Raw genomic sequence first — 57671 nt, forward strand, 5'->3', positions numbered from 1 at the left:
GTCGGACATATATAGCCTACACGATGGCTATATCTAACCAAGGAGGCGGAGTCATGTCAGACACCCCGGCCAGGTCGGCCAAGCGGCCATTGCGCAAGAAGCGCATGCCGGGCGGAGCCTCCGTTGCTGAGGGCCGCGGTTCCCGGAAGCCCGTCCATGCACAGCATGAAGGGCTGCCCACGCACCTTCGACCTTATCTTCTCTACCTCAAGACTGCGCAGTTGCCGCAACGGGTCCGCATCGAGCGCGAGGGCGTTCCGTCCCAGGTCGTGGAGGAGATGATCGACGAGTTCGGTATCAGCACCACGGCATTCCAGCTTGTTGTGGGCATTCCCGCGGCGACGTACAAAAAAAAGATCAAGGAGAAGGGGTTGTTTTCCGGCACGTCGGGGCAGTCCGTGGTGGGACTGATGGACCTCATCAACCAGGTCGAAGACATGCTCGCGGCCGAACCAGACAACCCGGATGCTCAAGGCTTCGATGTGGCGGCATGGGTGGGTCATTGGATCCAGCGGCCGCAGAAGGCTTTAGGCGGCTTGGCGCCTTCCGAATTGTTGGACACACCCTCTGGTCGGGAGTCGGTGATGCGGGTGCTGGGGGCCATCCAAAGTGGCGCCTATCAATGAAGCTGTGGCGAATCGGCTCTACGGGACCCAGCTGGGCCCCGAACGATCTGACTGGGGCCGCTGCCGCCTCTTCGCCTGGACGCTGGAACAAGCCAGGAGAACTGGTGATCTATGCGGCGCCGTTGTTGCCCACGGCAGTCCTTGAAACTGACGCCCACATCGACGATGGCGGTTTGCCGCTGAACAAGTACATCATCGAGATCGATGTTCCAGACACCATCTGGAACAAGCGTGCAGTCATGGCCGTCGATGCGTTGGAAGGCGGCTGGGACGCGATCCCGCACGGGCGCGTATCGATCGAAATCGGTTCAGCCTGGTACAGCGCAGGCGTCCATGCAATCGCAGAATTCCCTTCCGCGATCATTCCGGAGGTGAGCATCGTGCTTATCAACGCTCAGCATCCCGACACAGCGAACATTACCGCCGCGACCGGACGAAAGTTTCAATACAACATGCTGTTCCGGGCGAAGTAGTCGTCCGCACGGGCAGCGCCGGCAGCGTCCGCACGACCGCTGCCGGCGACGCGCGATCAGATCTCGCGCAGGCGATCGAACTCCAGGCGCGCTTCGATCGGGGCGGCGATGACGTTCTGGTGGACCATGCCCGGGAACAGGTTGTCAGCGTTGCCAGCGTGGTTGTCGGCGCTGTACAGGTACGGCAGGTGCGACCAGCAGCGGTAGCCGGCGTCCTTGAGGGCTTTGACCTCGGCCGCGGCCTGGTCGATGCCGCCCAGGCGCACGTAGATGGTCGGGCGGAAACGTCGCACCGATTCGTCGGCGCCCTGCAGCAATGCCACCAGCGTGCCGGGCAGGTTGACCTTGATCAGGTTCAACGCATCCAGGCCGAGGCTGTCGACGCTGGCGCAGCGCACGCGCTCGCCGTCGGTGCGGTTCGGGCGGGCATCGAGCATGCGCAAGGTTGCGTTCTCTCGTCCCAGCCATACCGAGTGAGTGTGCACGTTGACCAGGCCGTTGAGCGCGATGTTGGCGCACAGCTGCTGGAAGTCCAGGCGGCGCGGTTCGGCCACGTGCACCTGGCCCTTCTCGCCGACCGTGCGCGACAGCCACAGCGCGTGCGCGCCGTAGTCGCCGCCGAACTCGAGCACACTGTGCCCTTCATGGACCAGGCCGCTGAGCAGGTCGAGTTCCTGTTCGACCCACTCGCCGTAGTTGTGCAGCGAGCGCGCGGCGAGACTGTCGAGGGAGACCGAAGCGGTGATTCCGTATCGGGATTTCCAAAGGCGCTGAACGCCATCAAGGGAAAGAGCGGGGGTGTCCATGGGGTCGTCCTGGTGTTTGGGGGGTGGGGCGGTGGAGCGGTGGTGGGATCAAGGCGTGCTGCTGGCCATGCGCATGGCCTGGTGCAGACGTTTCCAGTGCGGGTGCTGCCGGCCCGGATCGAGAGTTCTGGACCAGCACGCATCGGCTTCGCGCCAGATCGGCAGCAGTTCGGCACGGGCAGCGCCAGCCTCCCAGGCTGCGGCGCACAACTCGCAGGCCGTCTGCGCTTCATCGTTGGCCAGGTGCACGCTGGCGACGACACGCAACGCGTCGGCGTCGTTGGGCGACAGTTCCAGCAAGCGCTGGGCGATCGCGTTCATTCGCGGCTGCGCACCGGCCGGGGCGTGATCGGACGACTGCGCGATGGCAACAAGCGCCGTCAGTGCGCACAGCAGTGCACGCGCTTCGTTCTCCGGTGCCTGCGCAGCCGCCTCGGCCAGTCGCGCCGCCGCGGCATAGTGCGCCTGTTGCGGCACGCCTTCGGTAAGCCGCGCCTGTTCGAGATGGATCTCCGCGGTTTGCAGATCCACCAGCGCCTGTGGCAGGTCGCCGGTTGCGATGCCGGTCATCAGCGCGCGCGCCTGGTCGAGCGTGTGCCAGCGGGTGAGGCCGAACTCGCGACGGGCCCGCAGGCGCAGGTAATAGGCGCGTGCGAATCGCGTCTGCGCGCTGTCCTCGGGCGAGATCGCCTCGATGCGTGCGAACAGGGCCTCGGCCTGGTTGAGCCTAGCCTGCGCCGCGGCGCCATGCAGGCTGGCGGCCCAGTCGCCGAGCAGGCCAATCCATGCCAGCAGCGGGTTGACGGTGTGTGCCGAGTCGAGCCAGCCCTCGATGCCGGCCTGTGTCGCCTGCAGGCGGCTGATGCGGGCGGCGCCACTGAGACGTTGCGCGTAGGCGCGCTCGGCTTCGATCAGGCGCGTCAGCCAGACGTCGCGCTGTGCTTCGTCCACGCGCGGCAGGCCGGTCCGGAGCAGGCCGGTGGCACGCGCATGCAGCGCTGCGGCCGAGCGCACGTCCACCAGTTCCGCGCGCGCCAGCAACAGGTTGATGCACAGCCACTGCACCGGCTCACCGGCGTCGGCCATGGTCGTGCCCCAGCGCTGCTCGACCACCGCTTCGCTGCGATCGAGCCAGGGCGTGCGTTCGCCACGTGGCGATTCGAGCGCGCGCTCGTACAGCGTCCCGGCCCATTCGAGCAGCACCGCGTCGTCGCGCGTTTGCCCCAGCAGATAGCGGTCGTAGACGGCAATCGCCTCGTCCAGGCTGGCCAGCCGATCGGCACCGGTCTGCTGGGCGGCCTGCATCTGGTGGCAGCGCGCAATCATCCGCGACAACAGATTGGCGCGGTCGGGCTCGACCCGGCGCGCATTGCGGAATGCCGACGCCGCATGCCCGGCGGCCTCCAGCCGTTGGCCCGGTCGGTCACGCGCGATGCGCCACCAGCACCAGCCCGCCACCGTCCACGCTTCGCCGCTGGCCTTGTCGCCATAGAGCAGCGGTGCCAGTGCCGCCAACGCCTGCTCCGGCCGGTCCGCGGTCAACCAGTGCTTGGCCTGGCCCACGCGTTCGGACACGTCCATCGACGAGGTCGGTGCCGGTGCGGTGATCATGGTCGGCGCCGTCGGCGTGCCGGCGCTGGGCACGGGTGACGGTTCCTGTGCGGTGTGCCGAACGGCAGCGATGGCAGGCAATTCGCCCTCGACCGGCACCGGGCCCGGGGCTGATGTTTCCGCGACCGACGCCACGCGCACGTCTTCGTTCATCGGCGGGTTCTCGATCGTGGGGACGACGGCCTTGTCCTCGGGTTCGACGGTGTCGAGCTGGTCCGGTGCTGCCCAGGCCGGTTGCGGCGACAGCATGTGTTCGTAGCTCATCAGTGACACACACGACGGCAGCGCACCGGTCAGCACCAGCGGTGCATCGACGCTGGCATCGATCGCGCGCAGGCGCGCATCGGTCGAGCGTGTCGCGTCGTGTCGCACCAGCGCGCTGGTGGGCGATATGGGCGATGGCCGCGGTGCCATCATGTGCATTGCAACGGCCACCGATGGCAGCGGCAGGTCGGCGTAGGAAAGTTCGTTGCTGTCCTGCGCAAGCTGGGCGTCTGGCGCTTTTACCTGCGCCCAGGTGACGGCGCGCGGTTGTTCGGCAGCGGCGCGGCGCTCGCGTTCGGCCTTGCGGCGCCTGCGCCAGGCCAGGAGCAACAGCAGCAGCGCGAGGGCGACGATCCACGGCCACCAGCTCAACAGCGAAGCGTGCGATGGCAACCATCGCGACCATGAGCCGTTCCACGGCAGCGCGATCGCACTCGATGGCGCAGCGGCTTTGCGCAATGCCGGCAAGGATGTGGTCGCCATGGCGGGCACCGCCGGCGAAGCGCCCACTTGCGCCACATCGGCAGCAGGCAATGCCACGGGGGCGTCATCCGCGACCCTGCCTTCCAGGTCAGCCGGGCCAGCCGGACGGGGCTGCACCGAATCCAGCGTATCGGCCGGCACGATGGAGGCCACCGTTGCCGCGACCGGAATCCGCTCGCGCACGCGCCGGTCCGACAGCACGATGCGCGGCCGAGGAGGCGGCGGCGGCTTGCGTGCCGCTTCGCGCGGAGTTTCGACAGGCGCGGCTGCGGCTTGTCCATCAGTCGCGCCATCCACCGCGCCAGTCGGCGGTAGGCGGCGGACCAGCTCGGCGATGCCGCTGGCGCCGGTATCCATTTTCGGCAACAGGCCGGTGCGCTGCCCGCCGTTGAAGCTGCAACCAATGAAAAGAACCGTCACGCCCAGCGCCAGCACGGCACGCGCGCGCCGCGGCGTTTGTGAATCATGTGTCACAAGCGTCGGCCGATTGCATGCCACGGTGCGACATGCAGTTTCGGCGCGTGCCCGTGTGGAGCATGCCTGCGGGGAACCGGGGTGATTTTTCGGCTTCAAAGGGAGGGCTGCCAGGTTGTGTCTTCACGGGGGCGGCTGCCTGAGGACGCCATGCGCGTCGTGCAACGCAGAGTGCATGCCGCTTAACTGCCAGCGAAGTGACTGTAAGAGCCCGGAATGGGGCACACAATCAGACGTTTCTTAGTTTTCCCGGCGGGCACGACCGGGCGTCGTCGCATTTTTGTTGGCGAGTGACTGCAACGGTTCGTCGGCGTAGAGGCGACTGCCGCGCTGAAAACGTCGACGGCTCAACCGCTTGCGCGAAAGGACTTGCGTCGACGGTCGTTGTCAGGTGCTGCGTCGTTCCATTCGCGAGGAAGAGTTCATTACGTCTTCATGCGCCGATGCGGTGCGTGCAGCGAGCAGACGGATTCTGAGAAATGGCGGAAATCAGCGGCCCTTGAGGCGGTTCTGATGGTGCGGTCGAAGCGGCGTCATGACAATGCGCGCCGCACTGTGCCCCCACCAACGTGGGCAACGGGTCGCGTCGTTTTTTCCATCTGGACCTCGGAGCAATAAACCGCATGAATACGATTTACAACGTTGTTTGGAACTCAACGACCGGCACCTGGGTCGTTGCGTCGGAAATGGCCAAGGGCCGGAAGAAGAAGTCGAAGGCGGCCTCGGTCGCAACGACGGCGATGCTCGTCACGACTACCGGCCTGGGCGCCGGTGCCATGTTGATTCCCACTGCGGCGATGGCAGTCACGGTCGGCGCCACCAGCGGCTACGTGGCGGCAGACGATGCCGCTACCAGCAAAGTCGCGGCGGTTGCCAACGGGACAGGAGCGCTCGCGATCGGCCCCTCCAGCCAGGCGCTGGGTCTGCGAGCCACCGCTGTCGGTTACGGCGCGTATGCCAGCGGCACCGTCAATGGCCAGGCCACCGCTGCCTCGGCATTTGGTTCCTTTGCCTTGGCGCAGGGCCTTCGCGCCACCGCTTTGGGTCACGAGTCCAGGGCTACGCACACGGGCAGTGTGGCCCTCGGCGATTCGTCCTACACCGACCGCGACAATAGTGTCTCGTTCGGCAATGGCAACGGGCTTACGCGCCAGCTGACGTTCGTGGCCGCAGGCACGCAGGACACCGATGCGGTCAACGTCAAGCAGCTCAAGAGCGCCATCGCCGCCTCGACGATCAGCCCCATGTCCAGCCCGGGCAAGTACTTCTACGTCAACTCGACCGGCCCTGACGCGTCGGCAACGGGTGTCGACTCCGTCGTAATCGGCGCTCGCGCGAAGTCGGCCGGTGGCAACGGAGTGGCTGTTGGCGACCAGGCAGATGCAGGCACGACGGCCGACAATACAGCGCTTGGCGCGCATGCGACCGCAACGGGCGGGTACTCATCTGCGACGGGCTTCGAGAGCCAGGCCTCCGGTGCCTTCTCCACGGCGCTGGGTACCTCCGCTACCAGTTCTGGCGAGCAGTCCGTTGCCATCGGCGGTGGTAAGGATCGTTATACCGGTGCAAGCGCCGTGGGAGTGAAGAGCGTCGCACTGGGCGCTGGCGCCAAGGCCAGCGTCGCTGGCGTTGTCGCCCTGGGCAGCGATTCGGTTGCCGATCGCGCGGGCACGGTCTCGGTAGGCTCGTCGACCGCTACCCGGCAGATCGTCAATGTCGGCCGCGGCACCCTGGGCACCGACGCGGTCAACGTCGACCAGCTCAAGGGCGTGGCCACGGCGGTCGGTGCTGACCTCAACAGCGATGGCACCGTGAAGAAGCCGACGATCACCGTCGGTGGCAACACCTACGACAACGTGTCGGCGGCGATCGATGCGGTTGCCAAGGGCGGTGCCGCTGGGGGCAGCAACAAGTACTTCCACACCAACACCGCGCTGGGCGATTCGGTCACGCAGGGCGAGGACTCCATCGCGATCGGTGGCAATGCCACCTCCGAGGGCAAGTGGGGCACCTCCATCGGCACCAACTCCAAGGCATCGGGTGCCAACAGCGTCGCTCTGGGCAACAGCTCGCTTGCCGATCGCGCCAACGCAGTTTCGGTGGGCCACGCAGGCAACCAGCGTCAGATCATCTACGTGGCTCCGGGCACGGCCGATACCGACGCGGTCAACGTGTCGCAGCTCAAGGGCACTTCCAACTCCCTGACCGCGGCCATCAATGCGGTAGACGCCAAGATCGGAAGCGGCGGCGGCAACAGCGCCCTGGCTGTGACGTACGACGATGCCACCAAGGCTTCGGCCACGCTCAACAAGGGCGGCGCCGCGGTCACGCTGGGGAACGTCAAGAAGGGCGCCGTCAGTGCCACCAGCGCCGATGCGATCAACGGCGGCCAGCTGTTCGCCACCGCGCAGTCGATGGCCAATGGCCTTGGCGGCGGTGCGACGGTCAATACGGACGGCACCATCAAGGCACCGGACTATGTCGTCGGCGGCTCCACGGTGCACAGCATCGGCGATGCTGTCTCCAACATCGACGGCCGCGTCACCAACGTCACCAACACGGTGAACAACATCACCAACGGCGGCGGGGCCAAGTACTTCCACACCAACACCACGCTGGGCGATTCGGTCACGAAGGGCGACGACTCCATCGCGATCGGTGGCAACGCCGACTCCGAGGGCAAGTGGGGCGTCTCCATCGGCACCAACTCCAAGGCCTCGGGCGCCAACAGCGTCGCTCTGGGCAACAGCGCGTTGGCCGATCGCGACAACAGCGTCTCGGTGGGCAGCGCCACCGTGCAGCGCCAGATCATCAACGTGGCCAAGGGCACGGCCAGCACCGACGCGGTCAACGTCGCGCAGCTCAAGGGCGTGGCCACGGCGGTCGGTGCTGACCTCAACACCGACGGCACCGTGAAGAAGCCGACGATCACCGTCGGTGGGACCACCTACGACAACGTGGCCTCGGCCATTGATGCGGTTGCCAAGAGCGGCCCGGGCACCGGCAATGCGCTGGCTGTTGCGTATGACGATGCCACCAAGGGTCTGGTGACGCTCAACAAGGGCGGCGCGGCGGTCAAGATCACCAACGTTGCCACCGGCACCGAAGCAGGTGATGCCGTCAACAAGGGCCAGCTCGATACCACCGTTGCCGGCTTCAGCAAGTCGATCGACGCACTTCAGCCCAATACGCAGTACTCCAAGTTCGGCCCCAGCACTTCCAAGGAAGCACAGGCCACCCGATGTACCGCGAAGGCATGCTCGGCGTGCACGAATGGGACTACCTGTTCAAGCTGCCGTCGGGCGAGCCGGGCAAGGACGTCGACTGCCAGTACAAGCTGCTGTTCAACGACAACATGCTGCTGACGCAGACCTGGTGGAATCCGGAATCCTGCGCGGCGCTGGCCGGTGGCCAGGCGACTGAGCCGGTGGAACCGCAGGAACCGCACGTTGCGGCGTCCGCGGAAATTTCGACCGACACGCTGTTCGATTTCGACAGCGCCCGTCTGGCGGTCGATGCCCCGGAGGCGATCGATCATCAGGTACTGAAGGTGCTCGAAGGCGCCGAACGCGTCGAGACGCTGCGCCTGATCGGCTACGCCGACCGCCTGGGCAGCGCCGGTTACAACCTGGACCTTTCCAGGCGTCGTGCCGAGTCGGTGAAGGCATACCTGGTGGAGAAGGGCGTGCCGGGCGAGGCCATCCAGACCGAAGGCCGTGGCAGTACCGACCCGGTAGTGCAGTGCAATGACCGCAATCGCAGTGCGTTGATCGACTGCCTGATGCCGAACCGTCGCGTTCGCATCGAGGTGATCGCGCGCTGATTCAGTTGAGGAGTCGCCGTTGTTGGCGGACCCGCCCCGGAAACGGGGCGGGTTTTTTTGGGCCCGTCATTCCCGCGAAGGCTGGAACCGAGCGACTTCGAACGGGCACGACGCTGGGTCCCCGCCTTCGCGGGGATGACGGGGAAAGGTGACGGTGTGAATCAGCCGGACGCCGGGCTAGACCAGCAGCCCTTTCTCGCGCGCGTAGTTGTAGATCTCGCGATCATTGCGCAGGCCCAGCTTGGCCATCGCGTCCATCTTCTGGCGGCTGATGGTCTTGGCGCTGCGCTCGAGCTGCGCGGCAATCTGCGACACGGTAAGTCCCGAGGCGAACAAGCGCATTACCTCCGACTCGCGCCGCGACAGGCGCGTTTCGCGGCCGCCCGGGGCGGCTGCCTGGGCGGCGCTGATCATCGAGCGCAGATCGGCACTGATGTAGGTCTGGCCCTGCGCCACCGCGCGGACTGCCTGCTGCAGTTCGTCGAGCGCGTCGGCCTTGTTGAGCAGGCCACGCACGCCGGTGTCCAGCACCGCGCGCAACAGGCCGATGTTGCTCACCATGGTCAGCACCACCACCGGCGTCCACGGCCAGCGCTGGCGGATCAGCTCGAGCAGGTTAAGCCCGTCGGTGACCTGCCCGCCTGGCATGTTGAAGTCGGTCAGGATCAGGTCAAAGCGACCTTGCTCCAGCGCCTCCACCAAGGCGTCGGACGAGCCGACCTCGACGAAGGGACCGAATTCGCCGCTGCTCTCGAGCAGCTCGCGAATGCCGGAACGAACAATGGGGTGGTCGTCGGCGATGATGATGCGAAGCGGCATGGGATGCAGAACCGGGGGCGAGCGGCGTGCCCGATCGCTCGGCGATCGGCAGGGGGTTGATCGGCCAATACAAATGCGCGATACGTCAAGGATAGGCGTTCGTCGATCATGGCGATGTACGAATTTTTCGCGCGCCGTCACCGTCCCGATCTGCCAGCCGCGGTCATATCCGTCGCGCTCTTCGCCGCCGCTGGCTGATCGAGCGCGCTGTCCTGCGTGCGTTCAGGAACCTGTGCGACACCGAACACGGTCGCGTACCGGTATTGCCAATCGGCGCGCTCGTGATCGATCGGTTCGTGCGACCAGCGTGTCCACGGCCAGTCGCCCTTGGTCGGGTCGGCGGTGTGGATCTCCTCCAGGTAGCGGGTCACCGGCGTGAGCCCGAGTGATTGCGTGACGCGCGCCTTGAGGTCCATGTCGAGCCCGTCCAGCACAAGCGTGCCGCCTGGAACGAGCAGCCTCACCACGTTCCTCAGGCATTCCTCGGCGATGGCATCGTTCATGGGCCCGAGCACGTTGCACACCATCAGTACGTCCTGCGATCCGATCGTCGCGCCAAGTGCGGGATCCCTCGCATCGGCGACGGTCCAGGTGACGCCCTCGCGGATCCAGTCCCTGATGCGGAAGTCGCCCTCGGGCGTGACGTCCATGATTTCTCTCAGCGCGTCCGGAACGGTCGTGAGTACCTTCGAACAATTGAGTTCGAGCGTGCCGCCCAGGGTCGAGGGTGTCCTGAGCCGGTAGACGCCCTTGCGCGCCACATCGATCACGTTCGCCGATGTGTCGACTCCGTGGGCGACCACCTTCAGCCATGGGTGATGACGGCGCAGCAGCCAAAGCGTGGAGTAGAGCTCTGCGCCGACGCTGCATCCGATCGATGCGATGCGCAGCGGCTGTCCACGCGGATGCGCGGACACGACCTCGCTGAGCAGGTGCAACTGCACGATGTTGCGCAGGAACCAGGTGTGGTGCGTCTGGTTGCGGTCGGTATCGCGGACGTAGTGTTCGTAGAAGAACATCCCGATGCTGCGGGCGGGCCGTGTCCCGCGCAGCGCGGCCGGCAGGCGTCGCCAGGCGTAACGGATGAACGGGACGAACGGTTCGAGTATCAGTGCCAACAACCTGCTCATCTGGGGGCCCCTGGACTCCCACGCGCTGCGGCCGCACCGGACCGCCAAGGGTCGTGCGCCGCCGCGAACGTCGGTAGTCATCAATCATTCGATTCGACCGCGAGCGCAGTGGCGTGCGATTCGTGCCGGCCGCCAGGTGACTGGCCGGCGCGACCGAACGGAGCGCTGCCTTGCAGGTCAACGGAAGTCAGGCCGTCGCGGGACGGCCGCCGGTCTCAGGCAATGGGCGGCCTCAAGGGCACCGCGAGTTGCGGCCGGGGAACCGGCACGCAGTCGGGAGTGGGCACGGGCGACGCCCGCATGCCGGCCAGCACGAATGGCGTGGCCGAGGCATCGACCGATGCGCCGGCAAAGCAGGGCTGCATCAGCGTGTGGGCACTCTTTGCATGCGCGTGGTCGCAATCCTTGGCACAGGGATCGGAGTGGGCGTGCCCCTGGTCGGACGCCGACGTCACGGCGGTGCCGTGCTCCATGGCGAGCAGCTCGCATCCCAGCCCCGGCGCCGGCCGCGCCACCAGCCCGAGCAGCAGCAACACCAGGAAACTGGTGCGCAGGGCGCGGGAGAAGGGGCGGAGGGATCGGAGCACTGGCGTGGGTTGCGAGTGGATCGTGACTGCGGCACCGGTTCCAACGCTTTGGGGGCCGGGCATCGGCCACACGGCGGCAATCGCCGAAAATGCATCGACCATGCCGATTGTGGCGGCCCGCCTCCGGCCGCTTCCCCCGGGCGCGCCGATGGGCGCCGACGCAGTCCACACTTCGGCGTATCGGGCAGCCAGAGCCCCGGTCATATAGCCCGAACGTCACTTGACGGGCTGCTGGCCCCCTGAGCACAGTCGCGGGGGGCCTTTGCCTTCGTCTTTTGCCTGGTGCGGCAGCCGCTGCCGTGCCGGCCTTTCCGGGGAGTTACACAAGTGGATAGACGCTCATTCCTGTCGATGACCGGCGTTGGTGTGGCCGGGCTGATGCTGCCCTTCGGCCGTGCCATTGCCGCCGAGCAGCTGGTCGAGACGATCGACGTGGCCAAGAAGAAGGCACTGGCCGACGCCGCCATGGGCGCTGCGACCGCCGCCGGCGCGTCGTACTGCGACGTGCGCATCGGCCGCTACCTGCGCCAGTTCGTGATCACGCGCGAGGACAAGGTCCAGAACGTGGTGAACACCGAGTCGACCGGCATCGGCATCCGCGTGCTGGTCAACGGCGCCTGGGGCTTTGCCGCCACCAACGAACTGGGCACCCAGGGCGTGGTCAAGGCCGCCCAGCAGGCCGCCGCGATCGCGCGCGCCAACTCCAAGCACCAGACCACGCCGGTGCAGCTGGCCAAGGCGCCGGGCGTCGGCGAAGTCTCCTGGAAGACGCCGATCCGCAAGAATTCGATGGAAGTGCCGCTGAAGGAAAAGGTCGACCTGCTGCTGGGCGTGAATGCCGCGGCGATCAACGCCGGTGGCAGCTTCGTCAACTCGATGCTGTTCCTGGTCAACGAGCAGAAGTACTTCGCCTCGACCGACGGCAGCTACATCGACCAGGACGTGCACCGCATCTGGGCGCCGATGACGGTCACCGCGATCGACAAGACCACCGGCAAGTTCCGCACCCGCGACGGTCTGTCCTCGCCGATGGGCATGGGCTTCGAGTACCTCGACGGCGCTGCCGCCGGCAAGGTCGTCTCGCCCAACGGCGTGGTCAACTACGGCCTGTCGTACGACATGATGGAAGACGCCATCGCCTCGGCCAAGCAGGCCAAGGCCAAGCTGACCGCACCGTCGGTCAAGCCTGGCAAGTACGACCTGGTGCTCGACCCGTCGCACACCTGGCTGACGATCCATGAGTCGATCGGCCACCCGCTCGAGCTCGACCGCGTGCTCGGCTACGAAGCCAACTACGCCGGCACCAGCTTCGCCACGGTCGACAAGCTCAAGAACAAGTTCAGGTACGGCTCCGACAACGTCACCGTGTTCGCCGACAAGACCCAGCTCGGCAGCCTCGGCGTGGTCGGTTTTGACGACGAAGGCGTCAAGACCAAGAAGTGGAACCTGATCAAGGACGGCACGCTGGTCGACTACCAGACCATCCGCGACCAGGCCCACATCCTGGGCAAGACCGAGTCCGACGGTTGCTGCTATGCCGACTCGTGGTCGAGCGTGCAGTTCCAGCGCATGGCCAACGTGTCGCTGGCGCCGGGCAAGAACAAGCTCAGCGTCGCCGACATGATCAAGGACGTCGAGAACGGCATCTACATCATCGGCGACGGTTCGTTCTCGATCGACCAGCAGCGCTACAACGCCCAGTTCGGCGGCCAGCTGTTCTACGAGATCAAGAACGGCCAGATCACCCAGCAGATCGAGGACGTGGCCTACCAGATCCGCACGCCGGAGTTCTGGAACGCCTGCGTCGCCGTCTGCGACGACAGCGATTACCGCCTCGGCGGCTCCTTCTTCGACGGCAAGGGACAACCCGGCCAGGTGTCGGCGGTCTCGCACGGCTCGAGCACGGCGCGCTTCAACGGCATCAACGTCATCAACACCGCCCGCAACCTCGGCTGAGCTGAGCCTGGAGACATAGACAATGAGCATCTTCACCGAAGAACAGGCCAAGGCGATCCTCGACAAGGTCATCAAGCTGTCCAAGGCCGACCAGTGCACGGCGCAGCTTGAGGGTTCGATCGACGGCAACATCCGCTTCGCCCTGAACAACATCTCCACCAGTGGCATCGTCGACAACACCGAGCTGGCCGTCGAAGTGGCCTTCGGCAGCCGCGTCGGCACCGCCACCATCAACGAGTTCGACGACGCCGCGCTCGAGCGCGTGGTGCGCCGTGCCGAAGACCTCGCCCGCCTGGCCCCGGAAAACCCGGAGTTCATGCCGGCGATCGAGAAGCAGGCCTACAAGGCCAGCCCGACCTTCAGCCCGGCCACCGCCGCCATCACCCCGGAGTACCGCGCCCAGGTCGCGGCCAACTCGATCGCCCCGTGCAAGGCTGAAAAGCTGATTGCCGCCGGCTTCCTCGAGGACGGCCAGAGCTTCGTCGCGTTCGCCAACTCCAAGGGCAACTTCGGCTACCAGAAGGCCACGCGCTTCGACTACACCTGCACCGTGCGCACCGAAGACGGCCGCGGTTCGGGCTGGGTCGGCCGCAACCTCAAGGACTCCGACGACTTCAAGGCCGACCAGGACATCCGCACCGCCATGCGCAAGGCCACCGAATCGGCCGAAGCCAAGGCGCTGGAGCCGGGCAAGTACACGGTGATCCTGGAGCCGGCGGCAGCCGCGGGCCTGATCTCGTTCATGATGAATTTCTTCGACGCGCGCCAGGCCGACGAAGGCCGCAGCTTCCTGTCGAAGAAGGGTGGCGGCAACAAACTCGGCGAGCAGGTCTACGACCCGCGCGTGAACATCAGCGCCGACCCGTGGGACGAGCGCGCGCCGGTGCTGCCGTGGGACGGCGAAGGCCTGCCGCGCGAGAAGATGGCGATCGTCGAGAACGGCAAGGTCGTGGCGATGCAGTACTCGCGCTACTGGGCCAAGAAGCAGGGCAAGCGCGCCGTCGGCGAGCCGGGCAACCTGCTGGTCGCCGGTGGCGACAAGACCACCGCGCAGCTGGTGGCCAGCACCCAGAAGGGCATCCTGGTCACCCGCACCTGGTACATCCGCATGGTCGATCCGCAGACCGTGCTGCTGACCGGCCTGACCCGCGACGGCACGTTCTACATCGAGAACGGCCAGATCAAGCACCCGGTGAAGAATTTCCGCTTCAACGAGTCGCCGGTGATCATGCTCAACAACATCGAAGAGCTCGGCAAGCCGGTGCGCGTGGCCGGTGACGAGTCCTCGTTCGTGATGATGATCCCGCCGATGAAGCTGCGCGATTTCACCTTCACTTCACTGTCGGATGCGGTCTGACCAGAACCCTCTTTACCCCGTCATTCCCGCGAAGGCGGGAACCCAGCGACGTGGCTCTGTCGCAAGGTGCAAAGTCGCTGGGTCCCCGCCTTCGCGGGGATGACGGTTGTTTGGCTTTTTGAGTAACCACGCAAATGCAACGCCGCGACTTCCTCAATCTCACCGGTCTCTCCCTCGCCGCGATGGCGCTGCCATTCGGCCGCAGCATCGCCGCCGAGGCGCTGCTCGAACCGGTTGATGGCGCGCGCCGCCGGCTCCTCGCCGACGCCGCGCTGACGGCCGCCCGCGCGGCGGGCGCGCAGTACTGCGACGTGCGCATCGGGCGCTACCTGCGCCAGTCGGTGATCACCCGCGAGGCGCGGGTGGAGAACATCGTCAACGGCGAGTCCTCCGGCATCGGCGTGCGCGTGCTGGTCGATGGCGCCTGGGGCTTCGCGGCGACCAACGTGCAGACCACCGATGCGGTGGCGGCCGTGGCGCGCCAGGCGGCCGCCATAGCAAAGGCCAACTCGCGCCACCAGACCAAGCGGGTCGAGCTGGCACCCACGCCCGGCGTCGGCGAGATCAGCTGGGCCACACCGATCCGCAAGAACGCGATGGCGGTGCCGATCAAGGAGAAGGTGGACCTGCTGCTCGGCGTCAATGCCGCGGCAATGAAGGCCGGCGCCGACTTCTTCAACTCGACGCTGTTCCTGATCAACGAGCAGAAGTACTTCGCCTCCACCGACGGCAGCTACATCGACCAGGACGTCCACCGCATCTGGCTGCCGATCACCGCCACGGCGGTGGACAAGGCCAGCGGCAAGTTCCGCACGCGCAATGGCCTGTCGGCGCCGATGGGCATGGGCTACGAGTACCTCGACGCCGATCCGGCCGGCAAGTTCAACCTGCCCGGCGGCATCACCGCCTACGGCCGCAGCTACGACGTGATGGAAGACGCCATCGCCAGTGCCCGCGACGCCCGCGCCAAGCTCAAGGCGCCGTCGGTGAAGCCGGGCAAGTACGACCTGGTGATCGACCCGTCCAACCTGTTCCTGACCATCCACGAGAACGTCGGCCACCCGCTCGAGCTCGACCGCGTGCTCGGCTACGAGGCCAACTACGCCGGCACCAGTTTCGCCACGCTCGACAAGCGCGACGAGGGTTACCGCTGGGGCAGCGACATCGTCAACTTCGTCGCCGACAAGACCCGCCAGGGCAGCCTGGGCGCGGTCGGTTACGACGACGAGGGCGTCAAGACGAAGCAGTGGGACCTGGTGCGCGACGGTATCCTCGTCGACTACCAGGCCACGCGCGACGAAGCGCACATCCTCGGCCACAAGGAATCGCACGGCTGCAGCTACGCCGATTCGTGGTCGAGCGTGCAGTTCCAGCGCATGGCCAACGTCTCGCTGATGCCGGGCAAGACGCCGCTGAGCGTCGCCGACATGGTCAAGGACGTCGAGAACGGCCTGTACATCCACGGCCGCGGCTCGTACTCGATCGACCAGCAGCGTTACAACGCGCAGTTCGGCGGCCAGCTGTTCTACGAGATCAAGCAGGGCAAGGTCACCGGCCTGGTCGAGGACGCCGCTTACCAGATCCGCACGCCGGAGTTCTGGAACGCGTGCAGCGCGATCTGCGACGAGCGCGACTTCCGCCTCGGCGGTTCGTTCTTCGACGGCAAGGGCCAGCCGAGCCAGGTCTCGGCGGTATCGCACGGATCGAGCACCACGCGCTTCAACGGCATCAACGTCATCAATACCGCGCGGTCGATATGAACCGCGCGCAGTTCCTCCGCCTGATGCTGGCGGGCGCGGCAGGGGCGGTGCTGTCACCGCTCGCGCGCGCCGCCAGCGTCGAGTACGACTTCTGGCTGACCCGCCTGAAGTACGACTCGGGGGACTGGGACGTCGACCAGCGCATGCCGGCCAACCTGATCACCTCGCTGATCGACTACACCAACCTGCGCGTGGACCCGAAGGAACACGTGCTGGCGCTGGCCGATCCGAAGATGCTCACCGCGCCGTTCTGCTACCTGGCCGGGCACAAGCTGGTCGAGTTCAATCCGGACGAGCGGCGCAACTTCGAGCGCTATGTGCGCAATGGCGGCTTCGTCTTCGTCGACGACTGCAACCACGATATCGACGGTTTGTTCGCACGTTCATTCGAAGCGCAGATGTCGTCGATCTTCGGGCCGAAGGCGCTGCGCAAGTTGCCCAACACGCATGCGCTGTACCGCAGCTTCTTCACCTTCAAGGACGGTCCGCCGGCCACGGGCTTCGAGCTCAACGGCTGGGGCGACGACCTGGTGCATGACTACCTGCAGGGCATCGAGATCGACGGCCGGCTCGGCGTCCTCTACAGCAACAAGGATTACGGTTGCGAGTGGGACTACGACTGGCGCAACAAGCGTTTCCTCGCCGAGGACAACACCAGGTTCGCGGTCAACATCGTGATGTATGCGTTGAACAGCTGATGACTACGCCACGCACCCGCAACCCGTCATTCCCGCGAAGGCGGGAACCCAGCGACTTCGCATTGACGCGCGAGGCGGCCGGCGTGAAAGAGCAAAGACACTGGGTTCCCGCCTTCGCGGGAATGACGGGTTACAGATCAACCGGGAACTGAAGATGACCACCACCCCTACCGAAGCCGACATCCAGGCCCAGCTCGCCAGGCTCGGCACCCTGCGCACCGCCATCGCCCAGGCCATCGTCGGCCAGGAAGCGGTCGTCGAGCAGTTGCTGATCGGCCTGCTGGCCGGCGGACACTGCCTGCTCGAAGGCGTGCCCGGGCTGGGCAAGACGCTGCTGGTGCGCTCGCTGGGCCAGGCGCTGGAGCTGCAGTTCCGGCGCGTGCAGTTCACGCCCGACCTGATGCCCAGCGACATCCTCGGCACCGAGCTGCTGGAAGAAGACCACGGTACGGGCCATCGCCATTTCCGCTTCCAGCCGGGCCCGATCTTCACCAACCTGCTGCTCGCCGACGAGCTCAACCGCACCCCGCCCAAGACCCAGGCGGCGCTGCTGGAGGCGATGCAGGAACGCACCGTCAGCTACGCCGGCGTGACCCATCAGCTGCCGGCGCCGTTCTTCGTGCTGGCCACGCAGAACCCGCTGGAGCAGGCCGGTACGTACCCGTTGCCGGAAGCGCAGCTCGATCGCTTCCTGCTGCACATCCGCGTCGATTATCCGAGTGAAACCGAAGAGCGCGACATCCTTGCCCAGACCACCGGCACTCGTCATTCCGAAGTCCCGCAGGTGATGCACGGCGAAGAAGTGCTGGCGCTGCAGGCGCGCGTGCGCGAAGTGCACCTGGGCGACGACCTGCTCGCCTGGATCACCCGCCTGGTGCGCGCCAGCCGCCCAAACGAATCGGCGCCGGCGGAAGTGAAGCAGTGGGTGAAGTGGGGCGCCGGCCCGCGTGCCGGTCAGTCGCTGGTGCTCGCGGCCAAGGCGCGCGCGCTGCTGCACGGCCGCCTGGCCGCGACGCGCGAAGACATCGTCGCGCTCGCTGCGCCGGTGATGCGCCACCGCTTGCTGCTGTCGTTCGCCGCCGAGGCCGAGCAGAAGAGCGCCGACGACGTGATCGCCGCGCTGCTGCGCAGCGTGCCGTTCGCGGGCTGATCGCAGGACGCGCGTGGCCAGTGCCGGTTCCAGCTTCGTCGACTTCATCCCGCCGCAGGTGCGCGCGCGGTTGAAAGACCTGCGCCTGACCTCGCGACGCGCGGTCGGCCTGCAGGGCATCGGCCTGCACCACAGCCGCAGCCGCGGCGCCGGACTGGAATTCGCCCAGTACCGCGCCTACGAACCCGGCGACGAACTGCGCCAGGTCGACTGGAAACTCTACGCACGCTCCGACCGCTTCTTCGTCCGCGAGGCCGAGCGCGAAAGCCCGCTCGCGGTGTGGCTGCTGGTCGACGCCACCGCTTCGATGGCGCAGGAAGACGCGGCCCGCCCCGGCTGGTCGCGCCTGTCGGCGGCGAAGGGCCTGGCCGCCTGCGTGGCCGAACTGGCGCTGCGCCAGGGCGACCGCTTCGGCCTGGCCGTCCTGCACGGCGAGGGCGTGCGCGTGCTCGCACCCGGCAGCGGCCTGCGTCAGCGCGACCGCTTCATGCTCGAGTTGCAACGTGTTGAAGCGGGCGGCAGTTGGCCGTCCGCCGAACGCCTGCGTCCGTTGTGGGAACGCATCGGCGCCGGCGACCTGGTCGTGCTTCTCAGCGACGCCTTCGACGAAGGCGCGCTGGAAGTGGTGACGCGCCTGGCGGCCGCACGCCGCGAAGTCGCCGCCATCCAGATCCTGACCGCCGAGGAGCGCGACTTCCCGTTCCGCGGCGGCCACTTGTTCCGCGACCCTGAAACCGGCGAAGAACTGCGTGGCGACGGCGTTGCCATGCGCGACGAATTCCTGCGTCGATTCGAGACGGCACGCCGCGAACTCGACGCGCGCCTGGATGCCAGCGGCATCCGCCATGCGCGCTACGTGCTCGACCAGGCGCTGGACTTGCCGCTGCGGCGCCTGTTCGGCTCCCGTGACGCTGCGGAGTACGCATGAGCCTGGCGTTCCTGTTGCCCGCCGGCCTGGCCGCGCTCGCGGCACTGCTGCTGCCGCTGCTGATCCACCTGGCGCGACGCAGCGAGCAGCGGCCGATCCAGTTCGCCGCACTGCGCTGGTTGCGGCAGAAGCCCAAGCCGCGTCATCGCATCCGCTTCGACGAATGGCTGCTGCTGGCGCTGCGGCTGTTGCTGCTGGTCGCACTGGCGCTGCTGCTGGCGCGGCCGGTGCTGGTCGGCGGCGCCAGCGAAGCGCCGTGGATTGCAGTGGTGCCGGGCGTCGACCTCACACAGGCCCGTGCGGTACAGACGCCAGAAAACACCCGGTGGCATTGGCTGGCACCGGGCTTCCCGTCGCTGGACGAGGCCGCGCCCGCGTCGTCCGCGTCGGTGACCAGCCTGTTGCGCGAACTCGATGCGGGATTGCCTGCCGACGCGACGCTGACCGTGCTGGTGCCGGAGCAACTGACCGGTGTCGACGCGCAACTGCCAGCCTTGAGTCACAACATTCAATGGCGTGTGTTGCCCGGCTCGATGCCGGCTGCAGCTGCGCCGGTAGCCACCGCATTTGCGCCCAGCATCCGCTACGCGCCGCAGCACGAAGCGGCAATGCGTTACCTGCGCGCCGCACAGGCCGCGTGGAAGGGTGATGGTGCGAATGCAGTTGCTTCCGACACCGCACCCAATACACAACCCGTGCCCGCCAGCGCACGCCAGCTGATCTGGCTGGCGCCTGGGCCGTTGCCCGCCGCAATTGACGCGTGGATACGCGAAGGCGGCAACGCACTGCTCGGCCACGACAGCACCCTTGCCAACCTGCCGGCCACGACGGTGTTGTGGCGTGATGCCGCGGGCGCTTCGCTGGTAGAAGGCACCGCCCATGGCAAGGGCCGGGTAATGCGCTTCACCCGCGAGCTTGCACCGCAGGCCATGCCGGCACTGCTGGAGCCCGACTTCCCGCAGCGCGTGCGTGCCTTGTTCGATCCGCCGAGGGCGGCACCGACGCGCGTGCTCGCAGCCACACACCAGCCGCTGACCGGCAGCCTGGTATTCCCGCAATCACCGCGTGACCTGCAGCCGTGGCTGGTGTTGCTGATCGCAATCCTGTTCCTGGTCGAACGCTGGCTGGCCACCGGCGCACGCCGGGCGGTGGCGCCATGAGCGCGATGACCGTGCTGCTACGCGCGCTGCAGCAGGCGCGCTGGCGTCACGGCCTCGATGCGGCATGGCGGTGCCTGCCGTGGCTGCTGGTCGCTGTCGCACTGGCATGGCGCCTGGGTGGTATCGCAGTTGCGCTGACCGTGCTGGTGATTGCGGCCGCAGCAACCGCGGCGTTTGCCTTCCACCGCGCACGCAAACTAGACACGCGCTGGCTGGTTCGCGAGCTCGATGCCCGCCGTGCCGACATGGACGACAGCACCGACCTGCTGTTCGCACCGGCCGCCACCATGACCGGCCTGGAGCGTCTGCAACTGGGTCGCCTGCAACAGCGCATCGAGAACGCGCCGCCGCCGGACCTGCGCCCGCACTGGTCGGCGCGCGCGCATGCCATCGGCACCGGCGTCGGCGCCGTCGTGATCGCGGCGATCCTGCTGTGGCCTGCGCGCCCGGGCGCGACCTTCGACGACGTGCTGTCCAGTGTCGGCGTCACGCCCGCCGCGCCGACGCAGACCAGCATCGTCCAGCAACGCCTGCAGATCACGCCGCCCGGCTACACGCGCCAGCCCGCACGCGACGACGCCACCCTCGACGCCAAGGCGCCGCAGGGCACGCGCCTGCAATGGACGATCCGCTTCGCGCCGCAGCCAACTTCGGCGGAACTGGTCTTCCACGACGGCCGCCGCTTGAAGCTCACCCGCGACGGCGACGACTGGCGCGGCAATGACGTGCTCGCCCGCTCGGCGCTGTACCGCATCGTCGTGGACGGCGCTCCGCCGCTGCAGCCGGCGACGCTGCATCGCCTCGATGCCATCCCCGACCGCGCCCCGCAACTGCGCGTGCTCGAACCCGACCGCAGCCTGAGCCTGATGACACAGGGGCAACGCAGCTGGGCGCTCGCGTTCGAAGGCAGCGACGACTACGGCGTCGCTTCCAGCGCCACGCTGCGCATCACCCTGGCGCAGGGCAGCGGCGAGAACATCACCTTCCGCGAACAGACGATGACCATCGGCGGCAGTGGCAGCGCGACGGTCAAGCGCTACGCCCATCGCCTCGACCTGGCCGCGCTCGGCCTCGCCGCCGGCGACGACCTGATCGTGCAGCTGAGCGTCAACGACAACCGCACGCCGACCGCGCAGACCGCACGCAGCGCCAGCCTGATCCTGCGCTGGCCGTCCGACCTGGGCACCGAGACCACCGGCCTGGAAGGCATGGTCAAGAAGGTACTGCCGGCGTACTTCCGCAGCCAGCGCCAGATCATCATCGACGCCGAGGCGCTGCTGAAGGAGAAGCGCAAGCTCGAGGCAGACAGCTACGTGAAGCGCAGCGACGCGATCGGCGTCGACCAGCGCATCCTGCGAATGCGCTACGGCCAGTTCCTCGGCGAAGAAGCCGAGGGCGAACCCAAGCCGCCGCCGACCAACGACGCCGACGACACACATGGCGCCGCCGACACGGCCGCGGCACCGGCCGACGAGCACGCCCACGCCGACGCGGGCGCGGCAGGGAAGTTCGGCGAGGAAGGTGCGGTGCTCGAAGAGTACGGCCACACCCACGACCACGCCGAAGCGGCCACGCTGCTCGATCCGGACACGCGCAAGATCCTCAAGTCGGCCCTCGATGAAATGTGGCAATCCGAAGGCCATCTGCGCCAGGGCCATCCCGAACTCGCACTGCCGTATGCCTACCGCGCGCTGCGTTTCATCAAGCAGGTGCAGCAGGCCACGCGCATCTACCTGGCACGCGTCGGCCCGGAGTTGCCGCCGATCGACGAGAGCCGCCGCATGAGCGGCGATCGTGCGGGCCTGGCGAATCGCGACGACGCGCTGGTGGCGGTCGACATCGCTGACCCGACGCTGGCGGCGCTGTGGTCGTCGCTGGACGCAGCGCAGGTGCCTGCCGCGCCGATCGACTTCACCGCGCTGGAGCGCTGGCTGCGCGAGCACGAATCGCGACTGGCCGACCCGCTCGCGTTCGTTGCTGCGATCGAAGCGCTGCGCGCTGATCCGGATTGCGCGACCTGTCGTGCCGACCTGCGTGCATTGTTGTGGCCACTGCTGCCGCGCCCGGCCACGGCCGTGCCACGCCGCGACGCCGGCGACGCTGCCGGTCGTCGTTACCTGGAAGCGCTGCGCCAGGAGGCACGCCAGTGACCGCGCCCGCGTTCAACCTTCCTGTCATCGTGGCCGCGCTGCTCGCGGTCGCAGTGGTGGTCGCGTCAGCGCGATTGCTGCACCGCCAATGGCGCGCGCAACCGGCGCAACGCTCACGCGGCTGGCGTCTTGCCCTGTTGCTGCTGGCACAACCGGTGTGCGCGACGCTGCTGTACTTCGCGCTGGTGCCGCCTTCGCTGCCGGGTGAAGCCGGCACGCTGGTCGTCGCCACTGCCGGATCGACGGCAGCGCAACTGGGTGCGGGCCGCGGTGGCGATGCGTTTGTCGCCTTGCCGGAGGCCCCGTCGCTGGCTGATGTCGAGCGCGTTCCCGATCTGGCGACGGCACTGCGCCAACACCCCGGCACCCGCCGCGTACGCATCGTCGGCGCAGGCCTCCTGGCCCGCGACCGCGATGCCGTGCGAGGCATGGCCGTCGATTTCAACGCCAACCCGCTGCCGCGCGGACTGGTCGAATTGCAGGCACCACGCCAGGTGGTCGCGGGTGCGGACTTCGTGGTCGCCGGGCGCGCAAACGATTTGCCTGGCGGCTCGGCCGAACTGATCGACCCGGGCCGCCGTCGCGTCGATCGCGTCGCACTGCCGGCTGACGGCCGCTTCACGCTGACCGCAAGCCCGCGCGTCGCAGGGACGGCCAGCTTCAACGTCCGCCTGCGCGACGCGAAGCAAGCCATCGTCGAAGACGTAGAGCTGCCCCTGCAGGCGACCGCCGCAACCCCGCCACGCGTGCTGTTGATGGCCGGCGCACCCGGCCCCGAAGTGAAGTACCTGCGCCGCTGGGCGCGCGATGCCGGGATCACGCTGCAGACGCAGATCTCCGTGGGTGGCGGCATGCAACTGGGCGACGCGCCGGTTGCGATCAACGCTGCCAACCTCGGCCGCTTCGACCTGGTGATCCTGGACGAACGCGCCTGGTCCGCACTCGGCGACAGCCAGCGCGCCACGCTAAATGATGCGATCAACAACGGCCTCGGCGTCCTGCTGCGCGTCACCGCCGCGCCGTCGCCGATCGAACGCCGCCGCCTGCAGTCTCTTGGTTTCGCAGTTATCGGCGGCAGCGATTCGGCGACGGTGAAGCTCGCCCCGACCGCACGCGACGAGGACGCCACCCGCGCCCGTCTCGGCCCCGGCACGCCGGATGCACCCAGGTCGCACGACGCGGCATTGCCGGACATTCCCACCCTGACGCGCCGCGACCTGCGCCTCCAGCCAGGTGATGCCGTGCCGCTGTTGCGCGACGATGCTGGGACCTGGATGAGCGCATGGCGCGCGCAAGGTCGCGGACGCATCGCGCTGTGGACGTTGACCGATAGCTACCGCCTGGTGCTCGCCGGCCGCGACGACCTGCACGGGGAAATGTGGAGCAACGCGCTGGCCACGATCGGCCGCGCGCAGTCCCGCAACGGGTTGGCCATCGAAGGCGAGGCACGCCAGTACGAGCGAATCGCCTTGTGCACGCTCGGCGCTGCGGCAAACGTGCGGACGCCGGCCGGCGACACCGTCGCGCTGCTGCGCGACCCCGCTACCGGTCCGCGCAACTGCGCCGCGTTCTGGCCGCGCCAGGCCGGCTGGCACCAGCTGCGCTCTGGCGAGCAGACGTTGTCGTTCTTCGTTCGCGCACCGGCGGTCGCGCCGGGCCTGCAAGCAGGTGAGACCCGCGAAGCGACCTCGCGACTGGCTGCAAGCTCTGCCGCTGCGTCGATGGCAGCGGGAACAGTGCCGGGTCACCCCGGCGAGCGTTGGCCGTGGTGGCTGGCATGGCTGCTGGCGAGCGCCGCCCTGTGGTGGCTGGAACGCTCACGCTTGGGCCGCCCCGCATGAAGTAAAAACGGGGTCAGAGTACCTTTTTCCTCAGGCAGTACTGACTTCTCGGGGCCGGTCCGAGCGGCGCGGAAAGGCACTCTGACCCCGTTTTCGCTATTTTGATTTGCCGTCGTACTCGTGCACCGGGATGGCGGCCAGGTCGATGCCATCGAGGCAACGCAGGTTGATCGCGGCGACGGGGTTGCCCTTCGGGTCGGTGCCTTCGCCGTAAGGATGGATGCCGCACACCGGGCAGAAACGGTGCTTGATCACGTGCTTGTTGAAAAGGTACGTGCTCGCCGCGTCCTCGGGCGTCTTCAACCGCATCTGGTCGCGCGGGACGAACCACAGCAGCGACCCCTTGCGGCCACACATCGAGCAATTGCAGGACAGCCCGCTGTCGATGGTGCCTTCCACCTCGAACGCGACGCGGCCGCAATGGCAGCTTCCCTCGTACGTCATCCTGGTGTCTCCGAAAGCATGGGGGGTGGATTGTCACCCCCGGCGGTTGAAGCCCATGTTCACGCCGCTACTTGTTGGGGCGATGCCCGTAACTGAGCACGCGGGTGATCTGCCACTTGCCGTTGTTGTTGTTCCACACGATCAGGAAGTCAGCCAGGCCCTCGCATTTGCCGCTGTCGAACTGGCAGAAGCGATGCGAGCCTTCCTCGATGGCGCCGAAGTCCTTGATCGGATAGACCTTGAGCGTGCCCGGCACCAGTTCGCGTCGGAAATGGCCGCACACGTACTTCTCGGTGCTGGCCAGCATCTCCTGCCGCGACCAGGTGACGCCTCCGGTGTCGTGGTAGAACTCGACGTCCGGAGCGAAGTAGCTGGCGTGCTTCTGCAGTTGCCCCGGTTCGCCGCAGGTGTTGAACGCAGAAAAAACCTCGGTATCCAGTGCCGAGATGCTGTCGAACAACGGGTCCGCGGCTGCCTTCGTGCCAGCGGGCCCGGAAGCGAACGACGCCCCCGCAGCGGCAACGGCAATCAAGGCGGCAATCAGCGGGATCGGCTTCTTCATGCGGGTCTCTGCGCAGGTGGGCGAGGGTTCAGGGCAGCAGCTGCGACCACGTCGCGGGCTTGGCCACCATCAGGTAGAACACCGCCAGCATCGCGGCGAACGCAGGGTAGCCCAACGCCTCCCACCATTTCGCGTATCGCCAGTACCGGGCCGGCAGCTCGTTGCCGCTTTCCGCCGCCACCGTGGCCATGGCCGCCATCCGCACCTGCAGCCATACCACCGGCAACCAGAGGGATCCGGTGATGAGGTAGAGAGCGATCGACAGCGACAGCCACGGCGTCGCCAGCGGCCAGCCGGCCAGGTGCGCCATGAGGAAACCACTTGCAGGCTGGATCAGGACAGCAGGCGTGGTGAACCACCAGTCGGCCCGCACCACCAGCCTGGCGACCACCGCCTGCGCCTGCACGTTTCCGCTGCGATTGCCGAAGAACAGGTAGAACGCCGTGCCGAATCCCGTTCCGACCAGCACCACGCTCGACAGGATGTGGATCCACTTCACCAGCAGGTAGGTGGTCATGCGGCAGCTGCGTCCGGGATGGGTTCGCGGTCTGGCACGCCAGCTTCATCGACGATGCCGGTCACCATGCCCCAGCGTGCGAACTCGCCCTGGAACTGCGCCAGCGTCAACAGGCCAGTGGCGGTGAAAGCACCCGCCGGCATGGCCGCGCCAGCGGCCAGCTGTCGCGCCAGCAGGATAGCCGGCATGCACGGAATCTCCGGGCCATGATCGTTGTCGGCGGCGATGTGCCAGGCGCGACGGGCGGGGCGCCCGTGGCCATCCACGCCTTCGACGCGGACAACCATCCCACCCAGCGCCGTGCCCAGGAAGTCGAATGCGACTGCGGTGCGATTCAACAGTCCGGCCAGACGCTCGGGCCGCCGCAGCAGGCCGCGTGAACGAAGCCATGCCAACGCAGCGAACGCGCGCTGGGTGAAGCCGACTTCGAGCGCAGCCCGGAACATGACCCGTTCGCGCACGGCGTAGTGCGTGGGAAAGAGTTCCAGGTCAGGGACGTCGCACAGCGCGCCGATGCGCGGGCGCATGCGCAGGAAGTCGACGCGCTCCGGATTGGCCCAGCCAGGCGCCTGCGCCCAACCGCCATCGCGCCAGATCCGGATCGGCTCGCCGCAGTAACTGAGCACAGCCGCGAGCGTTGCCTTCCCGCGCGGCGCGGTCTGCGCCGGCGCGATGCAGATGTCGATCGAATCGATCGCAGCCCATCCCGCGCACAGATGCTCGACCACCGCCGACGACAGGGCCGGAACCGTGCTCGCGCCGGTGATGCCGACACGCCCCGCCACCTCGAACCGCTCCCGCAGCGCCGCCGGAAAATCGCAGACGAAGCGCCGGCCATCGGCCAGGTCGATGTAGTGCGCGCCGGCCTCGGCAGCGGCATGGGCCACCGCATACGACTGCTGCTGGAAAGGCCCGGCCGCGTGCACGACCAGCCCGACATCCAGTTGCCTTAGCGTATGCGCGAAGTCCGAAGCGGTGAAGTCGACGGGCACCGCGCTGGCGGTTCCGCCCAGTGCATCGGCGAGTTGTTGCGCCTGGTCGCGGTTGCGACCGGCCACCAGCAGATCGATGGTCGGGTCGCCGGCAAGAACGCGGCAGATGCGCGCGCCGAAGTTTCCATAACCACCCAGTACCAGTGTTCTCATCGAGTCGCGCGCCAGGAGCGTGCCACGCGTTGCGAATTGGGACCGCGGAGCTTCACTACGACCCACGCAACGGCACAGACAGAAAGGGCCAGCCCCCAAAGTGGGATGTACAAGACCCAGGCCAGACCAGACTCCCGAACGGGCACGGCAAACAGCACCCACAGCTGGAACGCGACGAGCAGGGCGTTCAGACCGGCCAAGACCCAAAGAAGTGCGGCCCTACGGGCACGGGGCCAAATGGCCAGAATGGCCACCAGCAGATGCGGAGCGGCCATGAACAAATAGTTTGGCAGCAGGTACTGGATGCCAGTGGTTCGTCCGTTGAACACCCCGACAAGCAGATAGAGCAGTGCCGGAGCACAGAGCTGCAAGAGAACCAGGACCGGGAATGACTTTGTCATTGGCACCTCACGCCTGAGCCAAGTCGAGCCGCGAAGCGGCTTCGGGTGGAATGAATTGGCGCGGCCACGCGAAGTGGATGCGTCGGGTTGTCGCCAGGCAGCATGCGCAGGCGCCTAGCGTCTTGCGCTCATCGGCCTGAAACCATCCGCAACCAGCCGCCACTGCTCGTCATCCATGGCCGGGTCATCGAAATCAACAAGCACAGGGAAGCCATACGTCGGGTCGTACTCCACGCGATAGGCGCCTTCGGGAGCTGTGGCCAGCAGGCTTTCAACCATGGAAAACACATCCTCGACAGTCGCTCGCAAGTTGCTGGCGATATGGACCCTGCGGCCATGCGAGTAGCCATCCCTGCGCTCGCCCTCGTAGTAGGAGACGTGCAGTTTTCCTCGGCGTACCACGTTACGGATCGGCCCATGGTACGGCCCGAACAGGCAGAAGCAGGCCTCGTCCCGGAACCGGATCTCATAGCTGTTGATCGCCGAAGCGGTCCATTTTGCCCGGGCAGCCACCAATGCCTCGCTCGCAGCGACATCAGCTCCCGTGGCCGGGAGCGTCGAAGTAAGGAGGAACAAACCAAAGAGGCCAGCGACCTTCATTCGGTACCTGATGCCTTGTCAGCCCGCGGCAGCGACCGTGCGACGAACCAGAAGGCGACCGACGCCAACAGGATCAACAGCGCCGGTACGAACGTTTCCAATGACAGATAGAACCAGTTCTCCCATCCCGCTGGATGAGAGAGGTCGGAGTGGTAGAGCACGGCCCGGTAGATCGTGTCTGAGAGCAACGCCCACAGGACAAGCGTCACGACCGAGGCGAAGAGCAATCTGCTCGACCTGGAACGCACCGTGCGCATAAGTCGCCAGCACCCTGACACAACGGTGAGCAGGGCCAGCGCCGAGGCAACTCCAAGAATATCCGGTGGTCCCATGTGCGAATCTCCGTATGAACCGTCATCCCGGCGATCTGTTACGCCGAGCCGCCAAGCGGCTTAGGCTCGGTTGGACCGCCAGCCTGTACCCGACGAGGACGCGAACCAGCACGAGGCAGGCCGGCATCGCGTATTTCAGAAGGGTACGTAACAGGTCAATTGACCTCACTAGCGCCACCTTGGAATGCAGGACTCCAACGGCACCCGACAGTGTCCTGGCCCGGAACAGCAGGTCTGACGCCTGGGTTAAGCCGCGGCCGCGGTGTCGAAAAAAACAAGCCGGCGGCAACCCCCCGATTGCCGCCGGCTTCCCTCACCTCGTACCTCTTGTCGCACTTTCCCTTAGAACTTCTGCCCGAACCGGATGCCGATCGTCCGCGGCTGGTTCGTCACGGTGTAGATCTGGCCGTTCGGATACTCCGGCACCACGCCCGATGCACCGCACACGGTCTCCGCGCAGCTGGCGAACCGGTAGATGTCCGCACGCTCGTCGAAGATGTTGTTGATGTACATGCTCAACGACCAGTTGTTGCGGGCGACGCCCACCGAGAAATCCGCCACGGTGTACGAAGCAAGCTCGCCCAGGATCCCGCGCTCGAGGATGCGCAGGTCCGACGTGCGCGAGCCCACGTGCACCACGTCGCCCTGCACGAAGGCATCCATCGTGCCGAGCGTGAAGTTGTAGCGGGCGATGATGTTGCCCTTGAACTCCGGCGTGACCGGCAGGCGCGTGCCGTCCGGCGCTTCCGGGTCGGCGCAGTCGGTGACCGGGTTGCCGGCATCGTCGGTGAAGCCGCAGTAGTTCTCGGTCAGCTGGGCGTCGTAGAAGGCCACGCCGGCGCCGATCTGCAGGTTGTAGGTGGCTGCCCAGTTGAAGTCCATTTCCAGGCCGTCGATGCTGGCCTGGTTGGCGTTCTTGATCTCGGTCAGGCCGTTGGCGCCGAGGATGGCGAACTGGAAGTCCTCCCACTCCTGGTGGAACACCGAGCCGTTGAAGGTGAAGCGGTTGTCCGCCCAGCTGGTCTTCCAGCCCAACTCGTAGTTGGTCAGGTAGTCCGACAGGTACGGCGGCAACGTGCCGCGGCGGTTGATGCCGCCCGGACGATAGCCTTCGGACCAGGTGGCGTAGATCATCTTGCTCGGGTTGATCTGCCAGGTCAGGTTGGCCTTGCCCAGGTTGCCGCTTTCCTTGACCGTCTTGTCGAAGATCTGGCACGGAGCGCCGTTGAACGAGGGCCAGTTGGCCGGGTCCGGACCGAACTGCTCGATACAGATGGACTCGCCGTACGAGGAACCCGACGACCAGCCGTCACTGAAGCCGAAGAAGCCCTTGAGGCTGTTCTCCGAGCGGAAGTGGCGGCCGCCGATGGTGCCGATCAGCACCTCCGGGATGAAGTCATACGAGAACTCGCCGAACACGGCCTCGTCCTTGTCTTCGCGGTCCTGCTTGGTCAGCCAGATGGTGTCGGGCCAGCCGGTGATGGAGTACTGCGAACCGAAGCCGTCGATCTTGTAGCGCTGTTCGATGTCGTGCTTCTGGTCCTGGTAGAACAGGCCGGCGGTGAGGCGGAAGCGGTCTTCGCTCGGCGAGCTCAGGCGCAGCTCGTGGCTGTCCTTCTTGTAGCGGTCCTTGCCCTGGATGTACTGGGACGGGTTGATGAAGTTGTCGTTGTCGTCGTAGGCGCTGTAGGAGGCCAGCGTGTCGTACCAGAAGCCGTAGTCGTTGTAGTCGGAATCGACGTCGACGTCGCGCTTGAGATGGCCGTAGGCATAGGTCAGGTCGAAGTTGCCGATCTTGCCTTCCACCGTCATGGCGGCCTGCCACCAGCGGTCGTCCGACCTCTCCTTGTAGAAGTGGCTGATCGCCAGGTCGCCCACTTCGCGGTCGGTGAAGAAGGCGCCATTGGCCACGGCCTTCTGGCCCATGATCATCGGCGTGATCGCCCAGTCTTCGTTGATGTCCCAACGCAGGGCCATGCGTGCGCCGGTGGTGTCGACGTCGTTGTAGTCGTCCTCGGCGCGGCCGGTGCAGACCAGCAGGTCGTTGCTGGTGCAGTCGCGGTTGGTCAGCACGCCACCCCAGCTGCCGCGGACGTCGTCGCTGGTGTCGCCCGGCGTGCCGCCGTCGTCGACGCGGATCGGGAACTGGCGGTCCTGCGGCTTGTTGTCGATGTAGCCGGCGTCGTGCTGGTTCCAGCCGACCAGGCGGATCGCCGCCGAGTCGTTGAGCGGGACGTTGACGAAGCCTTCCTCGATGTGACCGATGCCGCCGTCACTGACGCTGTTGAGCTCGAGGTCGTAGCCGGCGGAAAAGCCGCTGGCGTCGGGCTTGTTGGTGATGATGCGCAGCGCACCGGCCTGGGCGCTGGCACCGTACAGCGTGCCCTGCGGGCCGGACAACGCCTCGACGCGGGCGACGTCGTAGATGTGCAGGTCGAGCGGGCCCTGGATGGTGGTGATCGGCTGTTCGTCGAGGTACACGCCCACGCTCGGCAGCGAGCCGGAGTGGTTGCCGTCGCCGCCGCTGGCGACGCCGCGCATGTAGATCTGCGAGAAGCCCGGGCCGAAGGTCTGGTAGGAGACGCTCGGCAGGAACTTCACGTAGTCCTCGAAATCGGTGACGTTGAGTTCGTCGAGCTTCTGCTCGCCGAGCACCTCGATGCTGATCGGCACCTTCTGCAGGTTTTCCGAGCGCTTCTGCGAGGTCACCGTGACCGTGTCGAGGACGAGTGCCTCGCGCTGGCCGGCGGTGGTCTGCGTGGGCTGGGCCGGTTGCGCTGGCTGCGTGGCGGCATCCTGTGCGAACGCCGGTGAGGCGAACGCCAGGCAGATGGCTGCCGTCAGCGGAAAGCGCTTGAGTCGCGCGGGTGCGACGTGTGTACGTGATCTACTGCCGGACTTCTGCATCGTTCTTCTCTCCCCAGACGGACGAAATAGCGCGGAAACCGAACTGCTTGCTTTCAATGTTCCCCGGGTGGCTCGGGGTAGGCGTCGAGCACCGGGCCCAGTGCCGCCTTGAGCGGCTCGAGCCAAGGTTCGTAATGGCGCCACTGATCGAGGCCTTCGCGGAAGATCGGCTTGCGCACCTGTTCGGAGCTGGCGGTGCGCACCGGCCGTTCGTTCTCGAAGAAGCGCAGGCACTGTTCCTCGAAGGGCAGGCCGCAGGCGTCGAGCAGGCGGCGGACTTCGGTCTCGGTGTCGTCGACCATGCGCTCGTAGATCACCCGGTGCACACGGCCGGGCAGCACGGCGTCGAAGTGCGACATCAGCGATACGTAGTCGCGGTAGAAGCGGCCGATGTCGTCGAGGCTGTAGCTGAAGCCCTGGCCGCGGGCGAAGTGCTGCTTGAAGTTGGAGAAGCAGCACGCCAGCGGATGCCGGCGCGCGTCGATGATGCGTGCGTTGGGCAGCATCAGGTGGATCAGTCCGACGTGCATGAAGTTGTTGGGCATCTTGTCGATGAACAACGGCGCGTCGGTGTGGCGGTGGATGCGGGTGCGGTCGAGGTAGCGGCGGCCGAGCGCACGCAGTTCATCGCCGTCGAGCGTGGCCAGCACGTCGTGGTAACGGCCCGGGCCGGCGGCATCGGGCGCGGCGCGCGAGCGCAGTTCGCGGCTGATGGTGGTGACTTCCGACAGCTCCATCGTGCCTTCGACCAGGCTGTGGCTGGACAGGATCTGCTCGAGCAGCGTCGATCCCGACCTCGGCAGGCCGACGACGAATATCGGATCACGGGCCTGCTCGCCGCTGCCGGCCCGGCGCGCGAAGAACTCGCGCGTGTACAGCTGGCGGACGTGTTCGACCTTGGCCGTGGTGGCGCCGGCGTTGTAGTCGATCTGATCGTGGCGCAGGGCATTGGCGCGTGCGTAGTGCCCGAACGAGGCTTCGTAGTCGGCGCTGTCCTCGAGCGCCTTGCCCAGTGCGAAGTCCAGGTGCAGGCGGTTGTCGTCGGACAGCCGCGGCTGCGCCAGCTGCGCGCGCATCACCTCGATGTCCTGGGCGGTGAAACGCAGGGTCTTCAGGTTGGCCAGGCTCCACCAGGCTTCGCCCAGCGACGGTTCAAGCGCGATGCAGCGGCGGTAGGCGGCGATCGACTCGTCCTGGCGGCCGGCGGTCTTGAGCGCGTGGCCGTAGCTCATCCATGCGCGTGTCTGGCGCGGATACGCACGCAGGATGCCCTCGTAGAGGTCGATCGCCGTGGCGTAATCGCCGATGCGGCACAGCACGGCCGCCTTGAGGTTGCGATAGCCGGGGTTGTCCGGCGCGGTGGCGAGCAGCGTGTCGATCTGCACCAGCGCCTGTTCCGACTTGTTGCCGCGGTGCAGGACCAGCGCGTAGTGCTGGCGCGCGGCGTGGAAGTCCGGGGCCAGCTCGAGGCAGCGCGCCAACAGGACCTCGGCATCGCTGCCGCGGTCCAGGCGCGCGGCCAGTTCGGCGGACATGCGCAGTGCGGCCACGTCGTTGGGCGACCTGGCCAGGTGTGCGTGCAGCAGTGCTTCGGCTTCGGGAATGCGGTTCTCGGCCAGGGCTGCACCCGCGCGCAACAGTGCCGGGTCGCGGCTCGAAAAGCGAACGTGCTGGTTGTAGGCGGCTTGCGCGGCAACGCTGTCGCCGGTTGCATGGAGGTGTTCGCCCAGGGCCAGCCAGGCGGTGGGCAGGTCGGGCTTGAGCGCGACTGCGCGCTGCAGGGCCTGCAGTGCTTCGTCACCGCGTCCGTTGCGCCCCAGCGCGATGCCCAGTTCCAGTTGCGTGCGTGCCGAGCCCGGTTGCGCCAGGGCCAGCGGTTCGAGCACGGCCAGTGCGCCGGCATGGTCGCCACAGGCCGTGCGCGAAGCGCCCAGCACCAGCAGCGCGGTCGGGTGGCCGGGCAAATGCTGGAGGATCTCCGCGGCCTGTTCCGCGGCCAGCGCCGGTTGCTCGTCCAGAAGCCGCACGGCATGGGCCAGTGCGATCTCGAGGGTGGCAGTGGGCTCGGGTGCGGCGCTCATGCGGGGTCTCACGCGTGACAGGACGGCGGGGGCTGGCAGTGCGGTGACGCCACCTGACTATGCCGAATCAGGCTGCAAGAATCACCAATTTTTAACAGTAAGCGCTCTGAGCGGTTCAGTGACTGGTTCACGAAACGCGCTCCAGGGCCAGGGCGACACCCTGTCCGACGCCGACGCACATCGACAGCAACGCCCGTTGCTGGCCCATGCTTCCCTGGGCAAGGGTGTCCATTTCATGCATCGCTGTCAGGGCGAGCCGGGCGCCGCTGGCCGCGAGCGGATGGCCGAGCGCGATCGCGCCGCCATTCGGGTTGACCCGCGGGCTGTCGTCGGCCAGGCCGAGCGCGCGCGTGACCGCCAGTACCTGGGCGGCAAAGGCTTCGTTGATCTCGATCGTGGCGAAGTCGTCCAGGGTCAGCCCCAGCCGCGGCAACAGCCGGCCGATTGCCGGCACCGGCCCGATTCCCATCGTCCGCGGCGCGACGCCGGCGCTGGCCATGCCGAGCACGCGGGCGCGCGGCGTCAGGCCATGGCGCGCGATCGCGTCCTCGCTGGCGAGCAGCAGCGCGCAGGCGCCGTCGTTGATGCCCGAGGCGTTGCCTGCGGTGATGCTGGTGCCGGCGCCGAGGGCCGGGGCCAGTGTCGAAAGCTTTTCCAGCGTGGTGTCGGTGCGCGGCTGCTCGTCGCTGTCGAGCTTGCCCGCAGTAAAGATCTCCAGCGCGAGGCGGCCGCTGGCAATGGCCCGCGCCGCGCGCTGCTGCGAGCGCAGGGCGAACGCGTCCTGGTCGGCGCGGGCGATGCCGTGTTCGTCGGCGAGGTTCTGCGCGGTGCGCATCATCGGGTCGACGCCGTGCAGTGCCTCGAACCTCGGGTTGACGAAGCGCCAGCCCAGGGTGGTGTCCTGCAGGGCCTGGTCGCGGTCGAACGCGCCCTCGGCCTTGCCCATCACGTAGGGGGCGCGCGACATGCTCTCCACGCCGCCGGCGATCGCCAGATCCGCCTCGCCCAGCGCAATCGCGCGCGCGGCCTGGCCGACGGCCTCCAGCCCCGAGGCGCACAGGCGGTTCACGGTGACGCCCGGTACCGACATCGGCAGGCCGGCCAGCAGCAGCGCCATGCGTGCGACGTTGCGGTTGTCTTCGCCGGACTGGTTGGCGCAGCCGAGGATGACCTCATCGATCGCCGCCGGATCGAGGCCGGCATTGCGCTGCATCAGCTGCCGGATCGGCAGTGCCGCCAGGTCGTCGGCCCGCACCATCGACAGCCCGCCGCGATAACGGCCGAACGGCGTGCGCACGCCGTCGCAGAGATAGACGGGGCGCATGCCGTGCATCAGCCGACGTCCCTCATGCAGTCACCGCCTGCAGCCGGTTCGCCGGCACGCAACCCTCGATCGCCTGCGCGGTCTGTTCAAGTTGCGGCAGCACGTTCTCGAGCGCGTGGCGCGAGGCGTCGGGGTGGTAGGGCATGGACACGTTGATGGCCGTGGCGATCCTGCCCTGCGCATTGCGCAGCGGCACCGCGATCGAGCACAGGCCCAGTTCCAGTTCCTGCTCGACGTAGGCGTAGCCCTGCATGCGCACGTCGGAGATGATCCGGCGCAGGCGGCGCAGGTCGGTCTGCGTGTGCGGTGTCAGCCGGGTCGGCTTGCACTGCGCCAGCCAGGTATCGAGCTCGGCATCGTCCAGGCCCGACAGCAGCACGCGGCCCATCGCCGCGCAGAACGCCGGCAGCCGTGCGCCGACGCCCAGGCTCACGCTCATCACGCGCTGGCCGGGCACGCGCAGTATGTAGACGATCGATTGCCCGTCGAGCACCGCCATCGAACTGCTCTGGCGCACCTTGCGCGCCAGGTCTTCCATCAGCGGCTGGGCCAGGTCGGTGAGGTTGAGCGAACCCAGGTAGCCAAACCCCAGTTCGAGCACGCGCGGTCCGAGCATGAACTCGCGGCCGACGGCGCGGACGTATCCAAGGTGCTGCAGGGTCAGGACCAGTCGCCGTGCCGCCGCGCGCGACAACCCGGTGCGCGTGGCGATGTCGGCCAGCCCCAGGCGGTTGCGATCGCGTCCGAAGGCCGACAGTACCGACAGCCCGCGTGCCAGCGACTGCACATAGTCGCCGCCATCCTCGAACTGGTCCGAGCCCTCTGCTTTCCTCGGCATGCCGGGTTCCTTTGCTCCATCGCCGTGACGCATTGCGGTCGTCGCGCAGATCGGCGCGGACCGGATTGACGACGAGATTAGGGCTTCCGTAGAGTGGTGCGCAATACGCACATCAGTGCGCATAGCGCACAAAATCTGTTGCTGGGGAGGCAGGCAGTCGATGGGGTCAGTCGATGGTGATCGCTGAGCGCGACAGTGTCCTGCACAGCTGGTCGGTGCAGGCCGACTGGGACGCACCGACCGTGGTGGGTGGACGCGGCGCGCGCCTGCGCCTGGCCGATGGTCGCGAAATCCTCGACATGAGCAGCCTGGCCGAATGCAGCAATCTCGGCCACCAGCATCCGCGCCTGGTCGAAGCGATCCGCTCCCAGGCCGAGCGCCTGTGCTTCGTCACCAACGCCTGGGGTGCCACGCCGCGCGCCGAACTGGCACAGGCGCTGCTGGAGCGTTCCGGGTTCGGGGGCGGGCGGGTCTTCTTCACCCTCGGCGGTGCCGACGCCAACGAACACGCAGTGCGGATCGCACGCCAGGCTGCGCGCAAGCCCGGTGGCGCGATCATCGCCCGCGAGCGCTCGTACCACGGTGCTACGCAACTGGCGATGGCGCTGTCCGGCGACAGCCGCGCGCATTCGCTTGGCATCGATCCGCGCGCACTGGGCGTGCACCACGTGCCGCCGCCGTACGGCTATCGCTGCCCGTTCGGTGGTCGCGACGAAGTGCAATGCGGCGATCGCGCCGCCGCGGCCGTGGCCGATCGCATCGACGACCTGGGTGTCGACAAGGTCGCCGCCGTGATCATGGAACCCGATGCCGGCACCAACGGCATCGTCGCCCCCGACAACTACTGGCCGGCGCTGCGCAAGCACACCGCCGACCGCGGCGTCTGGCTGATCGCCGACGAGGTGATGAGCGCATTCGGTCGCTGCGGCGAATGGTTCGCCTGGCAGCGCCATGGCGAGGCCGGCCGTCCCGACCTGATGACACTGGCCAAGGGCCTGACCGGCGCCGCGCTGCCGCTGGGCGCGGTGGTGCTCAGCGCGCAGGTCGCGGCGACGCTGGAGCACGAGATGCTGTACTCCGGCCTGACCTACTGCGGCCACCCGCTGGCCTGCGCCGCCGGCGTGGCGGCGTTGCAGGCCTATGAGGAAGAAGGCCTGATCGCGCGATCGCGCGCGCTGGGCGCGCAGTTGCTGGCGCAGTTGCAGCACTTGCAGTCGCGCCATCGCGTCATCGGTGACGTGCGCGGCGGTCATGGCCTGTTCGCGGTGATCGAGCTGGTCGCCGACCGCGACAGCCGCGCGCCGCTGGCGCCGTGGCCACAGACGCCGCCGGCGCTGAAGTCGCTGGTCGATACCGCGATGGCGCAGGGCGTCTCGTTCGCCACGCGCGGAAACCTGATCGTGCTGGCGCCGCCACTGGTGGTCAGCGAGGCCGAACTGGCAGACGCGGTATCGCTGCTCGATCGCCTGCTGACGCAGTTCTTCGCCAAATGATCCAGAAAGAAACACCTTCATCCAATCCGCGATCGTCAATCCAGCGATCGTCCTGACCGCAGCGAGGCCGCCATGAGCTTCCGCCTGACCTACGCCACGATGTTCAACCCGCCCGAGGCGATGCACGAGCGCTTCGAGGCCGCGATGGCCCGGGTCAGTGCCGACCTCGGGCGGCGGCACGAACTGTTCATCAACGGCGAGGACCGGCCGGCGGCGAACCATGCGCAGCGGCGCAGCCCGATCGACAGCACGCTGGTGCTGGGCGAGTTCGCGCTGGCCAGTGCCGGCGATGTCGACACTGCGATGCGGGCCGCGCATGCCGCGTTCCCGGCCTGGCGCGCATTGCCCGTGGCCGAGCGCGCACGCCTGATGCGCAAGGTCGGCGACCTGATGGAGGAGCGCGTCTACGACATCGCTGCGGCGCTGACGCTGGAGGTCGGCAAGAACCGCATGGAGGCGCTGGGCGAGGCGCAGGAGACGGTCGACTTCTTCCACTACTACGCCGACGACTACGAGCAGAACGCCGGCTACGACCGGCCGCTGCCGAACGACCCGCTCGAGGGCACCGTCTCGCGCAATCGCAGCGTGATGCGCCCGCACGGCGTGTGGGTGGTGATCGCGCCGTTCAATTTCCCGTTCGCGCTTGCCGGCGGACCAGTCGCCGCCGCGCTGGTCACCGGCAACACGGTGGTGGTCAAGGCGGCCAGCGACACGCCGTGGTCCGGCCGCCTGCTGGCCGACTGCATCCGCGATGCCGGCTTGCCGCCGGGCGTCTTCAACTACGTGTCCGGCTCGGGCCGCGAGGTCGGCGAGGCGCTGGCGCAGCATCCGCTCACCGCCGGGATCACATTCACCGGTTCGGTCGGCGTGGGCATGCAACTGCTGCGGCAGATGGCCGGTGGCGCTTATCCGCGACCATGCATCGCCGAGATGGGCGGCAAGAATCCCTGCATCGTCACCGAGAACGCCGACCTCGAGCGCGCCGCCACCGGCATCGTTCGTTCGGCGTTCGGCATGGGCGGGCAGAAGTGCTCGGCGCTGTCGCGGCTGTACGTGCACGACAGCGTCGCCGACTCGTTGATCGAACTGCTGCGCGGCAAGATCGAGGCGATTCGCATTGGCGATGCACGCAGCCGCGAGAACTGGCTCGGGCCGGTGATCAATGAAAGCGCCTACGGCAACTACGCCAGTTACATGCAGCAGCTGCAGTCCGACGGTGCGACCGTGGTCGCCGGCGGGCGCCAGCTGCGCGATGGCGACCTGGCGCGTGGCTACTTCGTCGAGCCGGTGCTGGCCGAGGCCGACCTGGCGCACCCGTTGTGGAAGCAGGAGATGTTCCTGCCGATCGTGATGCTGCACCGCTACCGCGACCGCGAACACGCGATGCGCCTGGCCAACGACACCGACATGGGCCTCACCGCCGGCTTCTATGGTGGCAGCGACGAAGTGCCGTGGTTCCAGGACCGCATCGAGGCCGGCGTGACCTACGCCAACCGTCCGCAAGGCGCGACCACCGGCGCCTGGCCGGGCTACCAGCCGTTCGGCGGCTGGAAGGGCTCGGGCTCGACCGGCAAGGCGATCGCCTCGTTCTATTACCTGCAGCAGTACCTGCGCGAACAGTCGCGCACGGTCGTGGAGTAAGCGCTCGATGCGATTGATGTCGTTGCGCGAAGCACTCGCCGCCCATGTCGCCGACGGCGACTGCGTGGCACTGGAAGGTTTCACCCACCTGATTCCGTTCGCCGCCGGCCACGAGCTGATCCGCCAGGGCCGGCGCAACCTGCACCTGGTGCGGATGACGCCGGACCTGATCTACGACCAGCTGATCGGCATGGGCTGCGCGAAGCGGCTGACGTTCTCATGGGGCGGCAATCCGGGCATCGGCTCGCTGCACCGGCTGCGCGATGCGGTCGAGCACGGCTGGCCGCGGCCGCTGGAACTTGATGAGCACAGCCATGCCGGCATGGCGGCGGCGTTCTGCGCCGGCGCGGCGCGGCTGCCGTTCGGCATGCTGCGCGGCTATCTCGACAACGACCTCGACAAGGTCAATCCGCGCATCGGCCGCATCGAGTGCCCGTTCACCGGCGAGCGCCTGGCCGCGGTGCCGGCGATCAATCCCGACGTCACCATCCTGCACGCGCAGTGCGCCGACCGCGAAGGCAACGTCGCCATCCAGGGCATCATCGGCGCGCAGCGCGAAGCGGCGCTGGCGGCCGGTGCGCTGGTGATCACGGTCGAGGAGATCGTCGACCATCTGGCACCGGCGATGAACGGCATCGTCCTGCCACACTGGACGGTCGACGCGGTGGTGCATTGCCCGGGTGGCGCCTATCCGTCCTACGCGCATGGCCACTACTCGCGCGACAACAGCTTCTACCAGCGCTGGGACGAGATCTCGCGCGACCGCGACACCTTCAACGACTGGATGCGCGAACACGTGCTGGAAACCAACGACCACGCCGGCTTCCTGACCAGCCTGCGGGCGGAGGCGGCATGAGCGCGGCCACCCGCGATGAATGGATGACCGTGGCGGCCGCGCGCATGCTGTGGAACCGCTGCGTCTGCTTCGTCGGCATCGGCCTGCCGAGCGCGGCCTGCAACCTGGCGCGCTTCACCCATGCGCCCGACATCGTCCTGATCTACGAGTCGGGCACGATCGGCACGCGACCGGACGTGCTGCCGCTGTCGATCGGTGACGGTGAGCTGGCGCAGACCGCATCGTTCGTGGTGCCGCTGCCGGAAGTGTTCAGCCACTACCTGCAGGCCGGTCGGGTCGATGTCGGTTTCCTCGGCGCGGCCCAGGTGGACCGCTACGGCAACCTCAACAGCACCGTGATCGGACCCTACGAGGCACCGACCACGCGCCTGCCGGGCGCCGGTGGTGCGCCGGAGATCGCCGCGCACGCGCGCCAGACCTTCGTCATGCTCAAGGCCTCGCCGCGCAGCCTGGTGGAGCAGCTGGATTTCCGCACCTCCGCCGGCTATCTCGACGGCCACGGCGCGCGCGCCAGGACCGGCGCGACCGGCGACGGCCCGCGTGCGGTGATCACCGACTTCGGCATCCTCACGCCGCACCCGCGCAGCGACGAGCTGCGGTTGAGCGCGCTCTACGCCGGCGCGACCGTCGATGAGGCTCGCGCGGCGGTGGCCTGGCCGCTGCTGCTGGCCGAGACGGTGGAGACCATTGCCGCGCCGAGCGAGTCGGAGCTGGCGATCCTGCGCGCACTGCATGCGCGCACGCGCGAGGCGCATTCGCGGCCGGTAGTGCTGCCGTCCCTCCTGGCCTGACACGTGCACACCATCCAAGAGCACACCATGCGCAACGACCACATCCATACCGAACTGCCTGGCCCGAAGGCGCGCGCGATGATCGAGCGCGACGCGCGGGTGATCTCGCCGTCGTACCCGCGCGATTACCCGTTCGTGATGTCGCACGGCCGCGGCACGCAGGTCTGGGACGTCGATGGCAACCGCTTCCTCGATTTCGCCGCCGGCATCGCCGTGTGCAGCACCGGCCACGCCCATCCGCAGGTGGTGCAGGCGGTGAAGGACGCGGCCGACCAGTTCCTGCATATCTCCAGCGATTACTGGCACGAGCAGATGACCGGGCTCGGCGAGCGCCTGGCAAAGATCGCACCGATGAAAGGCGGGGAAGCGATGAGCTTCCTGTGCCAGTCCGGCACCGAGTCGGTGGAAGCGGCGATCAAGCTGGCGCGCTACGTCACCGGCCGGCCGCGTTTCATCGGCTTCCTCGGCGGCTTCCACGGCCGCTCGATGGGCTCGCTGGCTTTCACCTCCAGCAAGTACACCCAGCAGAAGGGCTTCTTCGCCACGATGCCGGGCGTCACCCACGTGCCGTACCCGAATCCGTACCGGCCGCTGTTCGCCGGCACCGACCAGGGCGTGGCCGTGCTCGACTACATCCGCATGCTGTTCGAACGCAGCGTGCCGGCGGCCGAAGTCGCCGGCATCCTGGTCGAGCCGATCCAGGGCGAGGGCGGCTATGTCGTCCCGCCAGAGAGCTTCCTCGCCGGGCTGCGCGAGCTGTGCGACGAGCACGGCATCCTGCTGATCTTCGACGAGGTGCAGTCGGGCATCGGTCGCAGCGGCCGCATGTTCGCCAGCCAGCACTGGGGCGTGAAGCCCGACATCATGACCCTGGCCAAGGGCCTGGGCTCGGGCCTGCCGATCGGCGCGATGGTCGCCTCGGCCAGCCTGATGTCGCAGTGGAAGCGCGGCGCGCACGGCAACACCTACGGCGGCAATCCGCTCGCCTGCGCGGCGGCCAATGCCACCATCGACCTGGTCGCCGGCGGCTTCGCCGACAATGCCGACCAGGCCGGTGGCTACTTCACCTCCAAGCTGCGCGAGCTGATGCGCGATTACGCCTGCATCGGCGAAGTGCGTGGGCGCGGCCTGATGATCGGCATGGAACTGGTCGAATCCGATCCGGCGCGCACGCCGGCACGCGCGCTGTGCGATGCGGTCATCACCCGCGCGTTCCACAATGGCCTGTTGCTGCTGTCGTGCGGCACCAGCACCGTGCGCTTCATGCCGCCGCTGAACGTGGAGCGCGCCGAGATCGACGAGGCGATCGCGCTGCTGCGGATCAGCCTCGACGAAGCGCTGGCCGGAACGCGGGGCTGAGCCGGATGCGCAGCCGCCGCTCGTTCGCCGCGACCGCATTGTTGCTGGCGGTCGCGCTTGCTGGCATGGGCAACGTCGCCGCGGCCGGTCGCGAGCCCGTGCTCAAGCAGGTCGACCTGCCGCACAGCTACTACTGGCGCGAACTCTACCTGCCGCAGCTGACCACCGGCCCGTCGTCGGCGAGTTTCCTGCCCGACGGCCAATCGCTGGTGTACAGCATGGCTGGCTCGCTCTGGCGCCAGCGCATCGGCGAGACCGAAGCGGTCGAGCTCACCCACGCGCAGGGCGCCTACGACTACCAGCCCGACGTCGCCCGCGACGGACGCAGCGTGGTGTTCACCCGCTACGACGGCGCCGCCATGGAACTGTGGCGGCTCGACCTCGCCAGCGGCCGCGCGCAGGCGCTGACCAGCGGTGGCGCGGTCAATGTGGAGCCGCGTCTTTCGCCCGACGGCAAGCGACTCGCGTGGGTGTCGACGCAGGGCACCGGCCATTTCAACCTGTTCATCGCGGAGATCGACGGCAACGGCCTGCACAACGCCAGGCCGTTGCTGGGCGAGCGCCGCAGCACGCTCGATCGCTACTACTACTCGGCGGTCGACCATGCGATCAATCCGTCGTGGTCGCCCGATGGCAAGCGGATCGTCTTCGTCGGCAACGCCGAGATCGCCTGGGGCAGCGGCGATATCTGGTCGGTCAGCCTCAACACCCGCGCCCCGGTTCGCATCCTGCGCGAGGAAACCAGCTGGAGCGCGCGCCCGGAACTGGCGCCCGACGGCCGCCGCCTGCTGTACGCCGGCTACCACGGTCGCCAGACCCACCAGCTGTGGCTGAGCACGATCGATGGCGCGCCGCCGTTGCCGCTGACCTTCGGCGAAGGCGATCGCCGCAACGCGCGCTGGTCGCCCGATGGCCGCCGCATCGCCTTCATCGGCCAGGACGCGAACGGCAACACCGCCTTGTCGGTGATGGACGTGATCGGCGGTGCGACGCAGGCGGTGGTGGCGAAACAGCGACGCACGCTTGCCCCGACCGCACGCCTGCAGATCCAGGCACGCGACGGTCGCGGCCGCGACGTGCCCGCGCGTGTGAGCGTGCAGGGCAACGACGCCCGCGCCTACGGACCGGCCGATGCCTGGATGCATGCCGACGATGGCTTCGACCGCGCGGTGCAGGCGACCGAGAGCCACTACTTCCACTGCGCGTCGCCGTGCGTACTCGACGTGCCGGCCGGGAGCACTTCGGTCACCGTGCAGCACGGCTTCGCCCACGTGCCGTGGACGCGCAGGCTCGACCTGGCCGCGGGCAGCGCGACCACGCTGCGCGCGGACCTGCAGGCACAGGCGCTGCCGGCCGCGTTCGGCAAGTGGCTCAGCGCCGACCTGCACGTGCACATGAACTACGGCGGGCACTACTTCAACTCGCCCACGCACCTGGCCTTGCAGGCCCGCGCGGAGGACCTCGACGTCGTCGAGAACCTGATCGTCAACAAGGAACAGCGCATCCCCGACATCGGCCACTTCGGCGAGTCGGTGGATACCGGTCCGGTGCGCATCGCCAATGCGCAGGAGTTCCACACCAGCTTCTGGGGCCACCTGGGCCTGCTGAACCTGCGCGACCACTACCTCACGCCGGACTTCTCCGCCTATCGTCACACCGCGATGGCCAGCCCATACCCGCACAACGGCGTGATCGCCGATCTGGCGCATGCGCAGCAGGGCGTGGTCGGCTACGTGCATCCGTTCGACACCGTGCCCGACCCGGCGAAGGATCCGGTACTGAGCCACCAGCTGCCAGCCGACGTCGCCAACGGCAAGGTCGATTACCTCGAAGTGGTCGGCTTCAGCGACCACAAGGCCACCGCCGCTGTCTGGTACCGGCTGCTGAACCTCGGCTACCGGCTTGCGGCCGGGGCCGGCACCGATGCCATGGCCAATTACGCCTCGTTGCGCGGACCGGTCGGCATGAATCGCGTGTTCCTCGAGCAGCGTGGTGGCGAGGACATGCTGGCATCGCTGAAGCAGGGCCACAGCTTCGTCAGCAATGGCCCGCTGCTGGGTCTGCTGGTGTCCGACCGGAAGCCTGGCGACACGCTGGCGTTGGCTGCGCCGGGCCCGACGAAATACAAGATCGCGCTGCGCTCGCCGGTGGCCGTCGATCACCTCGAGCTGGTCCACAACGGCCGCGTGGTGAAGCAGTTCGAGCTCGGCGGCGACCGTCGCAGCTTCGATGGCGAGGGTGACGTTGACGTGGGGCAGGGCGGCTGGTTGCTGCTGCGCGCCTGGAACGATGGCGCCGACCCGCAGCTGCTCGACCTGTACCCGTATGCGACCACCAATCCGGTCTGGCTCGACGTCCCCGGTGGTGCACCGCCGGCGCGAGAGGACGCCGCCTACTTCGCCGCCTGGCTCGGCCGCGTGATCGAAGCCGCCGACGCCCGCGACGACTACAACGACGCCGAAGAGAAACGTGCGACGCTCGATTACCTGCGCGCGGCGCAGGCCATCTACCAAGGCAAGGCGAGGGGGAAGTGAGCTGATGCCGATGCGACGACGCTGGATAGTACTGTGCCTGGCCGCGACCTCGCTGGCGGCGCAGGCCGCAACGCCGCCGCCGCCCACGCGTTTCGGCATCGCCGATCTTGACCGGCTGGCCGACGTCGCCGAACCGGACCTGTCCGCCGACGGTGCCGCGCTCGTCTACAGCGTGTCGACCGTCAACCGCGCCGAGGACCTCACCCAGACCGACCTGTGGCGCGTCGGCTACGACGGCAGCGCCCGCAAGCAGCTGACCAGCACGCCCAAGAGCAGCGAGTCGCGGCCGCTGTGGTCGCCCGATGGGAAGTCGATCGCCTACCTGTCGGACGCTCCGCCGCCGCGCAAGCCCGAGGCTGGCAAGGAAGGCGAGGGCGGCGACGAAGAGGAAGAAGAGGAAATCAGCCAGGTCTGGCTGATGCCCGCCGCCGGTGGCGCCGCCCGCCGCGTGACCTCGTTCGCCAGCGGTGTCGACGATTTCGTCTGGTCGCCCGACGGCAAGCGCGTGGCGGTCATCGTGCGCGATCCGGAGCGTCCGGCCGGCGTGCCGGAACCGAAGAACCCGCCGCCGATCGTCACCACCCGCTACCAGTTCAAGGAAGACGGCACCGGCTACCTCGACGGTCACCGCACCCATCTGTACGTCGTCGACATCGACACCGGTCGCGCCGAGCAGATCACCTCCGGCGACCACGACGAACTGCTTCCGGCCTGGTCGCCCGACGGCAAGCTGATCGCGTACGTCAGCAAGCGCGGTGTCGACCCGGATCGCCATCTCAACTACGACATCTACGTGGTCGAGCCGCGTGCCGGCGCGACCGAACGCCAGCTCACCACGTTCCCCGGTTCCGACCTGGATCCGTACTGGGAAACGCGACCGTCGTGGAGTCCGGACAGCAGCCGCATCGCCTACCTGCAAAGCGGCGAGGACAAATGGATCTACTACGCACCGTGGCAGCTGGCGGTGGTCGACGTCGCCGGCGGCAAGGCGCGCCTGGTCGCGCCGATCGACCGCTGCGTCACCAAGCCGCACTGGTCGCCTGATGGCCGCCACCTCTACGCGCTGGTCGAGCGCAGCCGGGTCACCCGTATGGAGAAGGTCGACGCCGACAGCGGCGAGATAACCGAGCTCACCCACGGCAACCGGTTCGACTATGACCTGGCGGTTTCAGGTAACGACCGCGTGGTCGTGCTCGGCGGTGACGACACGCATCCCTACGAAATCTCTGCGGTCGAACCGCAGGGCCTGCGCGCACTCACCGACCACAATGCCTTCCTGAGCCAGCGCACGCTGGCGGCAGTCGAGCCGATCGCCTTCAAGAGCGATGGCATCGATGTCGAAGGGCTGCTGGTCAAGCCGGTCGGGTACCAGCCCGGCCAACGCTACCCAACCATCCTGCGCATCCACGGCGGACCGGTCTACCAGTTCAGCCATGAGTTCATGGCCGACTGGCAGGTGTATGCGGCGCAGGGCTATGCGGTCGTCGCGGTCAATCCGCGCGGTAGTTCCGGCCGCGGCTTCGACTTCGCCCGCGCGATCTATGCCGACTGGGGCAATGTCGACGTGAAGGATGTGGTCGCCGGCGTCGAGCATGTGGTCGGGATGGGCATCGCCGATCCGCAGCGCCTCGGCCTCGGCGGCTGGAGCTACGGTGGCATCCTCACCAACGCCGTGATCGCCCGCGACACCCGCTTCAAGGCCGCCATCAGCGGTGCCGGCGCGTCGAACATGTACGCGATGTACGGCCATGACCAGTACGTGCGCGAGTACGCACTCGAACTGGGCACGCCGTGGAAGGACCGCGAGCAGTACGACCGCGCCAGCTATCCGTTCCTGCATGCCGACCGCATCACCACGCCGACGATGTTCCAGTGCGCGCAGGACGACTTCAACGTGCCGTGCCTGGGCGCCGAACAGATGTATCAGGCCTTGCGCGCGCAGAACGTTTCGACGCAACTGGTCGTCTACCCCGGGCAGAACCATCAGCTGACCGTTCCCAGCTACCTGAGCGACCGCCTGACGCGCAACCTTGCGTGGTACGACCGCTACCTGAAGGACGCACCGTGACCCGACCCTGCACCGGTAGGAGCGAGCTTGCTCGCGAACAACGCCGCCGCAAGCCTTTCGCGAGCAAGCTCGCTCCCACGCTGCTTGCGTTGCTGGCGATCACCACCGCACACGCGGCCGAGCCACGCGCCCGCGACCTGGGCATCCCGTTCGAAGGCACGCCCGGCACGCTCAACGCGATCACCGACGTCGCCGGCGTCACCGTCGGCCAGGTCACGCTGATCGAGGACCTCGCCGACGGCCACAAGGTGCGCACCGGCGTTACCGCGATCCTGCCGCGCGGCAAGGCCAGTCTTGATACACCGGTGTTCGGCGGCTGGTTCGCGCTCAACGGCAACGGCGAGATGACCGGCACCGCCTGGATCGACGAGTCCGGCCAGGTCGAAGGCCCGGTGATGCTGACCAACACCCACAGCGTCGGCGTCGTCCGCGATGCCGTGATTGCCGAGCGGGTGAAGGCCGGTGGTGCCGACGCCAGCGGCTACTGGTGGTCGCTGCCGATCGTCGCCGAGACCTGGGACGGCCACCTCAACGACATCAACGGCTTCCACGTGAAGCCCGGGCACGTCGCGCAGGCGTTGCGCGATGCGCGCGACGGCCCGGTCGCCGAAGGCAACGTCGGCGGCGGCACCGGCATGATCTGCCACGAGTTCAAGTGCGGCATCGGCACTGCCTCGCGACGCATCAACAGCGACGGCCACGACTACACCGTCGGCGTGCTGGTGCAGGCCAACTACGGCGTGCGCGACCCGCTGCGCATTGCCGGTGTGCCGGTCGGGCAGTTCCTGCGCGACGACCGCGTCTATACCGATGCCGCGATCACCGGCGACACCGGTTCGATCGTGATAGTGGTGGCCACCGACGCGCCGCTGCTGCCGCACCAGCTCAAGCGGATTGCAAAGCGCGCCGGCATGGGCCTGGCGCGCATGGGCAGCTACGCCGGCAACGGCTCGGGTGACCTGTTCCTCGCCTTCTCCACGGCCAATGCGCCAGCCCAGGGCCCCGGCGCGCTGCATCAGGCGCAGTTCCTCGGCAACGACAACGTCGACGGTCTGTTCGAGGCGACGGTGCAGGCGACCGAGGAGGCCATCGTGAATGCCATGGTCGCTGCGCGCGACATGCGCGGCGAAGGCGGCCGCTACGCCAACGCCATCCCGCACGCACCGCTGGTGAAACTGCTCAAGCGCTACGGCCGCTACCAGGCGCCGAAGTGAATCCGCGCCCCAATCCAATATGAACCCCCTTCTTGGCTGACCCGATGACCCATCTCACGATCAAGGCGCTGGCCGCTGCGCTTGCGCTCACCCTGGCCGGCGCCAGCGTTGCCGCTACTCCCGACATCGTCGTCGTGCGCGCCGGCCACCTGGTCGACGTCGACCACGGCCGCGTCCTCAACGACCAGGCGATCCGCATCGAAGGCGAGCGCATCACCCGCGTGGAACCCTGGTCGGCCACGGCCGCCGGCGATGCCCGCGTCCTCGACTGGTCGGGCTACACGGTCCTGCCGGGCCTGATCGACCTGCACACCCACCTGGTCGGCGACATCCAGTCCGACAACGTCGCCGCGCCGCTGATGAGCACCTCCGCGCGCGACGCCCTGGTCGGGGTGCGCAACGCCCGCGACACCCTGCGCGCCGGTTTCACCACCGTCCGCGATGTCGGCACCTATCGCGCCTTCACCGATGTCGCCCTGCGCAACGCCATCAACGAGGGGATCGTCGAAGGCCCGCGCATGTTCGTGGCCGGCACCTACGTAACCGTCAGCGGCGGTGGTGGCGAAGTCACCGGACTGGCGCCGGACGTGCAGGTTCCCGCCGACATGCGCCGCGGCGTGGCCAACTCCGAGGCGGAGATCCGCCAGCGCGTGCGCGAGCTGATCGCCGGCGGTGCCGACTTCATCAAGCTGATCGCCACCGGCGCGGTGCTCGCCAGCGGCACCGAGCCGGGCGCGCCGGAGTACAGCGAGGCCGAGATCCGCGCCGCGGTCGAGGAAGCGGCGCTGCACGGCACCTTCGTCGTCGCCCATGCCCACGGCGCCGAAGGCATCAAACGCGCCGTCCGCGCCGGCGTGCGCTCGATCGAGCACGGCTCCTACCTCGACGACGAAGGCGTCGCGCTGATGAAGAAGCACGGCACCTGGCTGGTCGCCGACGTCTACAACGGCGACTACATCGAGGAGATCGGCCGCCGCGACGGCTGGCCCGAGGAGATCCTGCGCAAGAACAAGGAAACCACGCAGACCCAGCGCGACGGCTTCGCCAAGGCGGTCAAGGCCGGCGTGCGCATCGGCTTCGGCACCGACAGCGGCGTCTACCCGCACGGGCAGAACGCGCGCCAGTTCGCCTACATGGTGCGCAACGGGCAGACGCCGATGCAGGCGATCAGCTCGGCCACGATCAGTGCGGCGAAGTCGCTGGGCCGCGACGCGCAGTTCGGATCCGTGGCCGCGGGCAAGTCGGCCGACCTGATCGCCGTCCAGGGCGACCCGCTGGCGGATGTCGAGGTGCTGCGCCGGGTCGAGGCGGTGATCGCCCAGGGCAGGGTGGTCTGCGCGGCTCCGGAGGACCGCTGCAGCGGATCCCGTTGAAGTCCATGATGGCGATCGACTAAATAGACGGTCATCTGGCGACACAATCCGCAGGACGCGCACCGCAGTAACGACTGAACAGGGGTGGCAAGGCATGCAGGACCCGCGCGTCAACGAGGCTGGCACGACCCAACACTGCGACACCCGTCCGGAGCGCAAGCTCGGGTTCTGGATGTGCACCGCGCTGGTGGTGGGCAACACCATCGGCATCGGCATCTTCCTGTTGCCGGCGTCGCTGGCGCCGTATGGCTACAGCGCGATGCTGGGCTGGGTCATCACCGTGGTCGGCTGCCTGGCGATGGCGCGGGTGTTCGCCCGCCTCGCGCGCGACATGCCCTCCTCCGACGGCCCCTACGGCTACATCCGCGGCACGCTCGGCGAGATCCCGGCCTTCGTCGCGATGTGGTCGTACTGGATCGCGACCTGGATCACCAATGCCGCCATCGCCATTGGCGTGGTCGGCTACCTCGACACCCTGTTCCCGGCGCTGCGCGAAGTACCAGCCTCGCTGCAGGCAGTGACCTTGCTGTGGATGTTCGTGCTGGTGAACCTGCTGGGCGTGCGCGCCGGCGGGCGCGTGCAGATCGTGACCACCGTGCTGAAGCTGCTGCCGATGCTGACGGTGGCCGGGCTCGGCATCTGGCTGCTGCTGACCCATCCGTCGAGCTACACCGAAAACCTGCCGACGCAGCCGGTCAGCCTGGCGCCGCTGATGGCGGCTTCGACGATTGCACTGTTCGCGATGCTCGGTTTCGAATCGGCGGCCGTGCCGGCCGACCGCGTGCGCGACCCGGGTCGGACCATTCCGCGCGCGACCATGGTCGGCACGATGATCACGGCCGTGATCTACCTGGTGGTCTCGTCCGTGCCGCTGCTGCTGATCCCGGCAGCCGAACTGGCGCAGTCGAAGGCGCCGTTCTCCGACCTGCTCGACCGCCTGGTCGGTGGCGGCTACGGCCGCGCACTGTCGCTGTTCGTGGTCATCAGCGGCCTGGGTGCGTTGAACGGCTGGGTGCTGCTGGTCGGTGAACTGACCCGCACCATTGCCTGCAACGGCGGCCTGCCGGCGTCGTTCTCGCGCAGCAACCGCTTCGGTGCGCCGGCGCTGGCCCTGGTCGCGACCGGCGTGCTCGCCAGCGCGATGATCCTGATGAACTACAGCAAGTCGCTGGTGCAGGGCTTCACCTTCATCACCACCGTGGTGACCGCCGCCAACCTGCCGCTATACCTGTGCTGCGCACTGGCGCTGCTGGTGCTGTGGCGCCGCGGCCAGCGGCCGGCCAACAGCGACATGCTGGTGATCGCGATCCCGGGCCTGGCGTATGCGACTTTTGCTTTCATCGGCCTCGGCAGCGAGCCGTTCGGCTGGGCTATCGTACTGGCGGCCGCCGGTCTGCCCGTGTACGCGCTGCTGCGCATGCGCAACGGCCGCACCAGCCCGCTGCTGCCGCCGGCCGCGAAACCCTGACCACTCGCCTTCGGTTCCACCCGCCATCCGATCGACCCGCAGTACCGCACGCACGCAGGACTCCCATGCTGGAACTAAAACGCACGCCCTTCCACGAGCGCACCTCGCGCCTGTGCCTGCCGCAGAACTGGCGGCGCTGGGCCGGGCACATCGTGGCCGGCTCCTACGACCTGCACCTGGACCGCGAGTACTGGGCGATCCGCGACGGCGTCGCCGCGATCGACGTCTCGCCGCTGATGAAGTACATCATCACCGGCCCCGACGCCGCGCGCCTGCTGCACAAGCTGACCCCGCGCGACGTGCAGAAGATGGCGGTCGGGCAGGTCGGTTACACCGGCTGGTGCGATGAAGAAGGCAAGCTGCTCGACGACGGCACAATCTCGCGCCTGGCCGAAGACACCTTCCGCCTGACCTCGGCCGAGCCGTCGCTGCGCTGGCTGTCGATGAATGCCGTCGGCATGGACGTGACGATCACCGAGGTCACCGAGGATGTCGCCGCGCTGAGCCTGCAGGGCCCGAAGTCGCGCGCGGTACTCAACCGCTGCTGCGCCAAGACCCTCGACAAGCTCAAGTACTTCAAGGTGATGGCGAACACGCTGGCCGGCAAGCCGGTCACGATTTCGCGCACCGGCTACACCGGCGACCTCGGTTACGAGATCTGGATCGACAAGGCCGACGCGCTGCACGTCTGGGATGCACTGATGGAAGCCGGCGGCGATTACGGCATCGTCCCGTGCGGCATCCTGGCGATGGACATGGCACGCGTGGAAGCGGGCCTGTTCATGATCGACGTCGACTACACCGCCGCCAACCACGCCTGGATCGAAGGGCAGAAGTCGACGCCGCTGGAGATGGGCCTGGACTGGGCGGTGCAACTCGACAAGCCCGGCTACTTCGTCGGCCGCCGCGCACTGGAGAAAGAGAAGCGCGAAGGTTCGGCGTGGAAGCTGGTCGGCTTCGAGGTCGACTGGGAAAAGATGGAGCCGCTGTTCGCCCGCGTCGGCCTGCCGCCGCAGATCCCCGGCATGGCGGTGCGCGAGAGCCTGCCGATGATGCAGGGCGACAAGCAGGTAGGTTACGCGTCCACCAGCACCTGGTCGCCGGTGCTGAAGAAATACATCGCGCTGGTGCACCTGCAGCGCCCGTACTACGAGCCGGGAACGGCACTGACCATGGAAGTCACCGTCGAGCACAAGCGCCTGCAGGCGCCGGGCAAGGTGGTGAAGCTGCCGTTCTACGAGCCGGAGTGGAAGAAGAAGTGATGACCAACCAGTACGACGCCATCGTCATCGGCGCCGGCCACAACGGCCTCATCGCCGCCGCCTACCTGGCGCGCGCGGGCAAGAAGGTGGCTGTTCTCGAACGCCGCGAAGTCGTCGGCGGCGCGGCGGTCACCGCCGAACCGTTCCCCGGCTATCGCTTCAGCCAGTTCTCCTACGTCGTCAGCCTGCTGCGGCCGGAGATCATCCGCGACCTGGAACTGCCCAGGCACGGCCTGAAGATCCTGCCGCTGCCCAGCACCGTCACGCCGATGGACAACGGCGACTACCTGGCCGCGTGGGACGATCACGACCTCACCCGCCAGGAGCTCTACCGCCATTCGCCACGCGATGCCGAAGCGTCCGACGAATACGGCCGGGTGATGGCGCGCGCGGCCAAGGCGATCAAGCCGATCATCGGCCTGGTGCCGCCGGACCCGTCGTCGCTGAGCCTGCGCGACCTCAAGGGCCTGCTCAAGCTCGGCCAGTACGGCAAGAGCCTGTCGGAAAAAGAGCTCTACCAGATCGCCAAGCTGCTCACGCAGTCGGCCGCCGACCTGCTCAACGACTGGTTCGAGTTCGATCCGCTCAAGGGCACCAAGTCGGCCAGCGGCATCATCGGCACGTTCCTCGGTCCGCATTCGCCCGGCACCGCCTACGTGCTGTTGCACCACTACATGGGCGAGATCGACGGCGCCTTCCGCGCCTGGGGCTTCTGCAAGAACGGCAACGGCGGCGTCACCCAGGCGATCGCCAGTTCGGCGCGCGCACTCGGCGTGGAGATCCGCACCAATGCCGCGGTCGAGCAGGTCATCGTCCGCGGTGGCCGTGCCTCGGGTGTCGCGCTCGCCAATGGAGACGAGCTGCGCGCCAAGGTTGTCATTTCGGCGGCGGATCCCAAGCGCAGCTTCCTGCAGTTCGTCGAAGGCAAGCACCTGCCCGACGAGTTCGTGCAGCAGATCAGGAACTTCCGCGTGCGAGGTTCCTCCGGCAAGGTCAACATCGCCTTCAGCGGACTGCCGGACTTCACCTGCCTGCCCGGCGAAGGCCCGCTGCACCGCGGCGCCGTCTCGATCAGCCCGAGCATGGAGTACATCGAGCGCGCCTACGACGAGGCCAAGTACGGCCAGTTCGCCAAGCAGCCGTACATCGACATGATCTTCCCGTCGATGATCGACCGCGACATGGCCCCGCCAGGCCATCACGTGGCGTCGTGCTTCGTGCAGTACGCGCCATACGACATCGAGGGCGGCTGGGACGATGCCAAGCGCGATGCGTTCGGCGAGACGGTGATCTCCACGCTCGAGCGCTACGCCCCGGACATCCGCAGCAAGATCGTCGGCAAGCAGGTCATCACGCCCAAGGACATCGAGCAGATCGCCGGCATCACCGGCGGCAACATCTTCCACGGCGAACTGCTGTTGCACCAGCTGTTCTTCCTGCGGCCCGCGCCGCAGTGGGCGGACTTCCGTACGCCATTGCCGGGCTATTACTTCGGCGCTTCGGGCGCGCACCCCGGCGGTGGCGTGATGGGCGCGGCCGGCAAGATGGCCGCGCAGGAAGTTCTGAAGGACTGGAAGTGATCATGACGAACACGCGATACGACATCCTCGTCGTCGGCGCCGGCCACAACGGCCTGGTCGCGGCGACTTATCTCGCCAAGGCCGGCAAGAAGGTGCTGGTGCTCGAGCAGCGCGACCGCGCCGGCGGACAGCTCGCCACCGACACCCTCGGCGACAGCAGCTTCGACCCGCTGCACGCCGGCGCGCAGCTGCGCCCGGACATCGTCGCCGACCTCGGCCTGGCCAGGCATGGCCTGGCGTACGAGGCCGCGACGCCGTACGTGTCATTGCAGCCCGACGGCAAGCGCCTTCATCTGTCGACCACGCCCGGCGATGCCGCCACGCTCGAATCGATCCGCCAGTTCTCCGCGGCAGACGCCGCGCGCTGGCCCGAGTTCGTCGCCTTCATGGATCGCGCCGCCGCTTTCCTCGACGCGGCCTACCGCACGCCGATGCCGCGCCTGCCGCATGTCGGCCTGGCCGAGGGCTGGCCGCTGGCGAAGCTGGCGTGGACGCTGCGCCGCCTCGGCGGTCGCGACATGTTCCGGGTGATCCGCGCCATGTCGATGTCGACGGTGGAGTTCACCGAGGAGTGGTTCGAGTCGGAGCAGGTGAAGGCCGCGGTGGCGGCCGTCGGCATCCACGGCCATACGCTCGGCTCGATGTCGGCCGGCACGGGTTACACGCTGATGCACAACTGGCTCAACCGCGGTGGCCTCGCCCAGCGGCCGGTCGCGGGCGGCAACGGCAAGATCGCCGAGGCTCTGGTGGCCGCGTTCAAGGCCGCCGGTGGCGAACTGCGCACGGGCGCCGGCGTCGAACGCATCCTGGTCGACTCGCTGCGCGTGTCGGGCGTGCGCCTGCAAAGCGGCGAGGAGATCGCCGCCACGACGGTGCTGTCGGGCGCCGATCCACGCCGCACCCTGCTGGGCCTGGTCGGCGCGCCGGAGCTGCCGCCGGACTTCGTCTGGCAGGTGCAGTCGATCAAGATGCGCGGCGCCGTCGCCAAGGTGCATCTGCTGACCAACGGCAACCACGGCCTGCCGGCGGGAACGCTGGCGATCGCACCTGCGCTGAAGTACCTCGAGCGCGCCTTTGATGCGGCCAAGTACGGCGAGCTGGCGGCAAAGCCCTATCTGGAAATCACCACCGCCGGCAACGTCGTCTCCGTCCACATGCAGTCGGCGCCGTACAAGCTGCGTGGCATGGACTGGGACGAGGCGAGGGCGACGATCGAACGCACCGTCATCGCCAGCCTGGCCGAGCAGTTCCCTGCGCTCGAAGCGTCCGTGCATGAAGTGCGCACACTGACGCCGATCGACCTGGAGCGCGAGTACGGCCTGACCGAAGGCGACCCGAACCACGGACAGCTGATCCTCGACCAGATGTTCTTCATGCGCCCGCTGCCGGGCTGGTCCAACCACGCCACGCCGGTCGATGGCCTCTACCTGTGCGGCAGCGGCAGCCATGGCGGCGGCGGCATCAGCGGCGCGCCCGGACGCAATGCCGCCCAGGCGGTTTTGAAAGCCGGACAAGGCGCGTAAAGTCGGAGGTGGCCGCGAAATCGCGGCCGCCTCGTTGGCACCAACATGAAGGCGACGGCATCCGTCGATGCGGCAGTGCAAGGGAAGCCACGCAGCTTCCTCGACGGCATAGTGCGGCACCGCTCAGGGCTGATCTGCCTGGTGGCAGTGCTCGCCTTCCTGTCGACCTGCATCGTGCTGCAGTGGCTGCGCACCGACCTGGACTGGCGGCAGGATCCGCTCAGTGCCTACCTCAAAGGTCCTTACGGTGGCTGGCTGCGGCTGGCTTATTACTCGCTGAGCATGGCGCTGATCCTGCTGGGCGCGGGCCTGTACCGCGCGCTGCAGCCGCGGGCGCGCAGCGCCGTTCCCGCGCTGCTGCTGGCCCTGGCCGGGGTCGCGCTGGCGCTGACCGCGATCTCCGAAACCGACCTGCCGCTGCTGGACCATGACCAGGAAAACCAGCTGCACCGGCTTGCCGCGCTGACCACGTTCCTGAGCGTGACGCTGGCGATGATGCTGCAATCCTGGCGCTTCCACTACGACGCGATCTGGCGCGTGCACGTGGCATTGGCGTTGCCCTTGGCCGTGGCCAGCTTCATCGCCCTGTGGATCTACGCGTACTGGCACGGCATGCCCGAGGGCCTGCGACAGAAGACAGTGATCTCGATGATCCTGCTCTGGCTGGGGATTGCCGCGTGGTGGTTGCGGCATGAGCAGCTGGTGCGGTTGCAGCCGGTGCCGGATACGCCGCCAGCACCAGACTAGATCGTCATTCCCGCGAAGGCGGGAATCCAAGGACGTTGCCTTGCGATGGCCTCAACCGCCCGCGCTCAGATCCTCATGCAGCAACCGGTGGAACAGATGCTCCCCCGCCTCGCGCCGCACCGACAGCCGTCCGGTCGAATACGCGCGTGAATGCAACCCGCGCTGCACCGACTTGCAGATCGCCATGTCCTCGTCCTGGATCTGCTGCCCGACATCGACGCTGGCGCGGTTGCGCGCATAGGCCGCCTCCGACACATCCTCGAACCAGAAGTCGAAGATCACCTCGGTCTGGTTGACGCCCAGCGGCAGCACGAGGTTGGTGTCCATCATGCCCTCGTACCAGTTGATCATCAGGTTCGGGTGCATCCAGTAGTACAGCGCACGATCGCCGGTGCGCACCGCGGCGTAATCCTCCTGCGCCTTGGCCGTGGTCAGCGGGCTCGACTGCAGGCAGAAGCGGCCGCCGTTCTCGATGGTGTAATTCTTGTAGTCCAGGACGCTGTCCAGGCCCTTGTGCAGGTGCGGGACGTGGTAGCCGCCGTCGAGGTAGTTGTCGACGAACACCTTCCAGTTGCAGTCGAACAGGTAATGGCGGCGTTCGAAGAAGTGCAGCCTGGACAGCTGCAGCGGGCGGATCTGCTCGATCAGGTCGGTGCCGAGGAACTCCTCCAGGCTCGGACCCTGAGCATCCAGGCGCACGAATACCCAGTTCTCCCAGACCGCGGTCGCCACCGGGGCCAGCCCGTGCTGCGAACGGTCGAAGTGGCATTCGCTGTTGAAGCTCGGCGTGCCCTTGAGCGCGCCTTCCAGCGTGTAGGTCCAGCCGTGGTACGGGCAGCGCAGGTTCTGCGCGCAGCCCGACGGCTCGGTCATCACCGCCGCGGCGTGGTGGCGGCAGACGTTGAAGAACCCACGCAGCTCGCCGTCGCTGCCGCGCACCACCAGGATGGGCTCGCCAGCGATCTCGCAGGTGACGTATTGCCCGGGCTCGCGTAGCTGGTCCAGGCGCCCGGCCATCTGCCATGAACGCGAGAACGTCGTGCGCTTCTCGCGCTCGCCGATGCGCTCGTCGACGTACCAGGAGGCAGGAATGGTCGAGGCTTCTGCCAATGGCAATGTCGGATCGTACTGGCCCAGCAGATCAGATACAGATGAAGAATTCATTCGCCTCCCCCGGTGCGCGGGCCGATCCGGCCCCGGACTGCTTCCCCGTCGACATACTTTCCCGCGCCCGGCGACGGTGTCAATGGCAGTCGTCCGTGCGCACGGCGAACGCGTCCAGTCGCTTTCGTGAGCAGGACATTCACTTCGCCGGTTGCTCGGATGTCCACGGCACCCAGCGAATTTTCCACGTCCGGTTAACACCGCGGTGGCTACATGTGGAGCTCGCAAATCAGTCCACTGGAGTCCCGGCAATGGCCAGGAAAGCATCGATCGAACAGGATCAGGTCAACGAACTGCTGTATCAGGCGCTGGAAACCGAAATGGGGGGCATCAAGATCTACGAGACCGCGATCGGTTGCGCCGTCAATGAAGACCTGCGCGAGGAGTGGCAGGAGTACCTGTCCGAGACGAAGACGCATCGCAAGGTCCTGCTCACCGTGTTCGAGCAGCTGGGGCTGGATCCCGAAACGAAGACGCCGGGACGCGAGGTCGTTGGCCACATCGGCGCGTCGCTGGTCGAGGCCATGAACATGGCGCGCAAGAGTGGCGACCCGACCGGAGCCGAGCTGGTGGCCACCGAATGCGTGGTGCTGGCCGAAACCAAGGACCACCACAACTGGGAGCTGATCGGCCAGATTGCCGAGCACACCACCGGTGACCTGGCGAAGGTGCTCAAGCAGGCGCACGACGCGGTGGAGAAGGACGAAGACCATCACCTCTACCACACGCGCGGCTGGAGCCGGGAGCTGTGGTTGCAGTCGCTGGGCATCCCCGCGGTGCTGCCGCCGCCGGAGGAGGTCAAGCAGGTCGAAACCGCGATCGGCGCGGCACGTGCCGAGAAGGCGCGCGAATCGATGCCGAAGAAGCACTGATTGGGGCTCAAGAGCCTGGACCTCAAGAGCGGTTACCCGTACTGGGCCGTCAGCAACGGCCTGATGTACGCCTTTCCGCGGCTTGAAGCGGACGTCCGCTGTGACGTGGCGATCATCGGCGGCGGCGTGACTGCCGCCCTGATCGCCGACGCGCTGGTCGAGGACGGCCACGAGGTCGTTGTGCTGGAGCAGCGCGACATCGGCTGGGGGAGCACCGCGGCGAGCACCGCGCTGCTGCAGTACGAGAGCGACGTGACGCTGGGCGATCTGGCCAAGCAGTACGGCATTTCAGAGGCACTGAAGTCGTACCGCGCCTCTGCAGAAACCATCGGTGAGCTGGAGACGCTGTCGCGTCGCCTGCGCGATGTCGGCTTCGAGCGTGTGCAGAGCGTGTACTACGCCAGCCGCGCCTGGCATCGGCGCAAGCTCCGCAGCGAGTTCGACCTGCGCGCGGAGCACGGTTTCGATGTCGAATGGCT

The 57671-nt window shown here is 67.6% G+C and carries 46 protein-coding genes (1 of these 46 cut by a window edge); 29 read left to right on the forward strand and 17 right to left on the reverse strand.

Translation table 11 applies throughout. The annotated features are described in order from the left end of the window. The first annotated feature begins 53 nt into the window (after positions 1-53). Both AC3A3Q_RS10410 and AC3A3Q_RS10415 read left to right on the forward strand, forming a co-directional pair. A complete protein-coding gene (locus AC3A3Q_RS10410) occupies positions 54-626 on the forward strand; it encodes an antitoxin Xre/MbcA/ParS toxin-binding domain-containing protein (RefSeq protein WP_487586187.1) in 573 nt (190 codons plus the stop codon). Continuing rightward, the gene (locus tag AC3A3Q_RS10415) at positions 623-1099 is read left to right on the forward strand and encodes an RES family NAD+ phosphorylase (protein WP_487586188.1); all 477 of its coding nucleotides are present in this window, start codon (positions 623-625) and stop codon (positions 1097-1099) included. The genes AC3A3Q_RS10410 and AC3A3Q_RS10415 overlap by 4 nt, the downstream gene beginning before the upstream one ends. Positions 1100-1155: 56 nt before the next feature. Here the strand turns inward: AC3A3Q_RS10415 and AC3A3Q_RS10420 are convergent, their stop codons facing one another. Next, positions 1156-1905, reverse strand: coding sequence for a class I SAM-dependent methyltransferase (locus tag AC3A3Q_RS10420; RefSeq protein ID WP_487586189.1), 750 nt, complete (start codon positions 1903-1905; stop codon positions 1156-1158). Positions 1906-1953: 48 nt separating this feature from the next. Next, positions 1954-4683 (reverse strand): DUF5585 domain-containing protein, encoded by a 2730-nt coding sequence (locus AC3A3Q_RS10425; RefSeq protein WP_487586190.1) that lies wholly within the window; start codon positions 4681-4683, stop codon positions 1954-1956. 677 nt (positions 4684-5360) lie between these two features. On the opposite strand from AC3A3Q_RS10425, the gene AC3A3Q_RS10430 reads away from it, so the two are divergent. Both AC3A3Q_RS10430 and AC3A3Q_RS10435 read left to right on the forward strand, forming a co-directional pair. Then, on the forward strand, positions 5361-8102 hold the full coding sequence (locus AC3A3Q_RS10430; protein ID WP_487586191.1) for an ESPR-type extended signal peptide-containing protein: 2742 nt from the start codon (positions 5361-5363) through the stop codon (positions 8100-8102). After that, a complete protein-coding gene (locus tag AC3A3Q_RS10435) occupies positions 8093-8560 on the forward strand; it encodes an OmpA family protein (RefSeq protein ID WP_487586338.1) in 468 nt (155 codons plus the stop codon). The genes AC3A3Q_RS10430 and AC3A3Q_RS10435 overlap by 10 nt, the downstream gene beginning before the upstream one ends. Positions 8561-8737: 177 nt before the next feature. Here the strand turns inward: AC3A3Q_RS10435 and AC3A3Q_RS10440 are convergent, their stop codons facing one another. The 3 genes from AC3A3Q_RS10440 to AC3A3Q_RS10450 all read right to left on the reverse strand — a co-directional run bounded on the left by AC3A3Q_RS10440 (position 8738) and on the right by AC3A3Q_RS10450 (position 11198). Beyond that, complete coding sequence (locus AC3A3Q_RS10440; RefSeq protein ID WP_487586192.1) at positions 8738-9379, reverse strand: response regulator; 642 nt, start codon at positions 9377-9379, stop codon at positions 8738-8740. Positions 9380-9516: 137 nt separating this feature from the next. Beyond that, positions 9517-10509 carry a CheR family methyltransferase gene (locus AC3A3Q_RS10445; RefSeq protein ID WP_487586193.1) on the reverse strand — a complete coding sequence of 331 codons (993 nt, stop codon included), beginning with the start codon at positions 10507-10509 and terminating at the stop codon, positions 9517-9519. A 215-nt stretch (positions 10510-10724) separates the two neighbouring features. Then, the gene (locus AC3A3Q_RS10450; RefSeq protein WP_487586194.1) at positions 10725-11198 is read right to left on the reverse strand and encodes a hypothetical protein; all 474 of its coding nucleotides are present in this window, start codon (positions 11196-11198) and stop codon (positions 10725-10727) included. 225 nt (positions 11199-11423) lie between these two features. On the opposite strand from AC3A3Q_RS10450, the gene AC3A3Q_RS10455 reads away from it, so the two are divergent. From AC3A3Q_RS10455 to AC3A3Q_RS10495, 9 genes are all read left to right on the forward strand, one after another. Next, positions 11424-13052, forward strand: coding sequence for a TldD/PmbA family protein (locus tag AC3A3Q_RS10455; protein ID WP_487586195.1), 1629 nt, complete (start codon positions 11424-11426; stop codon positions 13050-13052). A gap of 22 nt (positions 13053-13074) precedes the next feature. Next, entirely contained in the window at positions 13075-14409 is a 1335-nt protein-coding gene (locus AC3A3Q_RS10460) for a TldD/PmbA family protein (protein WP_487586196.1), read from the forward strand. Between the two features lie 134 nt (positions 14410-14543). Further along, on the forward strand, positions 14544-16169 hold the full coding sequence (locus tag AC3A3Q_RS10465) for a TldD/PmbA family protein (RefSeq protein ID WP_487586197.1): 1626 nt from the start codon (positions 14544-14546) through the stop codon (positions 16167-16169). After that, positions 16166-16867 (forward strand): DUF4159 domain-containing protein, encoded by a 702-nt coding sequence (locus AC3A3Q_RS10470; protein ID WP_487586198.1) that lies wholly within the window; start codon positions 16166-16168, stop codon positions 16865-16867. The genes AC3A3Q_RS10465 and AC3A3Q_RS10470 overlap by 4 nt, the downstream gene beginning before the upstream one ends. Positions 16868-17021: 154 nt before the next feature. Next, entirely contained in the window at positions 17022-18017 is a 996-nt protein-coding gene (locus AC3A3Q_RS10475; protein WP_487586199.1) for an AAA family ATPase, read from the forward strand. A gap of 13 nt (positions 18018-18030) precedes the next feature. Then, positions 18031-18945, forward strand: coding sequence for a DUF58 domain-containing protein (locus AC3A3Q_RS10480; RefSeq protein WP_487586200.1), 915 nt, complete (start codon positions 18031-18033; stop codon positions 18943-18945). After that, entirely contained in the window at positions 18942-20105 is a 1164-nt protein-coding gene (locus AC3A3Q_RS10485; protein WP_487586201.1) for a BatA domain-containing protein, read from the forward strand. The genes AC3A3Q_RS10480 and AC3A3Q_RS10485 overlap by 4 nt, the downstream gene beginning before the upstream one ends. 5 nt (positions 20106-20110) lie before the next feature. Next, complete coding sequence (locus AC3A3Q_RS10490) at positions 20111-22255, forward strand: hypothetical protein (RefSeq protein WP_487586339.1); 2145 nt, start codon at positions 20111-20113, stop codon at positions 22253-22255. Beyond that, the gene (locus AC3A3Q_RS10495) at positions 22252-24096 is read left to right on the forward strand and encodes a carboxypeptidase regulatory-like domain-containing protein (RefSeq protein ID WP_487586202.1); all 1845 of its coding nucleotides are present in this window, start codon (positions 22252-22254) and stop codon (positions 24094-24096) included. The genes AC3A3Q_RS10490 and AC3A3Q_RS10495 overlap by 4 nt, the downstream gene beginning before the upstream one ends. A 96-nt stretch (positions 24097-24192) precedes the next feature. Here AC3A3Q_RS10495 and AC3A3Q_RS10500 read toward each other — a convergent pair whose 3' ends face one another. The 11 genes from AC3A3Q_RS10500 to AC3A3Q_RS10550 all read right to left on the reverse strand — a co-directional run bounded on the left by AC3A3Q_RS10500 (position 24193) and on the right by AC3A3Q_RS10550 (position 35247). Beyond that, the gene (locus AC3A3Q_RS10500; RefSeq protein WP_487586203.1) at positions 24193-24540 is read right to left on the reverse strand and encodes a GFA family protein; all 348 of its coding nucleotides are present in this window, start codon (positions 24538-24540) and stop codon (positions 24193-24195) included. 67 nt (positions 24541-24607) lie between these two features. Beyond that, a complete protein-coding gene (locus AC3A3Q_RS10505; protein ID WP_487586204.1) occupies positions 24608-25102 on the reverse strand; it encodes a nuclear transport factor 2 family protein in 495 nt (164 codons plus the stop codon). 28 nt (positions 25103-25130) lie between these two features. Then, a complete protein-coding gene (locus AC3A3Q_RS10510; RefSeq protein ID WP_487586205.1) occupies positions 25131-25619 on the reverse strand; it encodes a DUF2269 family protein in 489 nt (162 codons plus the stop codon). Next, the gene (locus AC3A3Q_RS10515) at positions 25616-26764 is read right to left on the reverse strand and encodes a saccharopine dehydrogenase family protein (RefSeq protein WP_487586206.1); all 1149 of its coding nucleotides are present in this window, start codon (positions 26762-26764) and stop codon (positions 25616-25618) included. Before AC3A3Q_RS10515 ends, AC3A3Q_RS10510 begins: the two co-directional genes overlap by 4 nt. Beyond that, a complete protein-coding gene (locus tag AC3A3Q_RS10520; protein ID WP_487586207.1) occupies positions 26761-27165 on the reverse strand; it encodes a hypothetical protein in 405 nt (134 codons plus the stop codon). The genes AC3A3Q_RS10515 and AC3A3Q_RS10520 overlap by 4 nt, the downstream gene beginning before the upstream one ends. A gap of 114 nt (positions 27166-27279) precedes the next feature. After that, positions 27280-27765: a DUF6174 domain-containing protein gene (locus AC3A3Q_RS10525; protein WP_487586208.1), complete on the reverse strand. Its 486-nt coding sequence runs from the start codon at positions 27763-27765 to the stop codon at positions 27280-27282. Next, positions 27762-28097, reverse strand: a complete 336-nt coding sequence (locus AC3A3Q_RS10530; protein ID WP_487586209.1) for a hypothetical protein — start codon at positions 28095-28097, stop codon at positions 27762-27764. The genes AC3A3Q_RS10525 and AC3A3Q_RS10530 overlap by 4 nt, the downstream gene beginning before the upstream one ends. A gap of 342 nt (positions 28098-28439) precedes the next feature. Further along, entirely contained in the window at positions 28440-31004 is a 2565-nt protein-coding gene (locus tag AC3A3Q_RS10535) for a TonB-dependent receptor (RefSeq protein ID WP_487586210.1), read from the reverse strand. A 53-nt stretch (positions 31005-31057) separates the two neighbouring features. After that, a complete protein-coding gene (locus AC3A3Q_RS10540) occupies positions 31058-33085 on the reverse strand; it encodes a tetratricopeptide repeat-containing sulfotransferase family protein (protein ID WP_487586211.1) in 2028 nt (675 codons plus the stop codon). Positions 33086-33212: 127 nt separating this feature from the next. Beyond that, positions 33213-34409: a 3-oxoadipyl-CoA thiolase gene (gene pcaF / locus AC3A3Q_RS10545; RefSeq protein ID WP_487586212.1), complete on the reverse strand. Its 1197-nt coding sequence runs from the start codon at positions 34407-34409 to the stop codon at positions 33213-33215. A 22-nt stretch (positions 34410-34431) separates the two neighbouring features. Beyond that, the gene (locus AC3A3Q_RS10550; protein ID WP_487586213.1) at positions 34432-35247 is read right to left on the reverse strand and encodes an IclR family transcriptional regulator domain-containing protein; all 816 of its coding nucleotides are present in this window, start codon (positions 35245-35247) and stop codon (positions 34432-34434) included. A gap of 173 nt (positions 35248-35420) precedes the next feature. Here AC3A3Q_RS10550 and AC3A3Q_RS10555 point away from each other — a divergent pair, with 173 nt between their 5' ends. From AC3A3Q_RS10555 to AC3A3Q_RS10620, 14 genes are all read left to right on the forward strand, one after another. Continuing rightward, on the forward strand, positions 35421-36740 hold the full coding sequence (locus AC3A3Q_RS10555) for an aminotransferase family protein (protein ID WP_487586214.1): 1320 nt from the start codon (positions 35421-35423) through the stop codon (positions 36738-36740). Between the two features lie 72 nt (positions 36741-36812). Then, positions 36813-38381, forward strand: a complete 1569-nt coding sequence (locus tag AC3A3Q_RS10560; RefSeq protein WP_487586215.1) for an aldehyde dehydrogenase family protein — start codon at positions 36813-36815, stop codon at positions 38379-38381. Between the two features lie 7 nt (positions 38382-38388). Continuing rightward, on the forward strand, positions 38389-39237 hold the full coding sequence (locus AC3A3Q_RS10565) for a CoA transferase subunit A (protein ID WP_487586216.1): 849 nt from the start codon (positions 38389-38391) through the stop codon (positions 39235-39237). Then, a complete protein-coding gene (locus AC3A3Q_RS10570) occupies positions 39234-40028 on the forward strand; it encodes a CoA-transferase subunit beta (protein ID WP_487586217.1) in 795 nt (264 codons plus the stop codon). The genes AC3A3Q_RS10565 and AC3A3Q_RS10570 overlap by 4 nt, the downstream gene beginning before the upstream one ends. 27 nt (positions 40029-40055) lie before the next feature. Continuing rightward, positions 40056-41387, forward strand: coding sequence for an acetyl ornithine aminotransferase family protein (locus AC3A3Q_RS10575; protein WP_487586218.1), 1332 nt, complete (start codon positions 40056-40058; stop codon positions 41385-41387). A gap of 5 nt (positions 41388-41392) precedes the next feature. Next, positions 41393-43921, forward strand: coding sequence for a CehA/McbA family metallohydrolase (locus AC3A3Q_RS10580; protein WP_487586219.1), 2529 nt, complete (start codon positions 41393-41395; stop codon positions 43919-43921). A 4-nt stretch (positions 43922-43925) separates the two neighbouring features. Next, positions 43926-45989: a S9 family peptidase gene (locus AC3A3Q_RS10585; RefSeq protein ID WP_487586220.1), complete on the forward strand. Its 2064-nt coding sequence runs from the start codon at positions 43926-43928 to the stop codon at positions 45987-45989. After that, complete coding sequence (locus AC3A3Q_RS10590) at positions 45986-47203, forward strand: DmpA family aminopeptidase (RefSeq protein WP_487586221.1); 1218 nt, start codon at positions 45986-45988, stop codon at positions 47201-47203. The genes AC3A3Q_RS10585 and AC3A3Q_RS10590 overlap by 4 nt, the downstream gene beginning before the upstream one ends. A 44-nt stretch (positions 47204-47247) precedes the next feature. After that, positions 47248-48576, forward strand: coding sequence for a Xaa-Pro dipeptidase (locus AC3A3Q_RS10595; RefSeq protein WP_487586222.1), 1329 nt, complete (start codon positions 47248-47250; stop codon positions 48574-48576). A gap of 94 nt (positions 48577-48670) precedes the next feature. Beyond that, positions 48671-50044: an APC family permease gene (locus tag AC3A3Q_RS10600; protein ID WP_487586223.1), complete on the forward strand. Its 1374-nt coding sequence runs from the start codon at positions 48671-48673 to the stop codon at positions 50042-50044. 65 nt (positions 50045-50109) lie between these two features. Further along, the gene (locus AC3A3Q_RS10605) at positions 50110-51306 is read left to right on the forward strand and encodes an aminomethyl transferase family protein (RefSeq protein ID WP_487586224.1); all 1197 of its coding nucleotides are present in this window, start codon (positions 50110-50112) and stop codon (positions 51304-51306) included. Next, positions 51306-52886, forward strand: coding sequence for a phytoene desaturase family protein (locus tag AC3A3Q_RS10610; protein WP_487586225.1), 1581 nt, complete (start codon positions 51306-51308; stop codon positions 52884-52886). The genes AC3A3Q_RS10605 and AC3A3Q_RS10610 overlap by 1 nt, the downstream gene beginning before the upstream one ends. A 2-nt stretch (positions 52887-52888) precedes the next feature. Further along, entirely contained in the window at positions 52889-54409 is a 1521-nt protein-coding gene (locus AC3A3Q_RS10615) for a phytoene desaturase family protein (protein WP_487586226.1), read from the forward strand. Positions 54410-54454: 45 nt separating this feature from the next. Next, entirely contained in the window at positions 54455-55156 is a 702-nt protein-coding gene (locus AC3A3Q_RS10620) for a DUF998 domain-containing protein (protein ID WP_487586227.1), read from the forward strand. A 51-nt stretch (positions 55157-55207) separates the two neighbouring features. Here AC3A3Q_RS10620 and AC3A3Q_RS10625 read toward each other — a convergent pair whose 3' ends face one another. After that, on the reverse strand, positions 55208-56320 hold the full coding sequence (locus tag AC3A3Q_RS10625) for an aromatic ring-hydroxylating oxygenase subunit alpha (protein ID WP_487586228.1): 1113 nt from the start codon (positions 56318-56320) through the stop codon (positions 55208-55210). A gap of 251 nt (positions 56321-56571) precedes the next feature. Between AC3A3Q_RS10625 and AC3A3Q_RS10630 the strand changes: the two genes are divergently transcribed. Continuing rightward, on the forward strand, positions 56572-57192 hold the full coding sequence (locus AC3A3Q_RS10630) for a hypothetical protein (protein WP_487586229.1): 621 nt from the start codon (positions 56572-56574) through the stop codon (positions 57190-57192). A 15-nt stretch (positions 57193-57207) separates the two neighbouring features. Beyond that, positions 57208-57671, forward strand: partial view of an NAD(P)/FAD-dependent oxidoreductase gene (locus tag AC3A3Q_RS10635; RefSeq protein ID WP_487586340.1) — the 5' end (the start) only. Its footprint extends 751 nt past the window's final position; 464 of the gene's 1215 nt are visible here — the first part of the coding sequence; its start codon is at positions 57208-57210; the stop codon falls past the right edge of the window.

It is taken from the genome of Lysobacter sp. Soil_C_59, from assembly GCF_057656415.1.

What these genes read in the sequence shown, in the direction of transcription:
- AC3A3Q_RS10525 (WP_487586208.1), bottom strand. Translation starts at nt 27,765, where the DNA reads ATGAAGGTCGCTGGCCTCTTTGGTTTGTTCCTCCTTACTTCGACGCTC.
- AC3A3Q_RS10560 (WP_487586215.1), top strand. Translation starts at nt 36,813, where the DNA reads ATGAGCTTCCGCCTGACCTACGCCACGATGTTCAACCCGCCCGAGGCG.
- AC3A3Q_RS10530 (WP_487586209.1), bottom strand. Translation starts at nt 28,097, where the DNA reads ATGGGACCACCGGATATTCTTGGAGTTGCCTCGGCGCTGGCCCTGCTC.
- AC3A3Q_RS10490 (WP_487586339.1), top strand. Translation starts at nt 20,111, where the DNA reads ATGACCGTGCTGCTACGCGCGCTGCAGCAGGCGCGCTGGCGTCACGGC.
- AC3A3Q_RS10510 (WP_487586205.1), bottom strand. Translation starts at nt 25,619, where the DNA reads ATGACCACCTACCTGCTGGTGAAGTGGATCCACATCCTGTCGAGCGTG.
- AC3A3Q_RS10520 (WP_487586207.1), bottom strand. Translation starts at nt 27,165, where the DNA reads ATGACAAAGTCATTCCCGGTCCTGGTTCTCTTGCAGCTCTGTGCTCCG.
- AC3A3Q_RS10610 (WP_487586225.1), top strand. Translation starts at nt 51,306, where the DNA reads ATGACCAACCAGTACGACGCCATCGTCATCGGCGCCGGCCACAACGGC.
- AC3A3Q_RS10435 (WP_487586338.1), top strand. Translation starts at nt 8,093, where the DNA reads ATGCTGCTGACGCAGACCTGGTGGAATCCGGAATCCTGCGCGGCGCTG.
- AC3A3Q_RS10485 (WP_487586201.1), top strand. Translation starts at nt 18,942, where the DNA reads ATGAGCCTGGCGTTCCTGTTGCCCGCCGGCCTGGCCGCGCTCGCGGCA.
- AC3A3Q_RS10575 (WP_487586218.1), top strand. Translation starts at nt 40,056, where the DNA reads ATGCGCAACGACCACATCCATACCGAACTGCCTGGCCCGAAGGCGCGC.
- AC3A3Q_RS10580 (WP_487586219.1), top strand. Translation starts at nt 41,393, where the DNA reads ATGCGCAGCCGCCGCTCGTTCGCCGCGACCGCATTGTTGCTGGCGGTC.
- AC3A3Q_RS10460 (WP_487586196.1), top strand. Translation starts at nt 13,075, where the DNA reads ATGAGCATCTTCACCGAAGAACAGGCCAAGGCGATCCTCGACAAGGTC.
- AC3A3Q_RS10440 (WP_487586192.1), bottom strand. Translation starts at nt 9,379, where the DNA reads ATGCCGCTTCGCATCATCATCGCCGACGACCACCCCATTGTTCGTTCC.
- AC3A3Q_RS10475 (WP_487586199.1), top strand. Translation starts at nt 17,022, where the DNA reads ATGACCACCACCCCTACCGAAGCCGACATCCAGGCCCAGCTCGCCAGG.
- pcaF (WP_487586212.1), bottom strand. Translation starts at nt 34,409, where the DNA reads ATGCGCCCCGTCTATCTCTGCGACGGCGTGCGCACGCCGTTCGGCCGT.
- AC3A3Q_RS10595 (WP_487586222.1), top strand. Translation starts at nt 47,248, where the DNA reads ATGACCCATCTCACGATCAAGGCGCTGGCCGCTGCGCTTGCGCTCACC.
- AC3A3Q_RS10630 (WP_487586229.1), top strand. Translation starts at nt 56,572, where the DNA reads ATGGCCAGGAAAGCATCGATCGAACAGGATCAGGTCAACGAACTGCTG.
- AC3A3Q_RS10470 (WP_487586198.1), top strand. Translation starts at nt 16,166, where the DNA reads ATGAACCGCGCGCAGTTCCTCCGCCTGATGCTGGCGGGCGCGGCAGGG.
- AC3A3Q_RS10505 (WP_487586204.1), bottom strand. Translation starts at nt 25,102, where the DNA reads ATGAAGAAGCCGATCCCGCTGATTGCCGCCTTGATTGCCGTTGCCGCT.
- AC3A3Q_RS10555 (WP_487586214.1), top strand. Translation starts at nt 35,421, where the DNA reads ATGGTGATCGCTGAGCGCGACAGTGTCCTGCACAGCTGGTCGGTGCAG.
- AC3A3Q_RS10585 (WP_487586220.1), top strand. Translation starts at nt 43,926, where the DNA reads ATGCCGATGCGACGACGCTGGATAGTACTGTGCCTGGCCGCGACCTCG.
- AC3A3Q_RS10565 (WP_487586216.1), top strand. Translation starts at nt 38,389, where the DNA reads ATGCGATTGATGTCGTTGCGCGAAGCACTCGCCGCCCATGTCGCCGAC.
- AC3A3Q_RS10445 (WP_487586193.1), bottom strand. Translation starts at nt 10,509, where the DNA reads ATGAGCAGGTTGTTGGCACTGATACTCGAACCGTTCGTCCCGTTCATC.
- AC3A3Q_RS10430 (WP_487586191.1), top strand. Translation starts at nt 5,361, where the DNA reads ATGAATACGATTTACAACGTTGTTTGGAACTCAACGACCGGCACCTGG.
- AC3A3Q_RS10535 (WP_487586210.1), bottom strand. Translation starts at nt 31,004, where the DNA reads ATGCAGAAGTCCGGCAGTAGATCACGTACACACGTCGCACCCGCGCGA.
- AC3A3Q_RS10550 (WP_487586213.1), bottom strand. Translation starts at nt 35,247, where the DNA reads ATGCCGAGGAAAGCAGAGGGCTCGGACCAGTTCGAGGATGGCGGCGAC.
- AC3A3Q_RS10540 (WP_487586211.1), bottom strand. Translation starts at nt 33,085, where the DNA reads ATGAGCGCCGCACCCGAGCCCACTGCCACCCTCGAGATCGCACTGGCC.
- AC3A3Q_RS10450 (WP_487586194.1), bottom strand. Translation starts at nt 11,198, where the DNA reads ATGGTCGATGCATTTTCGGCGATTGCCGCCGTGTGGCCGATGCCCGGC.
- AC3A3Q_RS10465 (WP_487586197.1), top strand. Translation starts at nt 14,544, where the DNA reads ATGCAACGCCGCGACTTCCTCAATCTCACCGGTCTCTCCCTCGCCGCG.
- AC3A3Q_RS10500 (WP_487586203.1), bottom strand. Translation starts at nt 24,540, where the DNA reads ATGACGTACGAGGGAAGCTGCCATTGCGGCCGCGTCGCGTTCGAGGTG.
- AC3A3Q_RS10600 (WP_487586223.1), top strand. Translation starts at nt 48,671, where the DNA reads ATGCAGGACCCGCGCGTCAACGAGGCTGGCACGACCCAACACTGCGAC.
- AC3A3Q_RS10625 (WP_487586228.1), bottom strand. Translation starts at nt 56,320, where the DNA reads ATGAATTCTTCATCTGTATCTGATCTGCTGGGCCAGTACGATCCGACA.
- AC3A3Q_RS10615 (WP_487586226.1), top strand. Translation starts at nt 52,889, where the DNA reads ATGACGAACACGCGATACGACATCCTCGTCGTCGGCGCCGGCCACAAC.
- AC3A3Q_RS10605 (WP_487586224.1), top strand. Translation starts at nt 50,110, where the DNA reads ATGCTGGAACTAAAACGCACGCCCTTCCACGAGCGCACCTCGCGCCTG.
- AC3A3Q_RS10410 (WP_487586187.1), top strand. Translation starts at nt 54, where the DNA reads ATGTCAGACACCCCGGCCAGGTCGGCCAAGCGGCCATTGCGCAAGAAG.
- AC3A3Q_RS10515 (WP_487586206.1), bottom strand. Translation starts at nt 26,764, where the DNA reads ATGAGAACACTGGTACTGGGTGGTTATGGAAACTTCGGCGCGCGCATC.
- AC3A3Q_RS10570 (WP_487586217.1), top strand. Translation starts at nt 39,234, where the DNA reads ATGAGCGCGGCCACCCGCGATGAATGGATGACCGTGGCGGCCGCGCGC.
- AC3A3Q_RS10620 (WP_487586227.1), top strand. Translation starts at nt 54,455, where the DNA reads ATGAAGGCGACGGCATCCGTCGATGCGGCAGTGCAAGGGAAGCCACGC.
- AC3A3Q_RS10420 (WP_487586189.1), bottom strand. Translation starts at nt 1,905, where the DNA reads ATGGACACCCCCGCTCTTTCCCTTGATGGCGTTCAGCGCCTTTGGAAA.
- AC3A3Q_RS10415 (WP_487586188.1), top strand. Translation starts at nt 623, where the DNA reads ATGAAGCTGTGGCGAATCGGCTCTACGGGACCCAGCTGGGCCCCGAAC.